This is a genomic window from Asaia bogorensis NBRC 16594, from assembly GCF_001547995.1.
In the GTDB taxonomy this organism is placed as follows: domain Bacteria; phylum Pseudomonadota; class Alphaproteobacteria; order Acetobacterales; family Acetobacteraceae; genus Asaia; species Asaia bogorensis.
In genome coordinates this window covers 1-56,856 of sequence record NZ_AP014690.1, presented here as the reverse complement: position 1 = coordinate 56,856, position 56,856 = coordinate 1, and the positions used below count along the sequence as shown (strand labels likewise).

The following is a 56,856-nucleotide window of genomic DNA, read 5'->3' as shown; positions in this document are numbered from 1 at the left end:
AAGCAGGCTCTGGCGACAGTGCGACGCCAGCCCTGCCGCCTGCCGTCTCAACCCGGATCGACAAGGTCAAAAGCGTGCTTCCAGCAAGCCTCGCAAACAAAATCGACCCGCAACAGATCATGAAGATGGCCAAGGCCCAGGCCAAGTCGGTCTCCAAGATCGCGGGGCTCGCGGCTTTCAAGATCCTCAAAAGTATCCCGCATCTCCTGGAAGCCTTTTTCATTGCCATGCTGACCGCAGCATGCTGCCTTCTTTCCTACGGACGTGTCACTTCATCTCTTCGCAGGGTCAGTATCGAGCTCACCCAGCGTGACGACATTCTTCTGCACATCGTTCGCAGCATTCGTGGTGCCGTCAACGGACTGGTTCTCGTTGGTATCGGCGAGGCGCTTGTCTGCTCGCCTTTGATCTTCATTGCAGATGCCAGCCATGCGGTCATCCTGACGATCCTTCTAGCCATTGCTGCGTCGATCCCCTTCTGCGGCTATCCGGCGGCAATTCTCGTCGGCGGCATCGTTGCGGCTTCAGGGTCGATGAACATGGGCATTGCCGTTGCAGGCTGGGGACTCTTCGTTCTGTTCTGCGGTGAGCATTTTGCCCGTCCGAAGTTTATCTCCGACGAGACCCGCCTGCCGTTCCTGCACACGATGATTGCCATCCTGGGGGGCCTGCACATGCTCGGCCTTGTAGGCCTCTTCATCGGTCCAGCCATTGTGGCTGCCGCTCACATGCTGTGGTGCGAGCTCGATGGTTCTCGCCGAGGCCAGGAGAGCTCAAAACAAAAGGCCTGACTCGCATCCTAAACGGTTTCACGCCAACGGATCGCCCGAACGCGGGCGGTCTTGGTGCTGTGGCAGGAGCCGCAGAGCAGCCGGACATTGCCCGGATCGAGCAGCGCGCCGCCGTCTTTCAGTTCATGGATATGATCGCCAAAGATCCGGCAGCCGGTACGGCCGCAGGCCTCGCAGCGGCGGCCACGTTGGGCCAGAAGGCGGGACATCAGGCCACGCCATTCGGGCGAGAGATAGATGGTTTTTGCCTGCTTCGGCAGCGCCGTTGCAATACCGGTTTTGACGCTACGAACTGCTGGCAGGACGCACTGCAATCCGCGGACCGCCATGGATCGTCACTCCAGAAATCAGGCACAAAAAAAGACGCCTGCCCGAATGGGTAAGCGTCTCGCGATCTTGGGTCTCAAATATCTGCAAATTGGGGAATGTGGGTAGTAGAAAATGCAGACGGCTTGATTTTTTTTGCGATGACTACACAGGCGCGCTGGTGCCACGCCTGTGCAGTCTTGTGATCAACGCCGAGTTTAGGCCCGATCTTCCGCCATTCCCACTTATGCCGCCCCGAGATCCGGTGAACGATCAGGCGCATATTGACCACTGTTCGCAGCTTGCGATCCTCGACCAGCGGTATCCAGGTGAGCACATTATCCAGTCGGTCGATCTGATCGGCGGTCGGCCTGGGCAGGAACTCATCGCTCTCACGATCCCAGCCAAGATCTTCCAGATCGCGCAGATAGTCCGGCCATGTGCTTCTCGCACCGGCTGGGCGCAGACCAGCGGCGGGAAGGGCCGCAAGCGTGAGGGCCGCTTCGTCAAGCCATTCGCCCACCTGCTCCGGCAGGCTGCGCTCGGGATCGAAACGCAAGGGCATCTTGCTCATGCGGCCACCCTTACGCGCTCGAGGTACTCGGCACGGTTCGGAATCGGCTCATTAACCGCACCCGCAACGCCCGACGCCACACGCTCGCGCCATGTATCCATGTCGCGTTTCCACGCGCGATCAGCCTCGATCTCGGCCTCGCTCAGTGGCGCGTCAGGCACATCGCGGTTTGCGATCGCAGTGCCGATCGCCTTGCCGAAATAGCCCAGATGGCTGATCGAAGCGCCTTTACTGCGCTGACGTTCTGCCACGCTTTCCACCACGCCCAGGATCAGGCGTTCGGTTTCCTCGGGGCTCAACCCGTCATGCAGGGCATCGGCCACCCATTGGCGGACGACGCGGTAATTGCCCATGTCGCGCGCCGGGTCGAACCCGGCCGCTTCGAACGCCATGGGGCCGATGCGCTGATAGGCCGTGTCGATTTGCGCGTCACTCACCTGCGTCCCAAGCTTAGCTTTATCTTCAGAGCTTATATTACAAGCTAAGCCAAGCTTATCGCGCGCGTAGGAGCCTTGGGTTTTGTGCTGGGTTTCGCAAGACACGGTTTTTCCTCCTGAGATCGGCATCATGGCGGTACGTTGGCGCGGGTCGTGCTGCGGCGATGGATTGACGTTTTTCGGCGGTCTTCCGCCCTTTTTGCCGTTCAGTCGCGAGGCAATGGCGCGTCGTGTCGGCTGGAGCGTCTCAGGCAGACCGACCAGCCCGCTTGCCGCGTCATAGGTTATCAGCCGGGTTCTGGCGTAGGTTTCCATGTAGGTTTCGAGCTGGGTTTCCGTCACATGAAACCGGAAGCGCGCAAGCGCCGCGAGATCGGGCGCACCGTCCTTACCGGCGTGCAGGATGCCGTCAGCACCATATTCCAGAATGGCCGAGATCAGACGCACCCATACGACGACAGCCTCAGCGGCCAACGTGAACAGGCGCAGGTCACTGGCGACCATGGCAAGCGCCCGTCTTTCGATCGAAGATTTGGACATCTCAATAGGCTTTCAGACGATACCCGTCCGCGACGGGCTCGATAATGTCTCGATTGACCAGATGCGACACGGCGCCGATCACCTCGGCCGGGTCTGCTGCCAGCAGGCGGGCCAGATCAGGCACGGTCAGCGCCTGGCCGCGTACAGGCGCACGCAGCTCGGTGACGACATCGGCGATATCGGCCAGATGCAGCCACATGCCGCGCGCGGCGAGCGGGAGAACCGACCAGCGCGGATCGGCCATGATGGCGCGGGCGTGGATACCGTAGCGGCGGCGCGAGACAGGGCGAGGCGAAGCGGGGCGCGTCATGCTGCACCGTCCCGACAAGCCCAGGCAGGGCTGCGCGGGTCTTCGGTCTCGTCGCGAAACCAGGTGCTGTCGTCATCGAAGCGCAGGCGCACCGACCCGGTCCCGCCATGGCGGTTCTTGCGGATCAAGATCTGCGCCTTGCCGACCGACTGCTGCAGGCGGAACTGGAATTCAGAGCAGCGATTGGCGAACTGCTCGGCCGTTTCCTTGTCGCGCCTCTGTAGCCCGTCACCACTGGCCTCTTTCCTGAGATAATAGTGGTCGCGATAAAGAAACGCGACGAGATCGGCGTCCTGCTCTAGCCCGCCGCTATCGCGCAGATCGGCCTCGGTCGGGCGCTTGTCCTCGCGCTTCTCTACCTCGCGGTTGAGCTGGGCCAGTGCGATGATGGGAATGCCGAGTTCCTTGGCGAGGGATTTGAGCCCGGCGCTGATCTCGGTCATTTCCTCATAGCGCCCGCGACGGCGCGCGGCATCGCTGCCATGCATGAGCCCGACATAATCGAGTACGATAAGGCCGAGCCCGCGCTTGCTGCGCCTCATCCGACGCGCACGCGACCGCAGCCCGGCTACGGTCAGGCCGGAACGAACATCCAGTTCAAGCGGCACGGCCTCGGCAGCTTTCTCGCCCGCCTGAAGATCCTGCCATTGCCATCCATCGAGCGGGACACGCAGTCCCGTCTCAATATCTTCAGGAATATCGTATCGCCGCCCGGCAAAGACCGAGAGCGTGGAAAGTCCCGCATAAGCCGCACCGGCACGTGCGCCGATCTGACGCGCCGCCATCTCACCGGACCAGAACAACACGCGCTCACCGAGCGCTGCAACGCGCATGGCCACGCCCAGGGCAAAAGCGGTCTTGCCCATGGCCGGGCGGGCGCCGATCACATACAGCCCCTCGCCCAGTAGGCCGCCTGTCATCCGGTCCATGGCGGGATAGCCCCATGACAGCCCGGCCAGTGCCGAGCCGCGCAGCAGGTTCTCCTGCCCGCAGGCAATCGCCTCGCGGATCGCCTCGGAGATCGTCACATTCGGCAGGCTCTCGCGCATGTTCTGGGCGATTTCGAGCAATCCGGCTTCCATCTGCTCGACGAGATCCTCGCCCGTCTGGCCACCAGGGGTCAGGCAAAGCCGGGAAACATCGATGCAATGATTACGCAGCTGGCGGCGCGTCCAGGCATCGAAGATGGCACGCCCATAATCGCCGGCATTGAGAATGCCAACCGTGGCCATCATGATCTGGCCAAGATATTCCGCCACGTCACGCCCCATGAGCACTTCGGAATCGCTGATCTCGTTGCGGATCAGGATCACATTAGGCTCGACACCCGCCATGTGCATGCGGAGCGCGGCAGCGTAAATCACGCCATTGAGCGGCTCGTAGAAATGCTCGGGACGCAGATATTCCTCGACCATGGGCAGCGCGCGGCGACCGTTGGTCAGGATGGCGCCCAGTAGCGCCGCCTCGGCCTGCATGTTTTCGGGCTCATTGACCGAGGCCAGATGCCCGAGCGGTTGAACGTCACCCATGACGTATCTCCATGATCTGTCGGCTTTGGGGGCGTGGTGCGGTCAGCCCCAGCGCCTTAAGCATGCCGCGCGTGGTGCGCTCGGAAATGCCAAGGCGCATGGCAATGAGCCGTGCCGGGAAGCCCCTGCGGTGATAGCCTTGCACGGCAGGTGCAAGACGGGTGCGATCGAGCGCAGGACGAGCCATCAGCCTTGCCCCCTATGCGTTTCGCACCGGCGGATGAATGGCGAGTTCACCGAAAAGTCTGCGCCGCAATAGAGGCACTTGCGATGCCACACGCCCGACACCTGTGCCGTGCTGGCCGAGGGTTTGACCGGCGGCACATCGCTTTCAGCCAAGCCACGATCGGCCCCTAAACAAGCGAGTACGGCACGCACATGACGCAACGGGATTTCATTCCAGAACTTCACGCTGTCAGGCGCGACCTTGAGCGCCTCACCCAGAACTCTCTTGCCGCCACGCCGGGCGCGTATCCTGCGCACGATATCGCGTGCCTGGCGGCATTCGGCGGATGTCACGACAGGTGACATCGCCCTGATTGCCCGCTCCAGCCTGCCGCTTTCATAGGCTCGCAGGAAAGGACGCACATGGTTCGACGGCACTTGATGCCATTTGACCACCGTGCCAGGCTGGCGACCGATCAGCCCGGCGAGGGCGACCCGTGCAATACGGGTTCGGCACAGTCTGTTGAAAATGGCGTTGGCCTGAGCCTGCTCGCCCGAACTGGCCGATTTGCCGCGCAAGCCGAGGCTACGGGCGGAGGCAAGAGCGCCGCTCATGACACACCCCGCAGCGCTGCGACGGGTTCTTCCATCGCCTTCTCAGTGGCGCGCAGATTATGCAGGGCATGCCCTACGGCACGATGCAGGCTTGAAAGCGTGGCCCGCATGGCCGTGACTTCATGCGTCTCGACAACACCATCCGCCAGCACGCGAAGCGTCGTGGCGATGGTTTCATTGAAGCTGTGCGATACCTTCTCGATATCAATAGCGAGATCGCCCTCACCCACCTTGAGCGGGGTGAGGATATACCCCTCAGCCAGCGCCATGGCGGCCAGAACGATCGGCTCCTGCGCGCAGCGATCCATCTCGATGGCAACATCGACCGGCACAACCGATTGCGAATGGCGGTTCTGGTAGTCTGAAAGCTGCGACCGCCCTACGCGGACGAAACTCGCCGCCGCATCGACACCGCCCACAGCGCGAATGACAGCCTGCGTGGCCGTCTTGATTGCGTGCGTGGTCATGGCTGGGCCCTCGATCCGATGGAGCCCGGTGGGGAGTGAGGCGATCTTGCCCGGACACCCTTCGGATGACGGCGCGACATGCAGCCAATAGCCTGCAGAGCATGATGGATTCTCATGCTGCATTCCTTTGTGCGACAGAATTGAAGAGATCAGGCCGAAGTGTTTCGGGGGGAACGCCCACTTCACGCGACACGGCGTGAAGGTGTCGTTTCGGCACTCTTTCCCATTGCGAAACTGCCGCATGAGAAATTTTGCAGGCCGCTGCCATTTGCTTAACAGCGCCTTTGCGACTGAGAATGTCCGAAAGGATAGGATCACGCATATCAATACATTACCGGCGGTAAGTATGGTAAGCAAGACAATTAAGGTGGGCCCTCGTCAGGAATCTGCCATCAAATTGGATATGAGCAGTGCGAAATCCAGGAAGAATCCCCCGACACCAGCCGCAATAGCGATGGGACTCAGAATAAGAACACAACGCGAACATTTGGGCTTTACCCAAGCTCAACTTGGCGGCATGATCGGCGTTACGGAAAACGCGATCGCCCAATACGAGACTGGGCGTTCTTCGCCTAGGAGGGAGCGCGTTCCAGCGCTTTTAGAAGCTTTGGGCAGATCGATTGGCTGGCTTTTGACCGGAGACGAGCCCGAAGCAGAAGTGAAAGCTCAGACCGAAAAGGAGCGTGAGATTCTTATACAGGCTCGCGACCTCCCTCCAGAACAGCAAGATATCCTCCTTAAGATGATCTCCGCCCTTAAAAATTAATCTTACCGCCGGTAAGAAAATTCTTGCCTACTATAATTACCGCCGGTAATAGCTTCGTCGTTCGTCCACGATGGAGCGCAAGTCGATGTCAGCATCGCCGGTTCAAACCGTTTTTCTCCCCGACAGACCAACCACACCACCGCTCACCGGGCGCGATACCATCAAGGCCAAGCGGGCCATGGCATCCTATATGAATAGCCTGGCCGAACAGGCAGGCTTTGCCGGGCGCACCGCAGCCGAACGCCTGTGGCGAAACGCTGCGGCCGACAAGCGCCACGAGGCCGAGCAGATGGAACGTGCCGCCCAAGGGCGCAGCATCATTCCTGACGCCCCTAATGCCAATCCTGTTCTAGCCCTACTGGCCCGTCACGGGCGTCTGGGACGGTCATGACCAAAATGCTCTGGAGCGCGATCGCGCGAAATCCGATCACAGCATGCCTGATCCTGTTTCTCCTGCATCAGACCGTGAGTTCTGCCCGTATCTGGCTGCGCTGCCGCGATCTTGAGACGCAACTTCGGACGCTCGATGCCCTGAAGACTTCCGACTTTGAGGAGGACTCATGACCCACATACGCAAGACGGCGGCAGAGGTGGCGAACGAGCTGCGCGTGTCGCCGCGCCTCATCCAGAAGCTTTGCGCCACGGGCGCTCTACGCGCCGCCAAGATCGGTTCTGTCTGGCGCATAACGACGTCAGCGATTGACGACTATCTCGATCAGGAGGCCAGCAGGCCGTCGTGTCCAGCAATCTCTACCAGGCCGCAAACGGCACCTATTACGCTCGGATCCAGATCAAAGGGCGCGACATCCGCCGATCGCTACGCACGACTGATCGGCGTACAGCCCGGCAGCGGCTCAAAGAGCTGCTCGAAAAGGCGGAAGATCAACGCGCCGGCTTAAAGCCTCCTGAGGTCAGGAACTGGGAAGACGCCGTGGTGCGGTGGGAGGAGCTGCAATTTGCCGATCTGCGCCCCAGCACCCAAACGAGATACCGCACGAGCCTGCGGCAGCTCCACCCCTATTTCGCGGGGCGGGATATCAGCCTGATTACCTCCCGCGACGTGCATGAGTTCGTTGCGGCCAGACGACGCACCAAGACCTCCGGTGCCACCATACGCCGCGACCTGATGGTGATGGGCCGCATCATGCGCGTGGCGCGTCGCGCCGGCTGGATTACCGCCAATCCGGTGCCGGACGAAATGGAAGAGATCAAGGAGCGCCGCGAACCCATCAGGCCCGTGGCCTTACGCGACCTCGCACGCCTGACGCGTCGCGCTCCACCCGGCATGCGCGACATGATTCGCTTTCTGGCCCGGACCGGCTGCCGGCAAGAAGAGGCCGCCTCGCTTTCATGGGAGCAGCTGGACCTCAACGCCCCCTGCCCCACCGTGACCTTCGCCAGAACGAAGACGAGATCGCCCCGCGTGGTCAGACTCTCGCCCAGGCAGGCCAGAGAGCTGCAACGCAGCCGCCCGGAAAACGCGAGCGGCTACGTCTTCCGCAACCCGTCAGGACAGCGCTACACCAACGTCCCAGGCCGCTTCCGCGTGCTTTTAGCCAGCGCCATACCGGACAAAGCCCGCCACTTCCGCTGCCACGACCTGAGACACACCTACGCCATCCGTGCCCTGCAACAAGGCGCCTCGATCTATGATGTATCCCAGCAACTCGGTCACAGCTCGGTCAAAACCACCGAAATCTATGCGGCTTGGTTGTCACGGCGGATACGGTGAAGGGTGTCGCCGGCCTCAGGATCCATCTCAACATGGGTTTCGTCTACCGGGCAGGGGTTGAGGCGATCCAAGACCGGACTGCTTATATGCAATCCGGAAGCCTATCATCGGTTCGGCAATAACTCGCAAGCCAGCGACCTTAAAAAAGTATTGAGTTCATAGGATTGCAATCTTAGATGGTTTGCGCCATCTCTATATACAGGATCGTGAACAGATTTTTCCGCTGAGTTTCTCGGTGGTTGAGAAGTACGCAGGCGCCGCTTGCTTGTAGTATACCCAACAGGAATACGATATCTTAATGTCGAAATGACTCCGTTATCGCAAAAGAGTGTTCACGATCCGATATGCTAGACGATTTGAAAGCCTGTAGAAATCGCTCAGATTTAGCTCACCTCCTAGGAGTTAAACCGAGCAGTCTAGCTTATACACTATTCAAAATTCCGGATGTATCCAAATATAGCAAGTTCTGCATTAGCAAGAAAAGGGGTGGTACACGCCAGATAATGGCTCCTTGCGTACGCCTGAAGAATCTACAGACTCGACTACTCGCGATCTTATATCAATGCGAAGATGATATCGAAAAAGCGTCTGGAATTCACCGATCTTTACATTTGGGATTCAGGCGCGAAGTCAATATATACGACAACGCTAGACTACATAGGAAAAGAAGATACGTCTTTAACATAGATATTGAGAAGTTTTTTGATAATTATAACTTTGGAAGAGTACGATCCTTTTTCATAAAAGATCACGATTTCTCACTTCATCCAGATGTTGCCACCACTATTGCGCAGATAGCCTGCTTCAACAATGTACTGCCTCAGGGCAGTCCAACGTCGCCACATATAGCAAACCTTCTTTCCCAATTTTTCGACAATCGCATGTCTAGGTTCTTAGGCCACAGGAGGTGCGCGTATAGCCGATATGCCGATGACATCACCATATCGACCAACCTAAAAGAGTTCCCCTCAGATATCGCGTCAGTTACAACAACGGTGCCTCAGGGGTGGGTTATTGCTCCCGAATTGCTCTCTATTCTGACGCGCTCCGGGCTACCACCAAATTTGGCCAAAACCCGCATGAGCCTACGCTCGAGCAGGCAAATGGTTACTGGGCTAGTCGTCAATAAGCACCCCAGCGTTCCGAGAGAATACTACCTCCAAACACGAGCAATGTGCGATTACCTATTTAAAGGAAAAATACCACACATACCGGATATTACGTCCGACTATGGGGAAAATTGCCCGTCGAGTCTCGGTCATAAAAAAAAGAAACCTGATTACATGAGAGTAATAGAGGGAAGGTTATCCTACATTAGCTATATTAGAAAAAGATCTGCAAAATTTTCTACAGAATATAAGAACGATAAAAATTCTCAATTCAATAACCTATTCATAGATTTCTTGATATTTAAAAATTTTTATATGAACGAAAAGCCCATTATCCTTACGGAAGGGCCTTCTGACATACTCTATATAAAATCTGCCATCAGATCTTCGACCTTATCTCTACCTCACCTTAAACGAATCAACTCTGGAAAACTGGAAATAATACCTCGATTTTTCCGATTTCACTCAGCATCATCTAAAACACTTGGATTAACTGGCGGGACCGGGAATTTGAAAAACTTCCTTAACCTGTACAAGAAAAGATCTAGTAAATTTAGAGTCTCTCCTAATGAAAATAAGATAATAATAGTCGTCGACAATGATAGTGGAGGAAAAGATACTATCTGTGCGATAAACAGCCTATACAAAAAGAATATACAGATCTCCGACCCCACAATAATACATAAGATTACAGAAAAATTAACACTTGTGAAAACTCCTCATGTAGGGATAAAAAAGGAAACTACAATTGAGGACTTACTACCCGATGATGTAAAATCAGTAACCATAAATGGAAAGACTTTTTCAGCAGAAAAAATATTGGATGAAACAAAGAATTTCGGGAAAATCAAGTTAGCAAGTTACGTGCATGACAATGCCAGTGTGATCGACTTTACCGCGTTCAATGACTTTCTGTCAGAATTGGATTCTGGATTTACTACATGACAATTGTCATTGTATAAAGATACGAATTTGGCGAGTACGAAGTGTAGGGTATGCGTGTCTGATCGTATATTTCGCGTGATCGATTTTCTCTCGGCGACTTAATTATTCAATCGAATCTGAGACCAAAAAGACCGCCCGACTGGGTATCGGAAAGTTCAGTTTCAATAATACTTTCTGTGAAAGATACTCCAGACTCGCGTTCAGCACGCTCAAGTTCATCTGAATTTAATAGTGCGATGTATTGGATTCCCTCGGATTTTGCGAAATCGTCGGCGATCTGAAGCGCCCGTGCAAATTGACGACCGTCGACAGGCTCGAAGAGATGACTATCGTGTATGATGAAGCCTGGCCCTTCGCCTCGACGGCGTGCCAAAGTTGCAATTGTCAAATCAAAACAGAAAATCTCCATACTCATAACACCAGCACTCGCGTCAGCAGGTGTCGTTGGTAGGAAGCGTAGGCCCGCGTCGGTGGCCGAGATGGCAAGTGAGCCTGGCTTCTCGTAAAGTCGTTCTGAAATCTCTGAAAAAGTCGCGCTAGCCATTTCGACAACGCTTGCGCGCTCCCGTCTGTCTTGCCGCAGAGCTCGCACAGCGTCCTCTAAGTCTAGAGCAAGTTTCTCAATAGACTTTTCGATTCTCTGAGCCTCTTGGAGGCGGCCTTCGAGTTGACGCAAAGCGGCCTCTCGCTCTGAGAGTTCGTCACGGAGTTGTAGCAACTCCTCTGCCGGACCGCTTGCGCGGAGCGCAGTTATAATTTCCCGGCGCCTTGACTCGACTTCCTCTCGTGAAAGATCTCGCCCCCTGATCCGGCGCTGCGCTGCCTCAATCTCTGATTGGAGATGGCTTTGCCGGTTTCGAATCAGATATTCATGAAACTTTTGAACCTCAGAATATCTATCCGTCACTATCTCAGGAAAGATTATCCTCGCCTCGGAGAAAAGGCGTGACAAATCAGGTTTATCAATAATTCGTTCGTCTTCAAGTGTACGATTATTGATTTCGATAGATTCTGTATCGATTATATCCTGATCGGACAAATCGCGAAATGCGTTATTGAGATTGGCTAACTCAACTTCCAAATCACGGAACGCCGGCAACACGTTGAAAGTCTCTATTTGCTCACGCAGCCGATTTCGACCGATCCTCACAGCGGCGATTTGTGCTTCTAACTGAGCTTCAAGATCTGCCTTTTTGGAGCCAGCCGCAGCATTTTTATCAAGATCAGACAATGCCCGCTGAGCGTCTTTAGTCTGCCGCAACGATATCTTAATTTGATGAAGATGCCTGACCAATGAGGAGTCTAGCCCGAAAAGCTCGGCTAACGCTGTCTCTGAGGAAGCGGCTTTTTGAGCGCGAAAAGTCCGCGTAGGATTATCGAGCGCTCCATCACGTTTTCGACGCACGAAATAACTGAATAGCTGCCGAAATGTCGCGCCACCTCGTTCCCTTTTTTTTGTCAGTCCAAACCATTCTTCGCCAAGCGTCTCACACCATTTAGTATTCGTGATCAGCCTCGAGGTTCCGTCGCTGGCTTCTAAACTAATGTTCTTACCGTCCTTTACGCAGCGGGTGGCAGATAAGCGCGAGGGTCCAACATCGAGGTCGAGTGTAAATTTCCAGTCTTCGAGAGCCGTAGATGTAAGTGCGCCTTCCGCTTTACCCCCAAGTAGGAAGTGCACAATGTCAACCACACTCGATTTTCCAGCCCCATTCCGGCTACGAAGGCTACCAACTTGCGGCTCATTACTCACGCGAGTAGCAAGTAATATGTTCAGGCCTGGTTTAAACGACAAAGCCTTGAAATTTGAATGATCTGCTGAGAGACGATGGAGCACTTATTCCCTCCCAACGTTTCGTCGTAAAAGCCCGTCTTGATCGAGCCAGACCAGGCCCATCAGAAAAAGCAGGTCCACGGCTAAAATAAACCACCCATAGGCAATTGGACGAGACTGCTGCTTTGTCCGGAACTCATCCCACACTCCGGAGACCGTACACGCGCCATCAAGCCGGGCAAAAATCTGCCCGGCGATGGTGAGCAGAGCTCTATCAGGACTAATATTCTTCGTAGGAAGAATCATTTGACCTCGCTCATGGCAGGCACCTCAAAAATCTGACATGTAACGAAAAAACGGGTCACGATCGCTAGAGCGGCAGCGTCACGCTCAGATTGCCCAGTAGCTCCCCCTGCAAATTTCAGCATCTCGCTGAATATATGCTCTGGTTCATCCCCGCGCGCTACACAGTTCTCATAGTGGTTCTTAAAGCCCTCAGCCATACGTTCAGATTCCTCTGGGTCAGCCTGAGATGCTAAGTAAGCCTCGACCTTTGGCACGCCAACCTGCCCGATGGTCAAAAAACTCTCGGTCGCTGCTGACAGTTCGTTCTTCTTGACCTTGTCACTCAATGATGCCGAGAGCGGTACGGGCTTGAGTGGGTCTGCCGAGATTGCTCTTCTGATAGCAGTCAGAGCCCGCCCTAAATTATGGTAGTTTATGGTTGCCATCGCTGTTGCGTTTGGAGCCGAACCATAAAGCTCAGAGCGCGATACGCCGTCGAGCAGCTCGATCATGCCCAGAATGTCTGAGCGGTCAAATGGAGCCGCAGACACCTCCAGCTCGCGGCTGAGCTCGGCTATCTTCCTCACAATTTCAGAAGGCACCTTGTCACGATAGAGGTTGTAAACGAACTTCCATTCTTTAAGTTCTTGACCCCAGTGTTCTTTGGCGCCCTTGAGATCCTGGTCTATCTTGAGAAGTGCTGCACCAACATTGGCTTGCCCATATCTAGGGCCATAACATTGATACACTGTCCCGGTGGAGTGGCGAAACCCGTCACACTTCAAGTCACCGCGCTTTCCCATCGGGATAGTCGCCGTGAAGTCTGTTTTCCATAGCCGTTTGGCAATGGTCTGAAAGCGATGTTCAAACGCGTCGCCATCCAGTTCACAGAACTCGCGCTCGGCGTTTAATTTCTGCCAGACCCAGTTGATGTCAACCATCATTCCTGCCCACCTCTGATGAGCAGATCATAACGCCTTACGGAATGATTGCACGCTTGAAGGTCAAGAAAGGCTAGCGTCTTATCCGGCTTTTTATCCGACATGCCACGCGTCGTGCTCGATTCGTTCGCACAATACGCTTTTCCAGAATGCTTGCTATATAAGGATTTCTGGTGCCGGGTGAGGGATTTGAACCCCCGACCTTCGGTTTACAAAACCGCTGCACTACCACTGTGCTAACCCGGCATGGCGCATGAACGGGTTGCTTTTCGTCGCTAATCGCAGATTCGTCAAGATCTTTCCCGCGTAACGATGATGACGAACTGCGCAGCCCCTCGCCTCTCGGCGGCACGTTGGCTTGTGCAGGGTCATTCCGTTCGATGCGTGTGGGGGCTTGAGAACAAGGCAAACTTGAGCCCGATATGTATCTCGATGCTAGCACAAGCGGCCTTTCTCCGGTCCCCACATGCCGGTTCCATACGCGCATGGTCGGAACGTATCCAACCGCGGAGGGTACAGCCGCACACGATCCGGACGCGAGCACCGCAACGCTCTCAGCTCTCGGCGGAACCGTTATGCCCCTCAGCGCGGCAACGCCCGGAACTGAACAGGCATCAGACTTGCCGAAAGATCGACCACGCTGCCAAACCACCGCCGGGCATCTCTCGGGCCTATCTCAACCCCGCCATTGGTGATTGGCAGCCTTGGCCTGGATACTGATGTCAGAAAGAGGCCTGCGCTTGTCTTATCAGCCCATCCAGCCAGTCCTGATGGCCATTGAGCATCGGGTTGGGCCGGGTCGTGGCCAATGCCTTGGCGGGTGCCCCGTTCTGGGTCTCCTGCGTCAGGACACGCAGACGGTTGCCAGTCAGCATCTCGACAAGCCAGGCATGATGCACGTCAAGCCGCGTCTCGGTGCCCTTCTCTCCCGCCCAGCCATGCCAAGCCAATCTGCCGGGTCTGCCGTGTTCGGGTGCCACATATTCCGTGACGCGGGCCTCAACAGGGAAACCGAAGGTTTCGAAGGCAAAGTGACATCCTGCCGATAATTGCGGGCCATCGCCGTTGTGAATACGCGGGTTGGCGGCGTTCGCGTAGTAGCGGGGCCATTCATCCGGATGGGTCAGAAGTGCCCACACGCTGAGCAACGGCACGTCAGCCACGATGCACTCATTGGAAACGAAATTATCCGCCAGGCCGGGTAGGTACCCCTCAGGCCAGAGAATGGCGTTCATCACAGGATAGGGGGTCATTGCGGCATCTCCTCTTCACTGCTCCCTGAACTGTCAGATTTGTTCCATAACGAAAAATCATGATTGATAATCCGATCCATCACTTGATGTAATGAATCGAACATCCTTCGTGGAGGGAAAAGCTCTTATGGACAGGCTCGGAAGGCTCGATCTCACACAGCTGCGTGCACTCGACCTGCTCGTCACCACACAAAGCGTCACCCGTACCGCATCCCTCATGAGCGTCACACAACCTGCCATAAGCAATATGCTTGCCCGGCTGCGTGAGACCTTTGACGATCCGCTCCTCGTGCGTCAGGGGCGGTCACTCGTCTGCACACCCCGCGCGCTCGCCCTGGCCCAGCCATTACGTGCGATACTGACGCAGCTCGATAGTCTGGCAGAGCCTGTCGTTTTCGATCCGGCAACCGCCTCTCTTACCTTGTCTGTTGCCGCCACCGATTATGCAATCCACACGGTTCTCCTCCCCTTCATCGCCCGATTGCGGGACGTGGCGCCGGGCATACGCATTGCCCTGCATGACCTGAATGGGGAGACAGCGCAGGACCATCTTGAACGTGGAGTTCTCGACTGGGCGTTGCTTGCCAGCGAAGCCTGCACGCCGGCGCTCCATGCGCAAAAGCTTTTTCACGAGACATGGCTCTGTGCGACCCGTCTCGGGCATCCCGCCCTCTCCGGAGGCATGACACTCGACCGGTTCTGCAAGGCTGATCATGTGGTGGTATCGCCAGACGGAGGCGGCTTCGAGGCCATGACCGACGCTGCGCTGCGCCGTTTGAGCCTGAAACGCCACGTGGCCGTTTCGACCTCGGGCTTCCTCATGGTGCCTGATCTTCTGACCCGCACAGATCTTGTCGCTGTGCTGCCCTCACGCCTTCTGGCGACACGTCATGATCTGACGGTTTTCGCGCCACCTGCGCCGCTCGTCCTGCCGGGGTTTGACAAATATCTTGTCTGGGGAGAGCGCACCCATGTGGATCCTGCCCACCGCGCCTTGCGTAAGCTGCTATCCGATACGTGCCATGACCTGGCACTTCCCTCTCCCAACCAGCACGACCACAGCCTGACAACCGAAATCATGCCAACCCACGCGGGGTGAGAGAAACGGTGCAGACATAAAAAAAGCCCGGCGCGAAGGCCGGGCTTTTTCCTCGGATCAGACCGAGTAGTACATTTCGAACTCGGCCGGGTGCGGCGTGTGCTCGAACTTGTAGACTTCTTTCCACTTCAGCTCGATGTAGCTCTCGATCTGGTCCTTGGTGAAGACATCGCCTTCGAGCAGGAACGCGAAATCGGCTTCGAGGGCCTGAAGGGCTTCACGGAGCGAACCGCAGACCGTCGGGATCTGGGCCAGCTCTTCCTTCGGCAGTTCGTACAGGTCCTTGTCCATGGCTTCGCCCGGATGGATCTTGTTACGGATGCCGTCGAGGCCAGCCATCAGCATGGCGGCGAAGGCAAGGTAGGGGTTGGCGGTCGGATCCGGGAAACGGACCTCGATACGCTTTGCCTTCGGGCCCACCGAGTACGGAATACGGCACGAGGCCGAACGGTTGGCAGCCGAGTAAGCGAGCAGGACGGGGGCTTCAAAGCCCGGGATCAGACGCTTGTAGGAGTTGGTCGACGGGTTGGTGAAGGCGTTCAGCGCCTTGGCATGCTTGATGATGCCGCCAATGTAGAACAGCGCATCTTCCGACAGGCCAGCATACTGGTCACCTGCAAAAAGCGGCTTGCCATCGCGCCAGATCGACTGATGCACATGCATGCCCGAGCCATTATCGCCAGCGATGGGCTTCGGCATGAAGGTGGCCGTCTTGCCATAGGAATGGGCGACGTTGTGCACGCAGTACTTGTAGATCTGCATGAAGTCGGCCGACTGCACCAGCGTGGCAAACTTCGTGCCCAGCTCGTGCTGCGACTGTGCCACTTCGTGGTGGTGCTTTTCGATCGGAAGGCCCATCTCACCCATGGTGGAGAGCATCTCGGCGCGCAGGTCGCCTTCGCTATCGACCGGAGCAACCGGGAAGTAACCGCCCTTGACCACCGGACGATGGCCCATATTGCCTTCCGGGTAGTCCTTCATCGAGGCGTCAGGGCCTTCGATGCTGTCGAGCTGATACGTGCCGTAGTTCGGGCCCGTGCCGAACTTGACGTTGTCGAAAATGAAGAACTCGGCTTCAGGACCGAAGAAGGCGGTGTCACCCAGGCCTGTGGTCTTCAGATAGGCTTCAGCAGCCTTGGCCGTCGCGCGCGGGTCGCGGGCATAGAAATTGCCGGTGCGGGGCTCGACGATATCGCAGATCAGGATCAGCTGCGGCTTGGCCGAGAACGGATCCATGACGGCTGTGGTCGGGTCAGGCAGGAGCACCATGTCGGATTCGTTGATGGCCTTCCAGCCAGCAATCGACGAACCATCGAACATGAAGCCTTCAACGAAGGTGTCTTCCTCGATGGTGGTGTGCCACTGGGTCGTGTGGTGCCACTTGCCCTTCGGGTCGGTGAAGCGCAGGTCAACCAGCTCGACGGAGTGTTCCTGCATCAGCTCGAAAACGCGCTTTACAGCGGCGCTGTCCGGCTTGCCCGGCTTGGGCGCTGCAATCGTGGAGGACGCAGCCTTGGACGCCGCGGCTGGAGCTTTTTTCGCCATTTGTCAACTACCTGTTTCTGCCTCAAGGGGCCGCACTGATCGGCTGCAAAACGATTAGGACAGGATTCGCGAACTGTCGAGTATTCCAAAGGTTTTTTACGCGTCTGACATAACGAAAAAGACCCTCTTCGAACCCCATCCGCCCCCCCATATCCCTTTCCGGAAGCAAAACGACGCATGACTGACCAACAAAAATAGCATATCGGAGCGTTTCGCTCCCTTATCGTTGTTTTTTTCTGCCTCGCACGCGACTGTGATGTGCCTTGACCGGTGGAGTCCCGGTTTCAACCGGGCTGACAGCCGGCAGGACTGCGAGGCCACGCCCCTTTCACACGACCGGAACCGTGTCAGGCCGCCATCGACACCATGAAGGTGCGACAGCATGCGGGATCGGGCCGATTTTACACCCCGCATTAAGCCGGTATCATGCCCTGTCCCTTTCCAGCGCAGGCCCGGCATGAAAAAACCAAACGCCTTTCTCAGCTCTTTGCCAACCACCATTTTCACCACCATGTCCCAGCTTGCCGCTGCACATGGGGCGGTGAATCTGGGGCAGGGCTTTCCCGATACGGAAGGCCCCGCTGCGCTGATTGATGCGGCTGCGGAGGCGCTGAAAGACCAGCGCAACCAGTATGCTCCCCTGACCGGCCTGCCCGAACTGCGTGAGGCAGTGGCAAGGGCCAATGCCCGTGACTATGGCCTGCAGGTCGATCCGGCGCAGGAAGTGATTGTGACCTCCGGCGCCACGGAGGCGCTTGCCGTCAGCATGATGGCACTCATCGAGCCGGGTGATGAGGTCGTGCTGATCGAGCCGCTTTACGACACCTATCTGCCCATGCTGCGTATGCTTGGTGCCGTGCCACGCTGTGTGCGGGTGGAAGCCCCTGACTGGCACCTGCCTGAAGCCGATTTGCGGGCTGCCTTTTCGGCCAGAACGAAGCTCGTTCTGCTTAACTCGCCCATGAACCCCAGCGGCAAGGTCTTCACCACGGACGAGCTCGATCTTATCGCCTCGCTTGTGCTCGAGCATGATTGCTATGCCCTGTGCGACGAGGTTTACGAGCATCTGACATTCGGGGTGAAACATATCCCGCTCATGACACGGCCCGGCATGCGCGAACGCGCCATTCGCATTGGCAGCGCGGGAAAGAGCTTCTCGGTGACCGGGTGGAAAATCGGTTACATTACTGCCTGCCCTGATCTTGCCGCCGTCATTGCAAAGGCTCATCAGATCGTCGCGTTTTCCAGCGCACCGAACCTTCAGCGCGCTGTCGCGAAGGGGCTGGATCTGGGAGAGGCGTTCTTCACCGAACTATCCGACAGCCTGCGGGCGCGACGCGACCTGTTTGCCAATGGGCTTCATGCGCTCGGCTTTCCTACCCTGCCCGCTGACGGCAGTTATTTCGTCGTTGCCGACATTACCGCCCATGCCCGTAGACGCGATGACGTGACGTTCTGCCGCGATCTCGTGACCGAGGCCGGAGTCGCCGCTATCCCGGTCTCGGCATTTTATGACCCCGAGGGTGCCCCCCCACCGCGCCACCTGATACGCTTTGCGTTCTGCAAGACAGACGCCGTGCTTCACGAAGCGCTCAGGCGTCTGGCTCTTTGCTACACACCGACCCCACACGGAGAACTTGCTCAGGAAGGCTGATAGGCGGTCATCTTGCGGGTCGGCACACGCTGATCGAGCGGGGTGGGTTCCACACCGCTTGCCCTGTTGCCCGCCCCACTGCCCGCAGCACCATCCGGTGCTTCCCCGGGCTTCGTTGCCGGGTTGGCTGCGGTCCCGTCAGTAGAGGCCGCCTTGGGTGCGACCTGCTGCGCGTCACTATTTATGGTGCTCGCATGAGCGGTTTTCTCCTGAGCACCCGTATCGACATCCCCTGCCGGTTTCGCAGGGGCCATCACTGGATCATTGGCCTCCGGACCAACCGCGCTATAGGGGTCACTTGGGGGCAGAACATCAATCGGTGGTTGGCTCGAAAGCGGGTTACGCTGAAGTATCTTGCTCGTATCACCAGGATAGCGACGCATCAGCCCAAGCAAGGTGCCATTGGTCCAGCCAAAGCCGATCTGCATGGGATACTCCCCCCCACCCTTGCCTCCGGTGGCACTGATTGTCGGGGATTCGACATCGTATTTCTCGAGCAGCACACCTGATTTTTCATAGGTGCCGATCACACGCGCCATCCAGCGCCGAGCAATGGTTTCAGCCAGTTCCGTATCGCCGTAGTTGTTGAGCCCCTTGATGGCCATCCACTCCTCAGGTGCCCAGCCATTCGGTGCGTCCCATTGCTGCCCGCTCTCATGGTCAGTCGCCATGATGCCACCGGGCCGCAGAAGCTTGTCCCTGATCGTTTCCGCAACCGCCATTGCCTGATCCTGCGAGGCAATACGCAGGAAAAGGGGCATGGCCGTTGCCGCTGAGAGCACATCGGTCAGGCGACCCTTGCGCCAGTCATAGTCGTAAAAGGCCTGACGATCATCGTCCCAGAACACACGCCGCATGACGGCAACACGCTCATCGGCGCGCTGACCATAAAGCCTGGCCAGCTTGCGTTGCCCTGTCAGGGCGTAGGCGTGTTCGAGTGTCTGCTCCAGATGCACCATCAGGGCGTTCACCTCGATGGGTGCCAGATCGGTCGTATGAATGGTCGCCAGCGTATGGCCATCGGCGAGCCAGCGTGACGAGAAATCCCAACCGGTTTCCGACCCGGCCCGCAGATCACGATAGACATCCGCAGGCGCGCGCGATGGCGCGCGGGCAGCCGTTGCAACGTCTTCAGGATAGCTCTCATCACGGGGCGTATCGAGATCATCCCAGTGGCGCAGCAGCAGGGTTCCGTCATGCAGGCGCACGACATGGCGATAGGCCTGCCCCGGCTTGAGCGTGTCCGCCCCTTCCATCCAGTAGGCGTACTCTTTCTGCAATTGGGGAAGGTAGCGTTTATAGGCCCCCTGCCCGTCATGCTGCGCCAGAAGATCGACCATCAGCGAGAAGAAAGGCGGCTCTGAACGGCTGAGATAATAGGTGCGTGTGCCATTGGGAATATGGTCATAGCGATCGATCAGTGATGCCATATCGCCGATCATCCCGCGCAGCAGATCCCACTGCCCGGTCTCATACAGACCGATCATGGTGAAATACGTGTCCCAGTAATACAGCTCCGAAAAACGCCCCCCGGGCACCACATAGGGATGAGGCAATGGCAAGAGCGAGGAGTAGGACATGGGCTTGTCAGGCTGACGTGTCAGAACGCCCCACATGCCTTGGATATAATCATAGATGTTCTCATCCGCCTTACGTCGGTAGGACACGTCACGCCTGATCGGCGGCGAGAAATGCTGCTGATAGAAATCGCGCAGATTGAAATCCGGATGATGCCGCTGCGTTTCCCAGTCGTTCAGGAGATCGGCTGGGGCCTCGTCCGGGCGCGAATCAGCGACATTCTTGAAGTCGGGCGCCAGATGCGCACCGCCGATGGCAGCAAAAAGCCCACCCAGCGCGATGGACGGCGAACGCAGATCCTGCGGCACGGAGGCGACATGCAGCGACTGTGCGGCTTCGCTTGCTACGGTCACGCGGTGGGAAGGGGCCTGCGAGCCCGTGCTCTCGGGCTGCGTCGCTGGTGACGCAACCGGGGGACCACTCGCTTTGCTCGCATTATCCGGATTTTGGGTTTCTTTTTCCGTGCCCGTTGCATCGATATGCGCTGGAGTCTGGGGATTCATTGCGCTGGAGGCAGACGCCTTGGCTCCGGCGCTATTGTCCTGAGCCTGCGCCCAACCTCCGCCCAGAACGAGCAGGGACACACCCAGACAAAGCAGTTTCGACGCCGATAATTTACGCTGACGCGTCCATTGCCCAGCGTTTCCGGGCTGGCGTTGTGGCGAGAAAGCAAGGGAATGGCCCGACTGCGTCATGAACTCTCCTTAAGCGCGGTTCTTCAGGGAACACGATCCTTCAGGGGCTGGTTTGCCTTCTCCGTATCAGGCTCCCGGCCTGACCGGGCAGCAGGCTCTTCACGATCTCGCCCGGACGGCATGGCATTGTTTTGTCATGCGCACCCGCGCTGTCCGATGGCATTGGAGAGCCCTGTTGAGACATGGACGATGCATGCCACTGAAGGACGGGTTTTGATGATGAACAGGCCAGAGCTGAAGAGGTTGCAAAACAGCACACGAACCGTCTTCTTTCTGACGGGGGCCATATTTGCCCTTTGGTCATGCCTTGTCCCCGTCGTGAAACATCATGCAGGGCTCAATGATGGCAGCCTGGGCCTGCTTCTGCTTTGCCTCGGTTGCGGGTCCGTACTGGGCATGCCTCTTGCCGGATTATGGGTGGGTCGCTGGGGCTGTCGTCCCGTCGCCCTTGGCGGGTTGGGCCTTGCCGGCGCGGTACTGCTGCCCCTGTCATGGCTGAGTTTTCTGCCGGGGCTGGCATTGGGCATTTTCCTGCTGGGCGTCGGGCTCGGAGCGGTGGAAACAGCCATCAACATCCAGGCTGTCGAGGTCGAGCAGCGCAGCGACACGCCCCTGCTTTCGGGGTTTCATGCCTGGTTCAGCATTGGAGGGGCCGCAGGCGCTGCGGCTTCTCCTGTGCTCACCCTGACCGGTATGCCGCTCTGGTCCATCATCATGTCAGGACAGATCCTTGTGTTTGTTCTGGCCCTTCGTGTGTGGCCCGGACTACTGCATCAGCCCGAACCGGGCGGTGGCGAAGGTTTCGCGCTGCCCCGTGGGCTGGTCTGGGTGCTGGGACTCCTGACGGGCATTGCCTTTCTGGCCGAGGGCGCGGTGCTCGACTGGGGGGCTGTGTTTCTGCAGGGGCGACCCTCGTTCGGCATACAGCCGGGCTGGGGCTACGCCGTGTTTGCGACGGCCATGACCCTTGGGCGACTGAGTGGCGACCGCGTCATTGCACTATGCGGGCGTCCGCTCATCATGGGTCTGGGCGGGCTCTGCGCGGGGAGCGGATTTGCGCTGGTCGTGATGGCCCCTGATGCCCCGCTCGCACTGGCGGGGTTCTTCCTGATCGGGCTTGGCTGCGCCAATATCGTGCCTGTGCTTTACAATTGCGCCGGGCGACAGCGGGTCATGAAAGCCTCGACCGCCGTCGCAGCCATCACCACCCTAGGCTATGCCGGGATTCTGGCCGGACCGGCCCTTGTGGGTGCGGTCGCTCATGCCACCAGCCTCTCCAGCGCTTTCCTCATGCTGGCCGCCCTGATGATCGTTGTGGCCGGATTCTGTCGTCTGGCCCGCCAGAGCTGACGCTACCAACCTGACACCACCAACCCGGCCATCGAGGATGTTTTTTATTCCTCTGTCGGGTTTCCCCTCGCATTTGAAGGGCGGAGAGGCCATGTGTCTGGGTTCAAGAAGGAGCTTTTGGGAATCATGACCTCTCACGCCGACGCCACGCCCCTTTCTGCCCTTGCTGTGACCGATCGCCTGTTTTTCGAACGGGCAGACAGCACCCTGACGCGGGATGAGGCGGAGAAAATCGTCAGCCGGTCGCTTGAGGGCATCGAGGATGGCGAGCTCTTCCTCGAATATCGCGAAAGCGAGTCCATTGTGCTCGATGACGGCGTTATACGTTCCGCCAGCTTCGATACGTCATCGGGGTTCGGTCTGCGTTCCGTCATCGGTCCCGAAACCGGCTTTGCGCATTCCGACGAGATCAGCAAAAGCGCCTTGGAACGTGCCGTAGGTGCGGTCTCGGTCGTGCGTCAGGGGCGCAGCGGCACCCTTGCCGCGCCGCCGCAGGCCACGAACCGCCGTCTTTACGCGCCCGAGAGCCCCCTGAGCGATACGGATTTTGCCGCACGCGCCGCCGTACTAGGTGAGATTGACACCTATGCGCGTGGTCTCGGGCCCGAAGTGGTGCAGGTCTCGGCCAGCATCGCGACAGAGTGGCAAGCGGTACAGATCATGCGCGATTCAGGCTTTCGCACCGCCGATCTGCGCCCCCTCGTCAGGCTCAATGTGTCCGTGGTGCTTGAGCGCAATGGACGTCGCGAGAGCGGCAGCCGCGGTATGGGCGGACGCTACAGCCTGTCACGCCTGCTGGGGCGCGAAACATGGCAGGAAGCGGTGGACGAAGCGGTACGCCGCGCCAAGGTAAGTCTTGAGGCAGGCCCGGCACCCGCTGGCGAAATGGATGTCGTGCTCGGCCCGGGCTGGCCCGGCATCCTGCTGCATGAAGCGGTTGGGCACGGGCTGGAGGGTGATTTCAACCGCAAGGGCACGTCGAGCTTCAGCAATATGGTCGGCAAGCGCGTGGCCGCCCCCGGCGTGACCGTGGTGGATGACGGAACGCTGGCTGAAGGGCGCGGCTCGCTGACTATCGATGATGAGGGCACTCCCTCGGGTCGCACGGTCATGATCGAGGATGGCATCCTGCGCGGCTTCATTCAGGACCGGTTGAATGCCCGACTGATGGGCGTGGCACCGACCGGAAACGGGCGTCGCCAATCCTATGCCCATGCGCCGCTGCCACGCATGACCAACACCCTCATGCTGGGCGGTGATGCCACAATAGAAGAGATGATCCGCTCGACCAGAAAGGGCCTCTATGCGGTCGATTTCGGTGGCGGGCAGGTGGACATCACTTCGGGAAAATTCGTCTTTGCCATGTCGGAGGCCTATCTGATCGAGGAGGGCAAGGTGACACGCCCCGTCAAGGGCGCAACCCTGATCGGCAACGGATTCGATGCCATGAACAAGATTTCCATGATCGGTCAGGACGTGGCGCTGGACCCCGGTATCGGCACATGTGGCAAGGCAGGTCAGGGCGTGCCCGTGGGTGTGGGTCAGCCCACACTGAGACTGGCCGGGCTGACAGTTGGCGGAACAGCCTGACAAAAGCCTTTGGCAGGTATGCACCCCTCGTGTTCTCCCGCCCCGCCTGATTGCAGGCGAGGCGGGAACGCTCTGAGGGGCGTTGGTTCAGTCCTTCCGGCGGCGTGTGGCGCCAAAAGCCATACCCGTCACCATGGCCGCATAAACCAGCGCCATATCCTGCTTTGAAAAGACCAGTTCCCAGCCGGGGGTGAAACGCTTCGGGGTTGCCTTGTAGTCAATCAGGGCTGAAACCGGACCAAGAGCCAGCGTCACCAACAACGCCCTGAACAGGCCCGGCTGTTTTCCAAGGGCCCGATCGTACAGCACGGCCCAGAACAGCACGGCTGCCACATTGGTGGCGGCACCGGTGCCGGAATGAATCAGATCCACCTCGTCACACGAGGCGGCATCATCTCCCTTCAACCAGTGAGCGGTGCAATTGACCCCTCTGACCGCCCTGCCGGTTCTGGCCTTGCCAAGTGCCAGAAGTGCTGCATTGCAGGCAAGGGAGCCGTAAAGCGTGATGGCAGGCAGACGAGAGCGCATGAGCATCAGTCCTTGAAAACCGTCGAATATCGGGATTTTTCGGTCCTCTGACCGTTCAATAGAGGATAAGGCAGATTGCCCCACCAATAATCCCCATCACCCAGAACGTTGAAATAACGATCTGATGCCGTATGGCGCGCAGCGCCAGCATGCGCATCAGGGGATCGAGCCGATAGGGCAGAGGGCGAGAGGTGTAAGGTGAACGGGGGGCATGTCTGTCCTCCATGTCGGCAGTGGGACTCAGCCTGTCCTCAGCGCGGACCAGAACGGATAGGCACCATTGCTCTCGCAGCCTGTCCAGTTCACTGCGTCGATAGAGGCGCTTGGAGCGGATTGTCAGCACACCCGGGCCACAGCGGAAGAAATGCAACGTTCTGAACAGACCATGCGTGAGCCCAAGATGGGCTGCTGCCTGAACTGAATCGAGCAGTTCCTGCTTTGGAAGCGCCCTGACCACCGAAGCGTCATTCCCCTGATCGAGACGTTCCACGCTCTTCCCTCCCTCTCAGCGTCGTGAACGAAAGCCAAGGAGACGGGTTCGGCTTATTTCCGGCGCCGTGACAAGTCGCGCTCCTCAACGCGGCGGTCCATAGGAACCAGAGAGGAGACCTGCCGAACATACGAGCCAAACCGCGGTGAGAAGAACGCAGCAGCCGGAACCATATGGGCGCTCAATGACCCGGCCGGGTCCAACGCCGCATTGTCATGCGGCTCGATGATCCCGCACGACAATGTGGCTTGCCCGGGAAGCGCCTCCGGACAGAGGATTGGCACAGATGCACTGATCCACTTGCCGTTGTCAGATCTGTCGACGGCCTGGATCAGCGATCGCAGCAGCGAGGACGATAGGCAGCGATGAAATGGGTTCTATCTGCTTTTTTCTGCGCAATACTCAGCCTGCTTGTTTTGACAAGCCATCCCCGTGCCCAGCCTGACTCATGTATTCTGGGCGCATTCACCCTGCCGATTCTTGGTGGGCCGGGCGACGCGCCTGTTCTCCCGGCAACGATGCAGGGGAAACCTGTCGCTCTCTATTACTCGACAACCGTCGATGGGCTTTATGGCGGCGATATCGCGGCTTACGGCGGTCGTGACACCGGCACACATACGACGATTGTGCAGGATGGTGCGCAAATCAGCGATGCCCCCCTCATGAAGACTGGCGAGCTCGAGCTCGGCACACTCGATCTGGGAACAGTTTCCATGGTCAGGTTGCCGCAATTCCCCACGCGCTCCGTCGGTTTGCGCCAGGTGATTGGGGTGATCGGCGCACATCAATTCGATGGTCTGGCGGTCCTTATGGACATTCCGCATAGCGCGTTCGCATTTATTCGCTTCAGTAAGGACAAATCCTGCGAAGGGGCTGCCGCAAGATTTCTCGGCCCCGGTGAAACGCATCTGCCGCTCGACGCAGAGCATCGCGCGCAGATTACCCTGCACGGGGTAAGGCGGTCTCTGGCACTGGACCCAAACGCAGCATTCAACACCCTGCCTGCCACCTGGATGACGACACCTGACATGAAGAAGGATCGCAGCGTTTCGGGCAAGTGGCCTGCGCCACCATCCCCCCGTGATGAAACGATCACCCTGCCGGTAATTCCCGAAATCGCCGGGACAGCTTTTCATCTGCAGGGCAGCGCAGGCTCCGGTTCATCCGGTGACGACAGCGGGGGCGTTCTTGGGCAAGTATTCTTCGAGCACCACGTCGTTCTTTTCGATTATCCAAACCATGTGGTCCACTTCCTGCCCTCACGTCATCAGAGATCAGGGAAAGGAAGCGCGCTGCGCTTTCCTCATACTCTGAGAAACGAAGGGAAGGACCTCATGATCCGTCCCCCTTCAGGGACATGGCCGCTCACACCCATGTATTCTGGTGCAGGGATCCAACCCGGCCTGAATTGAGCAGATACCAACCAGAGGGCACATGATGGCCTTGTGACCTCTATCGAGGCATGGCCCAGCAAACGACACGGGGCTGCACGCGTGCTGAAAGCCTGAAAGGCTCATTGTGCACGGGCCTTGAGAGCGGGAGATAGAATACCAACATCTGTCTTGTTCAGAATAAAAGGATCAGGCTGATGGCAACGGGTTGGGCTCCCGATGGAGCCGTTCAGGATCAGATCGATGATACGATTGCCGATGCGGTAAGCCGTGCACGTGCGGCCATGCCGCATGGCGAGAGCTGCGCCGAATGTGTGAATTGCGGAGAGGACATTCCGGCTGCTCGGCAAAAGGCACTGCCGGGTGTGCGGCTTTGCATCGATTGCCAGTCCGAGCGCGACAGAAGGCCGGTTTTTACAGGAATCAATCGCCGCGGAAGCAAGGACAGCCAGCTCAGATGAGCGTGGCAGGCGCCATACTGCATTCACTGGCGCGGTGTTCCTTCATTCGTCATGTAACGCGTGGGACCTTCTGCCTTGTCCTCCCGATCTGCGTTGTCTCTTGCCTTGCCGGAGAGGCTTTAGCCCAAGGGCAACCGGCACCGCCCGATTGCATCGAAGGCGCGGTCACCTTGCCGCTTCTGGGTGGATCGGGCGATTCACCGATCATCCCTGCCACGCTGAATGGCCGCCCCATCGCTCTGTATTTCTCTCATGGCTTCGACAAGCTTTATGTCGGGAATATGGACGGGTTCGACACTTACGACACCCACCGATCCGGCATGATCACGACAAACGGGATCTACACTGACCCTCAGCCCATCATTCAGGCAGGACAGCTGGCCATAGGCCCCCTCGACATGGGAACGCCGGACATGATCCAGCTTGAGGATTATCCAACCCAGATGATCGGCTCACGGCCTTTGATCGGGGTGATTGGGCGCGAGGCTTTCTCACACCTCGCCGTGCTGGTGGATATGCCCCATAGCGCCTTCGCACTGATCCGGTTCAGCCGTGATGCGGCGTGCCGCTCCGCGCCCGCCGCTCTGATCGGCGCTGGGGCACAGGCCCTGCCTTTACATGGAAAAGGGCTGATTCCGGTCAGCATTGATGGTGTGGCCCGTGATTTCGTGCTCGATGCCGATACACCGATCACGACGATACCGGCGATATGGCTCGACCCGGTAAAGGACGATCCTGCCGACCCGGCAGGAAATTCCGGCGTTGCGCTTTACGGCACCATTCACTCGCACCTCAAGCGCACAGCCGTGAAGTCGATGCGTATGGGGGCGATATCACTCGATCACATGTCGGTCTATGCTCAGGACGATCTCGGCATGGGGTTGCTCGGAACCGATTTCTTCCAGAATCACATCGTCCTTTTTGATGATCCGGATGACCGGGTCTATCTGCTGCCCAGCGCGTCGCAGCCCAAAAAACCGGGAGAAAACCTCCATTTCGACCGGTTTCGCACCGGTCGAACGAGCGTGGAGGATCTCTCAGGCAGGGCTCGCCGTATCGATCGTAAAAACCGGGCCGGTCAGAGCACAGGCGTCAGAAGCGGCTTGCCCTGAAAGAATGCGGCAAGGTTGTCGAACACCAGACGCCCCATGGCGTGGCGCGTCTCGACGGTCGAACTCGCGCGATGGGCCTGAAGCACCACGTTATCCAGTTCCCAGAATGCTTCATCCATCCTGGGCTCCTGCTCGAAAACATCCAGCCCGGCACCGCGAATGGCTCCGGTCTGCAAGGCCTCGAGCAATGCGGCCTCATCCACCACGCTACCGCGTGCCACATTGATGAGGAAGCCGGTCGGCCCAAGCGCCTCAAGCATCTCACGATCAATCATATGGAAAGAGCGCGCGCCGCCCGAGACACACAGCACCAGCACATCGGCCCATTCGGTCAGAACGCGCAAATCCGGATAGAACGGGTATTGGGGTGTGTCACTCTGCTCGCGCGAGCTGAAATAGGCGATGGTCATGTCAAAGGCGGCAGCGCGCTTGGCCACGGCCTTGCCGATGGCCCCAAACCCGGCAATGCCCAGCTTGCGCCCCTTGAGCGTCCATGAATTCGGTACGGTCTCATGGCCCCAGCGCCCGGCGCGGACGAAACGATCACTTGTCGTGATGCCCCGCATCGTATCGAGCATCAGACCCATGGCCATATCGGCAACATCTTCAGTCAGCACACCCTGTGCCGTGGCCAGACGGATCTGTCGGCGGCGGCATTCATCCAGGTCGATCCTGTCGTAACCCACGCCATTGACCGAAATGACTTTAAGATTGGGCAGGGCATCCATGATGGCGCGTGGCAGGCCACTGCCACCACCGGTTGTCACACCCTCTATCCGCCCTGCCAGCGGCCCGAGCGCCTCCAGCGTGGTGAACTGATGCAGATGAAAAGGCGACCCAAGCTGCTCGTTGAAGCTGGCAGGCATCGGGTCGATCATCAGAATATCTGTCTTGGTGGCCATGATACGTCCGTCATGCGGGTTGCAGATCCTGCAACCCTAGGAAGAACCCGACCACTTTGTGCATCACCTTGGCGTGACGCAAAGAAGACGCCGATGATGAGTCCACACGTGGCCGGTGTGATCCATGCCAACGCGCTCAGCTGCGAAAAGGCGCACCGATGCGGGTTTCGACCGGGAAAAGCCCTTCGAAGGCGACACAGATTTCGGCCGGATCTTCAAGAAACAGCGTGCCCATGGTCGAGCCTGTCGTGACCACATCGCCAGCCTTGAGCGGGCGTCCGCGTTCGATAGCGTGATTGGCCAGCCAGGTGAGAAGACGAAGCGGGTCGCCCGCCTTGTTGCCGCCTCTCTGATCGTAGCGCTTCTCGCCATTCACCAGCATGGTCATGGGCAGGGTGGTTGGTGTGAAGTCGCGCCACTCGGTAACGCCACGCCCGACCACCAGCACGCCATGGCTGCCCTGATCGGCCAGATGCGACAGATTGTGCTGTGTATCGGGCGCAACGAAACGCGTATCGAGCAGCTCGATGGCAGTATGGATGGCGCCAATGGCGTCGGCCACCTCTTCCACTGTCCAAGGCGTATCACGCGCAGGCAGATCTTTCGCGAAGGAATAGGCAATCTCTGCCTCAACGCCATGAAAGCGGCAGAAGGACGGAGAAAGATCATGCCCGCTTTCGAACACCGTTGCCCGGTGCAGCGGTGCACATGCCGGAGTCGCCGTGGGTGTGGCTGCGCCCACCTTCCATCCCACGATCTCCCCCTTGCCCGACGCGCTCAATGCGCGTGCCACAACGTCCTGCACCGCATAGGCGGCCTTGGGATTGATGGGAACGATGGTCTCGGGGACGGTATGCAGCGGCTTGTTTGTGCGCCGGGCATCGAGAAGGAGCGAGGCCAGATGTTCATCCGGCGCTGTTTCCCGGGCGGTATCCTGTATCGAAGCGGTCATGAAATCGGTCATTTCCAGAACAAGGTCGTCAGCAAGATGGCATGGGTCATCATGCACCATCCTTCCGTTCAGCCAGCCGAATGGGGGGCAATCTGACCACAGGATCAAGATGACACAAATGTAAGAATTTGGCCATCTTTGGTTTTGAGTTCATGAAGGCCCGAAAAGATTGCCTGCCCCGGTCTGTTCGGGTCGGTCGAGCGCGAGGGCCTGAAAAAAGCGCAGATCGAAGCTGCGGGAGACGACATGGTGCGCTGCAGCAATCAGGGTCGCGACCACAAGACATCCCGCTATCAGATACGTGCCAGGGGGAGAACTGGCGGTGATTTTCTCCACCAGAACGGTCGCCAGAGCAAAAGGGATGGCCATAACGACATTCCAGAACACGTAGCTCCAGACATGCCCTTTCATCGCCTCGAAGCTGCGCCTGATCCGAAAACCTGCATGCCCGCTTTCCCACGCCACATAGCTCATCATGAGGCAGCGCACGATCAGCCAGATCCAGAAAGCGCCCAGCAGACACAGGAAAAGCATACTCCCTGCCTTCGCCGAAAAACCCGCGTTTCCGTTGACATAATCACTGAGGCTGGAGGCCGCCAGCAGGGTCAGTACTGTCGGAAGGCCCTGAACGATCACGTTGACGCCCAGTGACTGCAATGCGCCCCGGTCCAGCCGCCAAAGGGCGACACCTTGCCAGGGTGTCAGACTGGCCCGGGTAACGGTGAGCGTCAGAAACCACATCGCGATCGTGTCGAGCCCCCCCAGCATCAACGGCTCGAAACGCGCCGAGACGCCATGACCTGATATCCCGTCCGGCCAGTTCATCTGTCTGATCGCCGCAAACAGACAACTTGCGATGATCAGACCGCCTGATAGCGTCAGGACATCCGTGCGGTTGAGGAAGCCCAGTCGGAAACTCTCGCGCATGAGTCGGCCAGCGTCCGAAAAGGAGATCTTTTTCATTCCCGCAGATCCTGTTTCTGAAGGGCCCGGTAACGGGGAGAGGGAGTCACGAACGAGGATCGCTCAGCGCTTTTTCACGAGGGAGATAATCTCGCTCAGACACTAACCGGGCGGCAGGGTCATGGGGCGCAGGCGCGGTTTGCGCGCCTTGTTGACCAGCGTATCCAGTGCGGAGAGGAAACGCGAGCGGTCGGCCTTGCCAAAAGCAGCACCACCCGGCGTCATCATCCCTGCCGAACGCAGATCGGTCATGAGGTTACGCATGGCCAGTGCCATGCCGATGGCATCGGCATCGAGCACACGCCCCTTGGGGTCAAGAACATGCACGCCTTTTTCGACACAACGTGCGGCGAGCGGGATATCGGCGGTGATCACGATATCATTCTCGACGGAACGCTCGGCAATCCAGTCATCGGCCACATCAGGGCCGGCCTCAACCACCACACGTTCGATCAGGGGGGAGTCAGGCAGGGCAATCATTCGATTGGCCACAACCAGCGTATGCAGGCCATAGCGCCCGGCCACGCGATAGACCTCGTCCTTGACCGGACAGGCATCGGAATCAATGAAGATACGGGTCATGCCGCTACTGTGCCGCAGCCCGGTCATCGTCGCAAATCCTGCGCGACCGGCCTTGACCCTGCCGCTATGAAAAAAGGGGCAAGGTTTGCTTACCCCACCCCCTTTTCAGTTTCTCACAGCCTCACGAGGGCTGTTTTCCCCATGCCGCTCAGGCATGGAGCGTCTGACGCACTCAGTTGCCGTCATCATTGCTATCATCATCGCTATCGCTTCCGCCGGGAGCGATGGCAATGAAGATCTGCTGACCATCGCGCAGCACGCGCAGCAGAACGGGCTGCTTGTTCTTGAGCACACCACGCACGGCGGTCAGCACAGCGCGGGGGTTGTCGACGGCCGTGTTGCCAACACCCTGAATGATGTCACCCGGACGCACACCAGCCTGTTCGGCAGGTGAACCAGGGACAATCTGGCTGATCACCGCCCCCTTGACGGTGTCATCCACACCGAGCTGCTGGCGCATGTCACGCGAAAGCGGAGCGAGGGAAATACCGATCTTGCCGCCATTGGTCTGGCCGTTATCGTCTCCGGCGCTGGAATCCGCTCCCTCACCATCCTTGGGCATATTGCCAATCTTGGCGGTGATGGTCTGGCTCTTGCCGTCACGCAGGATGGTCAGCGTCGCATCCGTGCCGGGTTTCATCGAGACGGTATGCACGACCAGATCGTGAACGCTCTTGATCTTGGCCCCGTTCAGCGCCGTTACGACGTCACCACTCTTCAGGCCAGCCTTGTCGGCCGGGCCGCCCTTGGTGACCTGCGCCACAAGAGCCCCTTCAGGCGGCGCCCCCGGCTCGCTCGGCTTCAGGCCGAGAGCCTGCGCCAACGTGGGCGAAATGCGCTGCATCAGCACACCCAGATAGCCACGCGTGACGTGACCGGAGGTGCGGAGCTGGTCCACCACACTCTTGACCGTGTTGGACGGAATGGCAAAGCCAATGCCGATCGACCCGCCTGAGGGCGAGATGATGGCCGCGTTCACACCAATCACCTTGCCGTTCTGGCTGAAAAGCGGACCACCCGAGTTGCCATGATTGATTGGCGCATCGATCTGGATGAAATCGTCATACGGTCCGGCATTCAGATCGCGACCGCGCGCCGAGACGATACCCGCCGTGACCGTGCCACCGAGACCGAACGGGTTACCCACGGCCACGACCCACTCACCGGGCTGCACATTGTCTGAATCGCCCAGCTCGATGAAAGGCAGCTTGCCGTTGGGCTTGATCTTGAGCAGGGCCACATCGGTCTTGGGGTCACGACCCACGATCTTGGCAGGCAGGGTCGTGCCATCGTCCAGCGTGACCGAAACCTTTGTGGCACCGTTCACCACGTGGTTGTTCGTGACGATATAACCATCATTGGAGATGATGAAGCCCGAGCCGCGGGCCTCGACAGTGCGACGGGGCTGCTGCTGCTGCGGCATCATCTGGAACGGGAAGGGGAACGGGAAGGGCATGCCCTGCGGCATCTGCTGGCCGCCACCGCCGCCGCCTTCTTCCTGCTCGGCCACATCGGCGCGGATGTGGGAAGTGATGGAAACGACAGCAGGCTTCACCTGCTTCACCAGATTGACGAAATTCGGCAGCGTCTGAAGCTGGGTCTGGGGCGTGATCGGCCCTTCTGCCCAGGCGGGAGACGAGGCACCAACCCCGATGGACAGCGCAGTGGCTGCAACCAGAGCCAGTGAACGGAATTTGCGTGAAGGCGTCAAACGAACAGGCATGGCGTCAGTCATGATCTTTCCAGCTTTGGCACCATCAGGGTGCGGTGTGATCAAGAGAACTTATGAACCGACCTTCGGTTCGTCCAGAATAGGGGCGCGTAAAAACGTGGTAATCCGTTTCAGGACGCGCGCGATTCCCGCAATGTCATGAAAAACTTCTTCAGCAATTCAGCATTTTCGTGCTCGCGTACCCCGCCAATCACTTCAGGCCGATGCAGACAGGCCGGTTGCTCAAAAATGCGTGGTCCGTGATCGACCCCGCCCCCCTTCGGGTCGTAGGCACCATAAATCACCCGTCCAAGGCGAAAATGCGTCATGGCGCTTGCACACATGGGGCAGGGCTCCAGCGTCACGACCAGGGTGCATGAAGCGAGCGACCGCGACCCAAGCACCCGCGCCGCTTCCCTCATTGCGAGAATTTCCGCGTGGGCACTGGGGTCGACCCTTTGCTCAACCTCATTCGAGGCACAGGCCAGAACCTGTCCATCTGCCCCAAGTACGATCGCACCCACAGGCACCTCCCCCCGCAAGGCCGCTTCGCGGGCGGCCTCGAGAGCACAGCTCATGGCCTCGGACGGGTCCAGACACGGCGGGGCGATGCCATCGTCACGCCTGTCAGGGGGGGCGCTTTTATCCCCCGTCCGGGTGAGAGAGGAGGGATGATGACTGTTCTTCTGCCTCATGCCGGATGACCCCCCTCCCATCGTTCGTCGTGCTATCCTGCACGCCTGCCTTCTGTTTGCCGGAAAACCCTGCTTACATCCACCTCATGACACGCGCGCCCCTCATCGGCCTCACCCTCGATATCGAGCCGGGTGGCCCACAGGATTTTTCCCGCTGGCCCTATCATGCCCTGCGGCAAAACTATTTCGATGCCATCCGCAACGCAGGCGGCCTGCCGGTGGGGCTGCCCCACGAGCCTGATCTGGCGCAGGCCTATATGGAGCGTCTGGACGGGCTGGTTGTCACCGGAGGCGCATTCGATCCCGACCCTGCACTCTATGGTGAGGCCCTGCATCCGCAGACGACCCTCAAACCGGGGCGCACGAACGCCGAACTGGCGTACATTGCAGCCGCCCGCCGTCTTACCCTGCCGGTACTAGGCATCTGTGGCGGCATGCAACTGATGGCCATTGCCTGGGGTGGGACACTGCACCAGCATCTTCCCGATCATGTACCGGGGCCTATTGCCCATGAACAGCCGAACCCGCGCGACGAAGCCGGTCACGATGTGATCCTCGTTCCCGGGTCACGTCTGGCCCACTACACCGGGTGCACAACCATGCGGGTCAATTCCTCCCATCATCAGGGCGTGCGCGACCCCGGGGGCCTATTGGTAAGTGCCCATGCCCCTGATGGCCTGATTGAGGCCATCGAGGCCCCCTACACCGGCAACGACGCCGACAACGACACTGGCAACGGAATTTTTTATCTGGGGGTGCAGTGGCATCCGGAATTCGCTATCGATCCGGGTGACGCGCGTCTATTGGCTGGTTTCATCGACGCGGCCCGACACGCGACACCACAGGACAGACGAGCATGACCGAAGAACAGAAGGGCGAACGCATCGCCAAATGGATGGCCCGCGCAGGTGTGGGCAGTCGACGCGACATCGAACGCATGATCGAGGCCGGTCGCATCCGCATGAACGGCTCTTCGGTCGAGCATCCCGCCACCTTCGTACAGGATGGCGACATCATTCAGCTTGATGGCAAGGTGATCGGGGGCAAGGAACACACCCGTGTCTGGCGCTATCACAAGCCGGACGGGCTCATGACCACCCATCGTGACCCGCAGGGACGACCCACCGTGTTCGACTCCCTGCCTGAGGGCATGCCGCGCGTCGTCAGCGTCGGGCGTCTGGACATCAATTCCGAAGGGCTGCTTCTGCTCACCAATGACGGTGAGCTTGCCCGCCGCCTTGAGCTGCCTTCCAATGCTTGGATACGCCGCTACCGCGTGCGCGTGTTCGGCGTTGTGGACGAGCGCAAGCTGGCTGCTCTGGCTCATGGCTCGGAATTCGATGGTGTGCGCTATGGTCCCATTGAAGCCGGTCTGGACTCGCAGAAGGGCGATAACGCCTGGCTGACCGTCAGCCTTCAGGAAGGCAAGAACCGTGAAATCCGGCGCGTCATGATGGGTCTCAACCTGCATGTCAGCCGTCTGATCCGCGTCTCCTATGGCCCCTTCCAGCTTGGCACGCTGCAAAAACGCGAGATTGAAGAGGTGCAGGGCAAGATCCTGCGCGAGCAGATCCCCGGCCTTGCAGCGGCCCCACGTCGCGTGCGCCGGGTGGTCAGGGATACGACCCCCGACACGACCAGCCCGGATGCCGAAGAAGAATAATGCGTATCGTCGGCGGTGAACGCAAAGGCGTCGCCCTTCAGGCGCCACGGGGCGAGACCACCCGCCCCACTTCCGATCGCGCCCGTCAGGCCGTGTTCGACATGCTGGCCCACGCCCCCTGGTCCGGTTCGGACTTCCTGAGCAGCGCCCATGTGCTCGATGCCTTTGCGGGCACTGGCGCGCTGGGGCTCGAAGCCCTGTCACGCGGGGCAGCTTCCGCCGTTTTCATGGAGCAGGACCGCAGCGCCCGCGCCGTGATTTCGGCCAATATCCGCGCCTGCCGCTTCGAGGACCGCGACCTGTCCGTGCTGACCTGCGATGTTACGCGAGCGCCACGCGCGCCGCGCCCCTGCACGCTCGTCTTTCTGGACCCGCCTTATGGCAAGGACCTTGTCCCGTCTGCCCTCAAGGCTCTGGCCCGCTCTGGCTGGATTGCCCCTGAAGCCATTATCGTGGCTGAAACCGCAGTGAAGGACGAACTCGCCATCGACCTTCCCCTGTTGACCGAACGGCGCTTTGGTGTGGCCCAGGTCAGGATCTGGCGTGCATCCTGACGCCGGCCCTTCTGGCAGGGCTTTACCCGCTCACTACGACAGAACACGAACGGTACCGATTACCTGACATCAGACAGGTTTCCGAAGGATGACTACCCTCGGGCGGAGGGGCTGAGGGGAGTGCCTGTCACGAAGCGCGCATAATGGGGCACGTCCCGCCTGCAAGCATATGAGCCCCTGCGCCGATCAAGACAGGACCGACGAAGGATTCTCCCCGAGCGCGTTATGGGGGAGGGCCATCCGAGGTATCATGCACCCCGAATAACGGCAGATTGCCGCCTTTTTTGCTCTCGTCTCTCCATGACGTTCCGCTATAGTTCTGCCACACGACACGTATAGATCCAGACGATGCTCGATGCCCCATGCGCGGGGTATGACGTATTGCGCAAAAACAGGAAGACGCGAATTTGGCCTCGTTCAGCCGCTTCTTTTCATCAGGCACGACAGCGCCACGGCAGCGCGGCCCGTTTCAGGACAGGCTGACGGAGCTTGGCGGTTTCATTTTGCTGGCCCTCGCCCTGGCTCTGGGCGTGGCCTTGTGGAGCTATAATCCGCAGGATCCGTCATTCGATACGGCCACGACAGCGGTGCCGACAAACCTGCTAGGTCAGCCCGGCGCGACGCTGGCCGATGCCCTGGTTCAATGGCTGGGTCTGGCCAGTGCGTTGCCCATTATCGTGATGCTGTGCTGGGCCTGGCAGATCGTACGCCACCATGCGCTGAGCGTGCCGATCCTGCGGTTCATTGCCTTTTTCTGTCTTTTGCCTGTTGCGGCCGCGCTGATTGCCACCTTGCAGGTCCTGATACCGGCCTTGACCACAAGCTGGCCGTCGCGCGCGGGGCTGGGGGGGCAACTCGGGCTCGTTCTTGCTGATCATCTGGTCGCGACTGGCCATGCAGCGCTGGGGCGAGCCGGCGGCGTAGTGTTTTCGCTGCTCGGTCTGTTGCTGACGATCCTGCTTGTTCCTCTGGCTGTCGGATTGCGTCGCAGCGAATGGCGCGCTCTGTTCCGCGGTGCCCGTTCCGTTGGCCGCAGCTCCGAAAATCTGGCGCGGCGCATGGGCAACAAGGCTCGCCACTCTGCACCGCCGGACTGGAGCAGCTATGAGCCGGTCGAGGCCAATGCCTATCGCCACGAGCACCCTTACCCCACACCAAGACGGAGCCAGGACACCGCGCGCGCACCGTTCATCCCTGCCAATACCGGATGGCTGCAACCCCCTGACAAGATAGAAGAGCCGGTTCCGGCCCTGCGCCAGCAGGCGACAAACCCGCAACCGGCGCCGGCTCCCGAACCCGCCCCTTCCAATCCCTATGCCATGCAGCTGGCCCAGATCGCCCGTGATCAGGACAGCGCGCCACGGCCTGCTGCCGTCACGCGCTATGCTGAAATCGAGGACGCGGCCCCGTTCACCGAAGATCACGCCCCGCCACCCCAGCAGGAGGAAGAGCCAAGGCGCGGGTTTTTCGGTTTTGGTCGCGCACGCTCCGAGCGTAGCGCTCAGTCCCAGCCTGCACCCGCCGCCCGTCAGGGTTGGGAGAATACAGGCTGGCAGCCGCCATCGCTGGGTCTGTTGCGCAAGGCACCCGCTCATGGCGGCAATGGCCCGTCCAATGAGGTCTTGCAGGCCAATGCCCGCCTGCTGGAGCAGGTTCTGTCCGATTACGGTGTGCAGGGTCAGATTGGCGATATCCATGCCGGCCCGGTGGTCACGCTTTACGAGCTCGAACCGGCACCCGGTATTCGCTCTGCCCGCGTGATTGGTCTGGCGGATGATATTGCGCGCTCGCTTTCGGTACTGAGTGTGCGTATTGCCACCGTGCCGGGGCGCAATGTCATTGGTATCGAAGTCCCCAATGCCTCGCGCGAAACGGTGTATTTTTCGGAGCTGCTGGATACACCCGAATTCCATGAACCGGGGGCGCAGCTGCGTCTGGCGCTTGGCAAGGACATTGCGGGCAATCCGGTTTATGCCGATTTGGCCAAGATGCCGCATCTACTGATTGCCGGTACCACAGGCTCGGGCAAATCGGTGGGCGTCAATGCCATGATCCTGTCGCTGCTCTACCGGCTTACGCCGGAAGAGTGCCGCCTGATCATGATCGACCCGAAAATTCTTGAACTCTCGATCTATGACGGGATTCCGCATCTGCTGACGCCTGTTGTCACTGAGCCGAACAAGGCCGTGGCCGCGCTCAAATGGACCGTGCGCGAGATGGACAAGCGCTACCGTTCCATGGCGCATCTGCAGGTGCGCAACATCACGGGCTATAACCAGCGTGTGCGTCAGGTCCGCTCGACGGGAGAACTGGTGACGCGTCGCGTGCAGACCGGTTTCGACCCCGAAACCGGCCAGCCGGTTTTCGACGAACAGCAGCTTGCACTCGAGACGATGCCGCATATCGTGGTGGTGATCGACGAAATGGCCGATCTGATGATGGTGGCAGGCAAGGAAATCGAAGCCGCGGTGCAGCGTCTGGCGCAGAAGGCCCGCGCGGCCGGCATCCATGTGATCATGGCCACGCAGCGCCCCTCGGTCGATGTGATTACCGGTACCATCAAGGCCAATTTCCCGACGCGTATCTCCTTCCAGGTGATCAGCAAATTCGACAGCCGCACCATTCTGGGTGAACAGGGTGCCGAGCAGCTTCTGGGCCAGGGCGACATGCTCTACATGCAGGGCGCGGCCCGTATCACCCGCGTGCATGGACCTTTCGTGGCCGATAGCGAGGTCGAGGATGTGGTGGCCGATCTGCGCAGCAAGGGCGAGCCTGTCTATAACGACGAGGTGATCTCCAGCCTCGAGGATGAAGGTGGAAGCACCTCGTCGAGCGGAAACGGTATGGGTGGCGGCAATTACGATGCCGAATCCAGCCTGTTCGATCAGGCTGTCGATCTGGTAACGCGTGAGGGCAAGGCCTCGACCTCATTCATTCAGCGTCATCTGTCGATCGGCTATAATCGCGCGGCCAAGATCATCGAGCAGATGGAGAAGGAAGGGATCGTGAGCGCTACCAATCATGTGGGCAAGCGCGAAGTCCTTGCCCGCCGTCAGCGCGACGAGGACTGACCCCCCTCCCCTGCCCTGACACCGTCTCATGCCCAGCCTGTACGATGACTGACCGCCCCAATGCCTGACCGCCCGATGACCGACCATGCGATAAGCGACCGCTTTCCCTATCCGGTTCTTTATGAGAGCCCGCGCCTGGTCGTGATCGACAAACCTGCCGGGCTTCCGGTCCATCCAGGGCCCAAGGCACGCCATTCTGTCGAGGCGCTTTTTCCCCTGCTGTCGCGTCGCAAGGATGGCCCGTGGCTGGTTCACCGCCTCGATACAGACACCTCCGGCTGTCTGATGATTGCCCTGCGCAAGCAGGCCCTTGTGGAGGCACAGGCGCTCTTTGCCTCAGGCAACGTCCGCAAGACCTACTGGGCGGTCGTCCATCGCGGTCCGACGGAGAATGAAGGTCTGATCGACGCTCCCCTGCGCAAGGTGAGTACGCAGGCTGGCTGGCATATGGAAACATACCCCGAAGGACAAAGCGCCCGCACCTCATGGCGGGTTCTGTCCCGTGGCAGGACGCATGCCCTTCTTGAACTGACCCTGCTGACAGGGCGTACTCACCAGGCGCGCGTCCATTGTGCGCTGCTGGGTTGCCCCATTCTGGGTGATGAACGCTATGGCGGCGGACAGGGTGCCCTGCACCTCATGAGCCGCTCGCTCGATCTGTCTTTGCGTGATGATCAGGTGAGTGCGCGGGCAACCCCTCCTGGTTTCATACGCGAGAGCTGTCAGGCTTTCGGACTGGAATTGCCGTAAAGCAGGAACCACAGCCGGAACAGCCACGTCTCGGCCATACGCTGGCGCACAAAGCCGCGTTCCCTGATCAAAAAACGCAGTCGCTCCCTGATGCCGCCGCCCAGCGCCTCGCGCAAACGCAGAAGAAATGCCCGTGATTCCGGCTTGAGATGTACCGAGAGATCGGGTTGCAGAAGGTGCGTCATCAGCGCGACATGAAGAGCCATGAACGATGTGGGGCCGCGCCGAATGGCACGCAGGCCACGAGTCAGGATTGAGCGTTCGACCCCGACTGCATTGCGACGATGCTGCCGGTAAAGCGCCACACAGCGCTCATCGAAGATGAATTGTCCTCCCATACCCAGAACGAGGGCGTAGCTCCACCAGTCATGGAGTATGCCTTTGGGTGGCAGGGTGGAACGTATCAGCGCAGCCGCCGCAGGGTTGAGCAGGACAGTATGGCCCGTGGCCAGATTCTGGATGAGAGCCGTACGAAAATCAGGCTGACGGCGAAGCGGTAGCGAAGGTCCCAAAACCGTAAGAGACTCATCGGTCAGAAACTGGCGCGCACAATAAAGGGCAGGCCCCTCGCAGCCGCTTAGGGCCTGACGGCCCCATTGCAGTTTCTCGGGAACCCAGACGTCGTCCTGATCTGCAAATGCGATCAGCGCATCCGGAGGTGCCGCATCAAGCAGAAGCGCGTAGGAAAGGGCAACGCCGATATTGCCGGGTTCAACGTCAATCTCAATGCAGCGCCCCTGACCACGATGCTCCTGAAAGGAGAGCATGATGGCGCGTGAGGCATCTTGAGAGCCATCGTCACGCCAGTAGAGGCACCAGTTGCTTTCTGTCTGTGCCAGAAAGCTGTCGAGTTGCTGGTTGAGAAACGCCTCACCATTATAGACGGACAACAGAATCGCAACGGGCGGCACCGAGGCCGCCCGCTCCGTATCACGCCCCCCCACCGCATAAAGATGCGGTGGTGAGGTCAGAACACTATTGTCCCGCGCCACGCTCAGGCCGACTGCGCCGCAAAATGCTCGTCCACAGCGCGGGCAACGCCATCGCGCCAGTCAGGCAGGCGGATACCAAAGACCTGTTCGAGCTTGCTGCAATCAAGGCGTGAATCCTGCGGGCGCTTGGCCGGGGTAGGCCAGTCCTGCGTACGGATGGCGGTCACCTCGACCGGCATGGTCTGACCATGACGCACGGCCTCTTCAAGAGCAGCCACCGCCAGTCCGTGCCAGCTTGTCTCACCTGTGCCACAGGCATGATAGATGCCGGCAAACCTGTCCTGCCAACCGGCCTTGATCTGGTCCGCAATGCCCAGAATGGCGTTGGCCAGATCATCGGCATTGGTGGGGCAACCATACTGATCGCCCACAACCTTCAGATGCGTGTTCTTCGCCCCGGCATTGACCATGGTCCGCACGAAGTTCTTGCAATGCCCGGAATAAACCCAGGCCGTACGCAGGATCACGCTCTTCGGCTGCGCCTTCAGCACGGCCTGCTCACCTGCCGCCTTGGTGCGACCGTAAACCGTCTGTGGCGTGACAGGGTCGGTTTCGACATAGGGCGAGCCCTTGTCACCGGCATACACATAATCGGTCGAGACATGAATGAGCGGCATGTCCTGCGCCGCGCAGAGACGTGCCAGCTCAGCCGGACCGGTCTCGTTGGCAGCTTCTGCGCCCGCGATCTCGCTTTCCGCCAGATCCACAGCCGTCCAGGCGGCCGCATTCACCACCAGAGCGGGCGTGTAACGCGCCAGCGTCGCTGCCATGGTCTCCGGGTTGGCGAGATCGAATTCGGGACGACCGACAACGATCACACGATCTCCGCCAAGGGTCTTCAGCGACGTAGCGAGCTGACCTTGCCCACCCGTGACAAGGATCGTTTTTCTAGATGCCGTGCTCATGAATACTGGAACCATCCCTTGGCTTCAGTGAAATGGGGCGCAACCTGATCCTTGTCGGACAGAACAACCTCATCTGCGCTGATTGGCCAGTCAATGCCCAGATGCGGGCAGTTCCAGATAACCGCGCGTTCCGACGCCTTGTCGTAAAGCGACGTGCACTTGTACTGAACCTCGGTGTTTTCCTGCAGGGTCACGAACCCATGCAGGAAGCCCGGCGGCACCCAGAGCTGCGACCAGTTTTCCTCTGACAATTCCGCTGCAACCCACTTGCCGTAGGTGGGCGAGCCGGTGCGGGCATCAATTGCCACGTCCCAGATCGCGCCCTTGGTGCAACGCACGAGCTTGCCCTGAACATAAGGCGCAACCTGGCAATGCAGGCCGCGCACGACGCCCTTCTGAACGGAAAGGCTCTGATTGTCCTGTACGAAAGTCAGGTCGATCCCGGCCTCGACCATCTTCTGATGGTTGTAGGTTTCCGAGAAGAACCCGCGTGAATCGCTGAAGCGCTGCGGCGTGACGAGGATGACGTCAGGAATGGCGAGACGTTCGACTTTCATGAACCTGCTCCTAGTTGCGGCCTGAATGAGACTGGTTTGCCAGCTCAAGCAGCATACGGCCTAGCTCGGTCTTCTTCTTCGCGTTGCCCTGGATCAGGAGCTGTTCGCGATCGATGAAGCCCATGCGATAGGCGACTTCGGTCGGTGAGCCAACCAGCATGCCCTGACGGGACTGGATTGTCTGAACGAACAGACCTGCCTGCATCAGGCTGTCCGGCATTCCGGCATCAAGCCATGCACAGCCACGACCCAGACGATCGACCTGCAATGTGCCTTCTTCCAGATACATCTGGTTCAGATCGGTAATCTCGAGTTCACCGCGCGGGCTCGGCTTGACCTTCTTGGCGAATTCCACAACGCGATGGTCGTAGAAATAGAGACCGGTCACAGCCCAGTTCGACTCAGGTTCAGTAGGCTTCTCGACAATGCCGAGGGCACGGCCGCTCTCATCGAAGCTGACCACGCCATAACGCTCGGGGTCGCGCACCTGATAGGCGAAAACCGTCGCCCCTTCGGGGCGAGACGCCGCCGCACGCAGCAGCACACCCAGATGATCAGCAAAGATCAGGTTGTCACCCAGCGCCAGAGCGCAGGGCGAGCCGTCGATCCAGTCTTCTGCAATGAGGAAGGCCTGGGCCAGACCGTCCGGAGAGGGTTGCTCGCGATACTCGAAACGCACGCCGAACTGCGACCCATCGCCAAGCAGGCGCTTGAACTGCGGCAGGTCATGGGGCGTGGAGATGATCATGATATCCTGAATGCCAGCCAGCATGAGCGTGGTCAGCGGATAATAGATCATCGGCTTGTCATAAACCGGCAGGAGCTGCTTCGAGGTCGCCAGCGTCATGGGATGCAGGCGCGTGCCCGATCCACCGGCCAGAAGAATGCCCTTCATCGGCTTGGATGCAGCGATGGCGTTCATGCTTTTGTTCCCAGTCTCTGTCCGGTGTAGCGGCGGGCGCGAATGCCTTCCCACCAGTTGCGGTTATCAAGGTACCATTGAACCGTGCGGCGGATACCCGTTTCGAAATCGTGCTTGGCCTTCCAGTCCAGAGCCTTCTCGGCGTGGCTGGGGTCGATCTCGTAGCGGAAATCATGGCCGGGTCGATCCGTCACAAAACGGATCAGACGCTCGCGCGGACCTGCCGGATCGGGCGACAGCTCGTCGAGTACGGCGCAGATGGTTTTGACGACATCGAGATTGGTGCGCGGCTGACGGGCACCAATGGCATAGGTCTCGCCTGGCTGGCCCTGTTCGACGGCCTTGACCAGTGCCTCAGCGTGATCCTCGACAAACAACCAGTCACGAATGTTCTCGCCCTTGCCATAGACGGGCAATTCCTTGCCCTCGAGCGCGTTGATCGTCACCAGCGGGATGAGCTTCTCGGGAAAATGCCAGACGCCGTAGTTATTCGTGGTGTTCGTCACGAAGGTCGGCAGCCCATAGGTGTGATACCATGCGCGCACGAGATGGTCCGAAGCAGCCTTGGATGCCGAATACGGGCTGCGCGGATCGTAGGGGGTCGTCTCGGTGAACGGCGGATCATCGAGCTCGAGATGCCCAAAGACTTCGTCGGTCGAGATGTGATGAAAGCGAAAGGCCTTCTGCCCTGCGGCATCAAGGGTCTGCCAGTAGCGACGGGCAGCCTCGAGCAGCGCATAGGTGCCCGTTACGTTCGTCTCGACAAACACGCCAGGTCCGTCGATGGAGCGATCGACATGGCTTTCGGCTGCCAGATGCATGACGGCATCAGGACGATACTCGTCAAACAGCTTCTGAAGCTCGACACCATTGACGATATTGACAGCCGCATGACGATAACGCGGGTCCGCCGCGACCTCGCCCACGGTCTCTTCCGAGGCCGCATAGGTCATGCAATCCACGTTGAGGACTTCATGTGAGGTCTGACGGATCAGATGCCTGACCACGGCAGATCCGATAAAACCACACCCACCTGTCAATAATATACGCATTGCTACTCTCAGTCACAGCATTCAATACAGGCAGCATTCGGGCCAATCTGCCCCACGCCGAGGGTTACTGATTACAATCTGAGGGGGCAGTGTGGAAAGATGATATATATAACAAAATGCGCTAGAGTGGCATCATATTGCTTATCTATAACAAATGTATGCCATAAGTCATGAGGAAATATATATTCAAATAAACATTCTTATATATTTAGAAATATAACATATTTATTTATAAAATTTGTATCTATATATTTGTATGATGAATTATATCTGAATTTACCTGTGTTTTATAAATCAATATATGGGTGATCATATGATTTTTATTGATTTTCTTTGCAATTAATAACTCCAATACTTTAGTCTTGGATCATCCTTGCTGGGATCGTCTCCACTTCTCGCTTGTGGCAATCGAAATAACCCGCGTGAAGTTACCCCCGCGGAGGTCAACAGCGCGTGATGGCCATTCGGCATTCATATCCTTTTGATCACCCTGAAGGCGGTCAGCGCAGCAAAGCTGCCAAACAGAACCACGCCCAGCGACTGCCCGACCAGAATACCGATCGGACCATAATGCGATCCGATCCAGACAAACGGGATCGTTCCCAGTGTCGCCCGGCCCCAATTGAACGCGGTCGAATAGAGCGGATGACCCAGATTATTGAAGGCCGTATTCGAGACGAACAGCAGCCCCACAAAAAAGTAACTCGCCACCAGCCAGCAGCAGAACAGCGTGACAATCCGGATCGCTACCCCCTTGGAGGCGAACAGGTGCAGGATAGGGGTATGAAATGCAGCCAGAATGGCCCAGGTGAGCAGAACACAAAGTCCGGTCAGCTTGAGCGAGGCATAAAGCGTCTCGCGCACCCGGTCTTTTTTCCCTGCCCCCAGGTTCTGCGACATGATCGGCCCGACCGATCCGGTCAGGGCAAACACGAAAGCGAAGGCGACCGGCACGATACGATCGATCGTCGCCTGCCCGGAGATTGCCTCCAGCCCGAACCCGGACATGAAATGGGTGGTGAACAATCCGCCAACAGGGGTTGCCAGATTTGTCGCAATGGCAGGCAAGGCCACAGCACCGATCTGACGCGTTGCAGGAGCAATGGCCCATAGGCGTGGCCATTCGAGCATACGGTGCTCACGCAGGCTAACGAAGCCAAACAGCACCACGGCGCTGCGAGAGAGAATTGTGCTGATCGCCGCCCCGGTCAGCCCCATATGGAACCCGAAAATCAGAATAGGGTCGAGAATCGCCGAGACAAAAGCGCCCACCAGCGTCACCTGCATGGAGCGACGGGCATCCCCCACGCAGCGCAGCAACGCCGATTGCGCCATGCCGTAACAGACCAGGGGCAGGAATGGTGAAACCAGATGCAGGAATCCGGTTGCCTGCGCCAAAGCCTCCCCGCGTGCACCCAGCAGGGCCAGAAACGCCGAGGCGAAAACCGCTGTCAGACAGCCCAGCACGGCCGTCACCGCGATCATGACGACCATGAACGCCGAGGCAAACCGCCGCGCCCTGATGATCCGGCGCGCGCCGATGAGACGGCCAATGACTGCCCCCAGCCCGATAGTCATGCCAATCGACACCGCCACCTGAACATAGCCCAGCGCAGCGGCAAAACCGATTGCCGCAGTCAGGGCCGGGTCATGCAGATGCGAGATATACCAGAAATTGAGCAGATCGACCGCAAAGACGGCCATCAGTCCGATAGCCCCTGTGCCCGCCATCACGATGACATGGCGCATGATGCTGCCATGAACGAAACGCGCGGGTCGGGTGGCCTTCAGATTAACCGCAGGTTCCGAATCCTGAACCGTTGATGCATCAGGAGATCTCTTGGCGGGGGAAGGAGCAGTCAAAGACATATCCTCCCGATCCTGCCCGTTTCCCGCCCTTCTGGAAACGACAGAAATCCCGAAAGATCCTTTTTTTGAAAGCAGCCCTACGGATCAAAGCATTCAGGAATGAGGGCAAGGCTCTACCCTGCCCTCATCCCTGCTCGTCCAGCGTCGCTCTTACAAGAACGACCATCCACTATCGAGGCGAGTGCCCGCGCCTCCCAGGTCTTACTTTTCGCTCTTCACTGTCTTGATCCAGGCATCCACCCGGTCGGCAAGGAGGTTGAGCGGCAGGGCACCACCAGAGAGAACGACATCGTGGAACTTGCGGATGTCGAATTTCGGTCCCAGTACAGTCTTTGCCTTTTCGCGCAGACGGAGAATGGTCTGCTGGCCCAGCATGTAACCCAGTGCCTGACCGGGCCAGGCAATGTAACGGTCGGTCTCGGCCTGCATGTCCGGCTCGCTGGTGGGCGGATGGGCATGGAAGAATTCCAGCATCTGGGCGCGGGTCCAGTGCAGGTCATGCACACCGGTATCAAGCACCAGACGATCAGCACGCAGCAGCTCGCCATTCAGGCGGCCATAATCGCTGTAGAGATCCTTGTAAAAGCCCAGCTCCTTGCCGAGACCCTCGGCGTACAGCGCCCAGCCCTCGATATAGGCGTTATAGGAGCCCTGCTGGCGAAAAGGCGGCAGCGGCAGGGATTGAGCGGTGGAGATCTGGAAGTGATGACCCGGAACACCCTCATGATAGGCGGTATCCTCGATCGTGTAGATATCGCGCTTGGCGAAATCGCCGGTGTTGACGAACACGATGCCGGGGCGTGAACCATCGGGCGTTCCCTGATGGTATTCGGCACCGGCAGCCTCAGCCTCGCGATAGCGCTCGACGGGGCGTACTTCCAGCTTCGTGGTCGGGATCTTGTCGAAATCGCGGGTAAGGGCGGGCTCCATCTGCGCGATATACTTGCAGTACAGATCGATGATCTGCTCGCGCGACGTTGCGTAGAGCTTGGGATCCTTCGCTACCGAAGCGCGCAGGGCTGCAAGGTCGGCAAAGCCGAGCTTATGAGCGATCTCGCCCATTTCGCCCTCGATCCTGGCAACCTGATCGAGCCCGAGTTGATGGATTTCCTTGGGGGACATGGTGGTGGTGGTCAGGGTACGGATGTCGTAGCGATAAAGCGCATCGCCACCGGGGAGAGCCCATACACCATCCTGAGCGCGGCCATGCGCCGTGTAGCCCTGCTTCATGAAGGTCGCGAGGCGCTGATAGGCCGGGCGCACATCATGATCGATCGCCGTCAGAATAGCCTTGCGGAGTCGCGCCTGATCGGCAGCAGGCACAGCGGCCGGGAATTTCGTGACGGGTTCGCCAAACGGGCTCTTTTCGCCAGCCGGCGCTGCAATCTGCTCCACCTGCTGCTCGGCCTTCTCAAGGAGGAAGCGCGGCGGCATCAATCCGTCTTTCTCGCCAAGACGCGCCAGGGCGATCACCTGATCGATCGCCTTGGGGATGGCGCGCAGGCGAGCAAGATAATCCTCATACTGCTTCGTGGTGTCGAAGGGGATGCTCGAAACGAAACCCGGATATTCCAGCTGGGCACCATTCATCTGGTCGATCGGCATCTCATAGGTCTTGAGACGGATCCCTTCGAGCGTGTCCTGGATCTGCTGGATGATCATTGCACGGCTGATCTGTCGCTGGTCATCGAGTGACGCTGGCGCGATAGCCTCGAACTTCTTCAGAAAGCCCGTCAGAACAGGCACAGACCCCTTGATATGGGCAAGGGACAGATCGCTCCAGCGGTCGTTGTAACGGTAATCGCCAATCGACGTCGCCATTTCAGGCGCGTCTTTAAGCTCGTACTGCCACTCCTCATCCAGAAGGCGATCGAACGCGGCCGCCGCCTTGTTGTCCGACGGCGCAGTAGGGGCCGCGAGAGCCGTTGTCGAGGCAAGAAGGCAGCCAAGCCCCATCAGGGCGAGGCGTGAGGAGCGGGGGAATCTCATAAGCGTCGGATCTCCTGAAGCGCGCCGGGCGCACGGAAATCCGAACCGGGTCAGAACGCCGCGTGCCAGTCTGTCGAGGGAACCTTCATAGCGGTATCGTTACGATGCCACCACCCTCCCCCGAGAGCCTGAAACAGGGCGACGCTATCGGTAAAGCGCGTGGCTCTGGCCTGAATCAGGTTGAGCCGCGCCTCAAGTTCGATCTGCACCGCCGCCTGGAGCAGCACCGGGCTGATATCGCCGTAGGACATCTGGCTTTGTGAAATGCGCAGACTGCGCACAGCCGCATCCTCATTGGCTGCGCTGATGGTAAGCGCGTCAGAATCATCCTGAAGGGCATGCAGCGTGTCGGCCACGTTCTGCATCGAGGTCAGTACGGTGTTCTTGTACTGCTCGGTGGCCGCCAGAAGATTAGCGCGCGCCTGACGCTCCAGATGCATCAGCTCAAAACCCTGAAAGATCGGCTGAGCCACCATCGCGCCAATCGACCAGTTGCCATAGCCGGGGGTAAAGAACTGGCTCATGGCATTGATGGCCTGACCCGGTGTCGCGGAAAGCTGCACATTGGGCAGACGGTTGGCAATGGCGACGCCCACCTGCGCACTGGCGCTGTGCATCTGCGATTCCGCAGCGCGTATGTCGGGGCGCTGGGTCAGAAGCGCGCTGGGCAGGCTGACGGGCAGGGTCGCGGGCAGGCGATAGGCCTCAAGCGGAATCTCGGGCAACACCTCGTCGGGCGTCGTGCCGACCAGTGCAGCAATCTGGTCGTGAGCCTGCTCGGCCTGCAGATGCAAGGGGGGCAAGGTCGCCTGCGCCTGGGTCACCGCGGCTTTCTGGGCCAGAAGCTGGGCTTCCGAAATGTCCCCAAGCCTGAACTGCTTTTCCATCACACCAAGAAGCTTCTGCTGGTTGGCAATGATGTCGCTCGTGGCGTTGATCTGGGCGTTGAGGCTCGACTGCGTGATGAGCGAGACAATCAGCGTATTGATCAGCGTATTGGTGGTGGCAATCAGCTGGAAGCGCTGCATTTCCGCCTGCGCCGCCTGGGATTCCACCTGACGGCGTAACCCGCCCCACAGATCGGGCTGATAGGAAATGTTCAGCTGAAGCGTGTGCAGGTTATACAAATAGTCATTATTGCCCGGCACAGGTGACAGCGCCTTGGACGTCTTGTTGCGTGTCGGGTTGAACGAGGCCGAGATGCTGGGCAGCAAGGGTGCGCCCGCGACCTTGGTCTGTTCATAAGCTGCCTTGAGCGTCGCCTGTGCTGATCTGAGTGACGGGTTGTTCTGCAATGCCCGTGTGACCAGGGCATCGAGTTGCGGCACGCCCAGCGCCTGCCACCAGGCGCCCGACAGATCGGCCCCGGCTGTCAGGGTCTGGGCGGCTCCCGCTGAGCCGGTTCCGGTCGTGCCATGAATGGAGGCCGGGAGGGCCGTACTCTGGTAACCACCCGTTCTGAGCATCTCAGGACGATGGAAATTCGGGCCAATGGCGCAGCCCGAGAGCGCCAGACTGGCGGCGCAGGTCAAAAGCACACGGCGTTTCATGACACACCTCCCGAACGGCGCGCCTTGCGGCGTTCGATGTAATGCTCCAGCTCGAAAAAGAAGACCGGCAGAACAAAAAGGGTCAGCAGGGTTGCAATGCCGAGCCCGCCCACGACAACCGTCGCCAGACCACGCTGCACGTCGGTGCCGACGCCTGTTGCGAGTGCTGCGGGCAGCATGCCAGCGCTGGCAACCGTAGCCGTCATCAGCACGGGGCGGAAACGCTCAGCCGCACCGGCCAGCACGGAATCATGGATGCTCAGCCCCGCGCGATGATGGCGGTTGATGGCCGCAATCATGATGATGCCGTTCTGCACCGCCACACCGAACAGCGCGATGAAGCCCACAGCCGTCGCGATATTGAGTGTCTCGCCACGCAGATGAAGCGCGATGAGCCCGCCCAGCGTGGCTAGCGGTACCACACTGAGCACCAGCACAGCATGACGGAACGTCCCGAACTCCATGAAAAGCAGCAACAGCATGATCGAGAACATCACGAGCAACGCCACGCCCAGACGGGCCTGCGCACGCTGCTCCTGCTCGAAGCTGCCAGCCCATTGCAGGCGATATTTGCGGGGGTCGAAATGCACCTGTGAGGCGATGCGCTTTTGCGCGTCCTCCAGATATTGCGAGAGCGGGCGCACACCATTATCGACGCGAATGGTGATCTGACGCTCACCCATCTCATGGGCGATATTGCTCTCACCCATATGCAGCCCGACATCGGCCACCTCGGCCAGTGTCACCGGGGCGCCTTCGGTCGAGCGCAGGGGAAGCGCGCGTATGGAAGCCAGATCGGTCAGATCATGCGAGCCGACATGCAGCGTCGCGTTATACACGCGATCTTCCACATAGACCTGTGTGATGGCGCCATCGCCAATCGCGTTCTGCACAACGGTGCTGATGTCGGACACGTTGATGCCATAACGTGCCGCCTGCTCGCGGCGTGGCGTCACCATCAGCTGCGGAATCTGCGGCTCCTGAAAGATCGAGGCATCGGTCGTGCCAGGCACCTCATGCAGGATGTTCACGATCTGACGGCCAATGCGGCGCAGTTCGTGGAAATCATTGCCATAGACACGCAGCACGAGCGGCGAATGGGCACCGCCCACCAGATCGTTCATGCCATCCTGAATCGGCTGGCTGATCCCGAAGCTGATGCCGGGGATCTGATAAAGACGCTCGCGCAGGCGGGCGATGAACTGGGCCTTGGTCTCGCCGCTTGCCCACTGGTCATAGGGCTTGAGACCGACCGGCATTTCGATGTGGGAGAACGTCCACGGATCGGTGCCGTCATCGTTACGACCAAGCTGGGTGATGGCGTAGGAAGTCTCGGGGAATTCGCGGACGGCAGAGCGAACCTCGCTTGCGATACGGCTGCCTTCATCCAGCGAAATGCCCGTGGGCAACTGCACCTGAAGCCAGAGCGCGCCTTCGTCCAGATCGGGCAGGAACTCGCGCCCGACCGTGGCCCCCAGAATGACCACCGAGAGCAGCGCCGCACCACCCCCGATATAGGTCACGAGCGGGCGGGCCAGCATGTGATTGAGCCCGCGCTCATAGGCATGATGCAGGGCTTCGAGCGGGCGGTTATGCCAGATGCGTCTTGGCTTGTACAAGGCCAGATAGCTCAGCGTCGGGATCAGGCAGAGGGCACAGGCCAGCGCCCCCATGAGCGCAAAACTCACCGTATAGGCCATGGGCCGGAACAGCTTGCCCTCGCTCCCCTCAAACGCGAAGAGCGGCGAATAGGCCACGATGATGATGAGCGTGGAGGAAAAGATCGAGCGCCCCGCGATACGCGCCACGCTCAGAACTTCGGTGCTGGTCAGGGTGGCCTTGGGTGATTCCTCGCGCAGGCGCAGGATCGCCTCGGTAATCACGATGGCCCCGTCCACGATCACGCCGAAATCGATGGCGCCGAGCGAGAACAGATTGGCCGCCATGCCAAAGAAATGCATGAGCACGAAAACGGTGGAAAGCGCGAGCGGAATGGTGACGGCAGTGACGACCGCACTGCGGGGGCTGCCGAGGAAGAGAGTCAGAATGACCAGAACGAGGCCGATACCCTCGACCATGGTCTCGCCTACCTTATGGGTGGTGGCCTTCACCAGATTATCACGGTCGATATAGGGAACAAGCCGTACATCGAGCGGCTTCAGGCGCTCCTGAAGCCCGTCCACCACGTGATGCACGTTGTCCAGAACGAGCGAGGGGTTGGCACCTGACAGCATGGTCACGATGCCCTCGATGGTATCGGGGTTATTGTCCTTGCCCAGAATACCCTCGCGGATCTGATGCCCGAACTGCACCTGCCCCAGATCGCTCAGCAGCACCGGCGTGCCGTTATGCTGCGCCACGACGATGCGCTTCATGTCGTCCAGCGTGTGGATCATGCCCACACCACGCACGATATAGGACTGCTCACCGCGCGTGATACGCCCGCCCGCCGCATTGGCGTTGTTGTTCTTGATGGCGTTGACCACGTCATCGGTGCTCAGCCCGTAACGCAGCAGGGCGTCCGGCTTGAGCACGAGCTGATACTCGCGCGTCAGACCGCCGAAATTATTGACGTTGACGATGCCCGGCACCCGCTGAAGCGTAGGGATGACAATCCAGCGCTGCACGTCCGAAAGCTGCATCAGATCCATTGAATCCGATTCCAGCGTGTAGCGGAAAATCTCGCCAGCGGGGCCGGTGATCGGGCCGAGCTGCGGGGTCACGCCATCGGGCATGCTCGCCGTACCGAGCAGTTCCAGCACCAGCTGGCGCGCCGTGAACACGTCGATGCCGTCATGAAAGATCAGGGTGATCAGCGACAGGCCGAACGTGCTGCTCGAACGGCTCTCGGTCACGCCCGGCACGGCTGCCAGAGCCCGTTCCAGCGGTACGGTAACCTGCTGTTCCATTTCCTCGGCGGCCAGGCCGGAAACCTGGGTCGTGACCTGCACATTGACCGCCCCAAGATCGGGATAGGCCTCAACGGGCAACACACGCCAGGCATAACCGCCCGCAAGAGCCAGAAACACGGCGCAGATGAAAACGATATGGCGGCGCGCAAAGCACCAGGAAATCAGGGTCGCAATCACGGATTAGGAAGCTCTCATCTGCGGCGCTGACAAATCAGTCGTTATCGTTGAGAAGAATGGCGCCACGCGTGACGATATGCTCACCACCCTGCAAGCCTGAGAGAACGCGAACGCTCTCCCCCTCATCATAGCTGACCGTCACGGCACGACGGCGGAAATGCATGGGGGCACCATCCTGCACGAAGACCGTAAGGCGGTCGTTGTTCATCAGAAGGGCGGTCTTGGGGATGATCACCATATCCGGCTGCTGAACCGCAATCTCGACATCGGCAAACATGTTGGGGCGCAGGGCTCCATCAGGATTGTCGCACAGGATATGTGCAATGACCCGGCGCGTATCGCTGTGCAGGGCAGGATCGATCGACTGGACGGGCGCTACGCAATGCCGGCCGGGCAGGGCGCTGATGGCAGCATTCATCGGCTGGCCAACGGACACCATACCTGCGGACTCCTCGGGAATTTCAGCGTCGATCTGCACCTGGGAGATATCGAGCAGGACCGCCTGAACGGCTGTGGCATCCGTGATGTTCACACCCGGTGCCAGCGTGGTGCTGGCCACCAGCCCGTCTATCGGTGCCACCAGTCTCACCAGACCCTCGCCATCCTGGTCGGTGCGGCTGTTGAGGGATTCAAGACGACGCTCGGCTCGCTGGCGCTCGGCGCGGGCCTGAGCCAGATCGTTGCTGGCAGAGTCCAGATCCTTGCGGGCATTGCCCCCGATGGAGAGAACCTCCTGGGCGCGTTTGACCACCTGCGCCTGATAGGTCTCCTGCGCCCGCGCCTTGAGCAGATCGGCATAGGCCTGATCGAGATCGCCCGAGGCCAGAACCGCCAGAACATCCCCCTTGTGCACGATCTGACCGGGCTGAAGGCTGGTTGCCGTTACATGGCCCGTAACCGGCGTCAGGATATTGATGCTGCGTGTCGGCTGCGCCTGAATCATGCCGGGCACACGCAACCCGTGGGCCAGCCTGCTCGTTGTGACAGGCTCGACATGCAAGCGCTTCATGAGCGGGGAGTCATCGGTTACGATAACCATACCGTTCTCACGGGCGAGCTGGGCTCTCGGCCGATCGGAATGTGATGCCCCATGTTCATGGATGATCGTGATAACGATCCCGAGAAGGACAATGGCGATGAGCGCTGCCAGACCAAGGCGGCGTAGGAAAGGTGCCTGCATGGTCAGGCAAGGCCGTCATGGGAGCGCATCAGAACCTCGGCTCAGGATGTTTTGAAATAGTTTGTTGCGGTTGATAGCTGTTCAACCATGCTTCGCCAAGCGGTCTCCAGCCTCAGAACGATGTTCTAATAGGACAGGTCGGTCCAAGGCGCATGATAATTTCATGTCATACGCCGAACCGGGGGAATTTCGTACTGAATTCGAGCGAAAGCGGGCGGCGTCGGACAGCGCATCAGGCACCCCCTTGGGGCACCCTACCCGTCCGATTGCCAGCCCGGCAGCGCTATGTCGTGCCGTAGAAAAACTGGGCGGTTGCACCACCGTCGATGAGCAAGTCACTTCCCGTTATATAGCCGCCTTCAGCACCGGTAATCAGGGCGGCGAGTGCGGCCACCTCATCGGGTGTTCCTGCGCGGCCTGCCGGGGCATCGGCAAGCATCTGGCGATAAAACGCTGCCCGCTCGCCATGCAGCTCGTCATAGGCAAGCGGCGTGATGATGATCCCGGGACTGATTGCATTGATGCGCGCGCCGCGTATTCCCCAACGCGGGGCCTCACCCCTCACCCGCAGTGAGTTGCAGCGCTTGGACATCTGATAGGCAAGAAGCGTGTCCGTAATCTCCCGTACAAAGGGAAGGGCAAGGAGCCTATCAGCAGGCGTCGTGGCCAGCTGCCTGTCCTGCTCGACACTGAGAGCCGGCATTCGATGCCCTGACTGGGATGAGATCACGATCCCTGATCCCCCTTTTGCGACAGCCTGACCGAACTCTTCGAGCAGCATGGCAGTTCCATAGAGGTCAACCTTGAGGATAGTCTCTACTGGCGCCTGTGATGGCGATACACCGGCTGCCTGAACGAGAGACATGAGCGGGCCGATCTTGCCGGCCGCCTCGACAAGGGCCCGGACAGACCGCCTTTCCGAGACATCGACAGTGATCACACTTGTCTCGAATCCTGCCAGTTCGAGAATACCGGCCGCCTTCTCTGCATTTTCCAGGTGCAGATCAGCGAGCACGACGTGACGTCCACTGCTTATACGGCGTGCAATTGCCTGACCAATCGATCCGGCCCCGACAACGACGGTAACGTCCTTCATGCGCTCTCCCTGATTGCAGAAACCCTGCACCCACCCTGCAAATGCAGAGGGTGGTTCCGATCAGATGATACAAAGCCCATGTGCCGCCTATTAGTGCCCGTTCGGGGCATGGCTTTATGCATCTGGTTCATGAAACCAGCCTCGTAAGCCACCCCGGGTTGCTCGCATGCCAGTCACAACGGTGATCAGGATTGTGTCGATTTCATTTCTGCCCGATCTGATCCCACCGGGCAGAGCGCTAGACAATCATCCCCCTGTCAGGAAGCTGACTCGGGCTTGACCTCAGGACCAAGCGTACGGAGCGATCGTGGTCTTACAGGTCCGCCCAGCACGTGCCCGATGGGTGAAAGCCCCTCGATATGGTCGCAGAAGATCTTGAACACGGCGAGCATGGGCACGGACAGGAACGCTCCGCCAATCCCCCACATCCAGTCCCAGAACAGAAGGGAAGCCATGACCAGCACCGGGTTGAGCGTGAAGCGCTTGGCCAGAAGCATCGGGGTGATCGTCTCACCTTCGAGGATATGGATGCACAGATAGATGGCGGGTGGCAGGAGCGACATCAGGAAAGACGGGAAACTGATCAGCGCCACGCAGAAATAGACGACAACGCCAGTCAACGGCCCGATGATCGGCACGTAATTCAGCAGAAAGGCCAGAACACCCCAGAGCAGCGGATTGGGCATACCGGTCAGCCAGCATTGCAGCAGGTTCAGCAGCCCAACAAGGATGTTCATGATGGTAATGGTGGCAAGATAGAGCGAGACATTGCGCTCAATCTGCGTCGTGATCTGCACCAGCCGTCTCTTGTCGGAGTAGGTCGGCATGATCTCGACGATACGACGCAGCAGGCTGTCGCCTTCCGTCATCAGGAAGAACAGCATCAGCAGCATGGTGAAGAACTCACCCATGAATGCCCGCGTCCCGATCAGGAAGGAGGACCCCCAGACGCGCAGCGTCTCAGCGCCATTCGAGGCCGATGACGCCGCCGCCGAGGCAGCGGTCACATGATGATGCCCGCCACTGGACATCAGGGCGATCACTCGCAGGTAGCCGCGCTGGACCGAGTCAATCGGCCCCTGAAGAAAGGCGAGTTTCTGCTGAAGCGCAGGAAGGCTCTGCGGCACTTTGGTCAACCACGCCGCAGCCGGCACCGAAATGGCGGTGCCAATGCAGACGACCAGCAGGAACATGGCGATGATCAGCAACAGCGCCGAGATGGGCTTCGGGATACGCAGCCGCCCATGCAGAAAACGCATCGGCCCGATCATCAGCAGATTGACGACCATCGCAAAGACGAACGGCAGCACGATATCGGCGGCAAAATAGAGGGTGTAGAACACCGCCAGAAGAGACAGGATGAGAATTCCGACATCACGCAGGCCGAGGCTGTGACGCATCATGGCCTTACGGATCATCCCGGCCTGATGCACGTCATTCCGCACTTCGGAATTATCGGTATCGGACGGGGCATCGGGCATGATTTTTGCCCCTGCGCCGGTTTGGGCGAGGCGTGGCACGCCCCCCTCGGACCCGGTTTCAGGCTGGGGCATGTCCGAAGTCAGCGACGAGCCTGACATGGCGGGCGTTTCTTTCCTGAAAGACGGGTTGCTGCGCGGGAAAAGGCGCTGTCTTGAACGTCGATCAACCGCCCGGGACCACAAACGTTGCCATCAACGTGATGCACGTTACATTTTATTGGGTTGAATCACGTTGGCTTGCAACCCATTTTCGGGTTCTATCTTTAGGCTGATACAGCACATTGTTTCATTGAAGGATA

At 59.2% G+C, this 56,856-nt stretch carries 52 protein-coding genes, 1 tRNA gene and 1 pseudogene (1 of these 54 only partly in view); 19 read left to right on the top strand and 35 right to left on the bottom strand.

Going from position 1 to position 56,856, the window contains the following annotated elements; translation table 11 throughout:
• On the top strand, positions 1 to 791 hold the 3' portion of the coding sequence (locus Asbog_RS00255; protein WP_062163657.1) for an AI-2E family transporter. Its footprint begins 433 nt before the window's first position; only the last 791 of its 1,224 coding nucleotides appear in the window; the start codon falls outside the window, past its left edge; its stop codon occupies positions 789 to 791.
• A gap of 8 nt (positions 792 to 799) precedes the next feature.
• Here the strand turns inward: Asbog_RS00255 and Asbog_RS00250 are convergent, their stop codons facing one another.
• The 8 genes from Asbog_RS00250 to Asbog_RS00215 form a co-directional block, all read right to left on the bottom strand.
• Positions 800 to 1,120: an HNH endonuclease signature motif containing protein gene (locus Asbog_RS00250; protein ID WP_062163656.1), complete on the bottom strand. Its 321-nt coding sequence runs from the start codon at positions 1,118 to 1,120 to the stop codon at positions 800 to 802.
• A gap of 74 nt (positions 1,121 to 1,194) precedes the next feature.
• Complete coding sequence (locus Asbog_RS00245; protein ID WP_062163655.1) at positions 1,195 to 1,671, bottom strand: DUF6362 family protein; 477 nt, start codon at positions 1,669 to 1,671, stop codon at positions 1,195 to 1,197.
• Positions 1,668 to 2,648, bottom strand: a complete 981-nt coding sequence (locus Asbog_RS00240) for a hypothetical protein (RefSeq protein WP_062163654.1) — start codon at positions 2,646 to 2,648, stop codon at positions 1,668 to 1,670. Before Asbog_RS00240 ends, Asbog_RS00245 begins: the two co-directional genes overlap by 4 nt.
• 1 nt (position 2,649) lies before the next feature.
• Positions 2,650 to 2,958 carry a hypothetical protein gene (locus Asbog_RS00235; RefSeq protein WP_062163653.1) on the bottom strand — a complete coding sequence of 103 codons (309 nt, stop codon included), beginning with the start codon at positions 2,956 to 2,958 and terminating at the stop codon, positions 2,650 to 2,652.
• Positions 2,955 to 4,487 carry a replicative DNA helicase gene (locus tag Asbog_RS00230; protein WP_062163652.1) on the bottom strand — a complete coding sequence of 511 codons (1,533 nt, stop codon included), beginning with the start codon at positions 4,485 to 4,487 and terminating at the stop codon, positions 2,955 to 2,957. Before Asbog_RS00230 ends, Asbog_RS00235 begins: the two co-directional genes overlap by 4 nt.
• Positions 4,480 to 4,674, bottom strand: coding sequence for a hypothetical protein (locus tag Asbog_RS00225; RefSeq protein WP_062163651.1), 195 nt, complete (start codon positions 4,672 to 4,674; stop codon positions 4,480 to 4,482). The genes Asbog_RS00230 and Asbog_RS00225 overlap by 8 nt, the downstream gene beginning before the upstream one ends.
• The gene (locus Asbog_RS00220; RefSeq protein ID WP_062163650.1) at positions 4,674 to 5,267 is read right to left on the bottom strand and encodes an LIM domain-containing protein; all 594 of its coding nucleotides are present in this window, start codon (positions 5,265 to 5,267) and stop codon (positions 4,674 to 4,676) included. The genes Asbog_RS00225 and Asbog_RS00220 overlap by 1 nt, the downstream gene beginning before the upstream one ends.
• On the bottom strand, positions 5,264 to 5,734 hold the full coding sequence (locus tag Asbog_RS00215) for a hypothetical protein (protein WP_062165596.1): 471 nt from the start codon (positions 5,732 to 5,734) through the stop codon (positions 5,264 to 5,266). The genes Asbog_RS00220 and Asbog_RS00215 overlap by 4 nt, the downstream gene beginning before the upstream one ends.
• Positions 5,735 to 5,975: 241 nt before the next feature.
• On the opposite strand from Asbog_RS00215, the gene Asbog_RS00210 reads away from it, so the two are divergent.
• The 6 genes and pseudogenes from Asbog_RS00210 to Asbog_RS14105 all read left to right on the top strand — a co-directional run bounded on the left by Asbog_RS00210 (position 5,976) and on the right by Asbog_RS14105 (position 10,286).
• The gene (locus Asbog_RS00210) at positions 5,976 to 6,500 is read left to right on the top strand and encodes a helix-turn-helix domain-containing protein (protein WP_146926405.1); all 525 of its coding nucleotides are present in this window, start codon (positions 5,976 to 5,978) and stop codon (positions 6,498 to 6,500) included.
• Between the two features lie 85 nt (positions 6,501 to 6,585).
• The gene (locus tag Asbog_RS00205) at positions 6,586 to 6,891 is read left to right on the top strand and encodes a hypothetical protein (protein WP_062163648.1); all 306 of its coding nucleotides are present in this window, start codon (positions 6,586 to 6,588) and stop codon (positions 6,889 to 6,891) included.
• Positions 6,888 to 7,064: a hypothetical protein gene (locus tag Asbog_RS14440; protein ID WP_171840632.1), complete on the top strand. Its 177-nt coding sequence runs from the start codon at positions 6,888 to 6,890 to the stop codon at positions 7,062 to 7,064. Before Asbog_RS00205 ends, Asbog_RS14440 begins: the two co-directional genes overlap by 4 nt.
• Positions 7,061 to 7,207, top strand: a pseudogene (locus tag Asbog_RS14765) (helix-turn-helix domain-containing protein); the annotation flags it as partial. The gene Asbog_RS14440 and the pseudogene Asbog_RS14765, both read left to right, overlap by 4 nt.
• A gap of 29 nt (positions 7,208 to 7,236) precedes the next feature.
• Positions 7,237 to 8,232, top strand: coding sequence for a tyrosine-type recombinase/integrase (locus Asbog_RS00200; RefSeq protein ID WP_062163647.1), 996 nt, complete (start codon positions 7,237 to 7,239; stop codon positions 8,230 to 8,232).
• A gap of 344 nt (positions 8,233 to 8,576) precedes the next feature.
• Positions 8,577 to 10,286 carry a retron Ec67 family RNA-directed DNA polymerase/endonuclease gene (locus tag Asbog_RS14105; RefSeq protein WP_083510621.1) on the top strand — a complete coding sequence of 570 codons (1,710 nt, stop codon included), beginning with the start codon at positions 8,577 to 8,579 and terminating at the stop codon, positions 10,284 to 10,286.
• 106 nt (positions 10,287 to 10,392) lie between these two features.
• On the opposite strand, the gene Asbog_RS00195 is transcribed toward Asbog_RS14105, so the two are convergent.
• The 5 genes from Asbog_RS00195 to Asbog_RS00175 form a co-directional block, all read right to left on the bottom strand.
• On the bottom strand, positions 10,393 to 12,123 hold the full coding sequence (locus tag Asbog_RS00195) for an ABC-three component system protein (RefSeq protein WP_146926403.1): 1,731 nt from the start codon (positions 12,121 to 12,123) through the stop codon (positions 10,393 to 10,395).
• Positions 12,124 to 12,366 carry an ABC-three component system middle component 6 gene (locus Asbog_RS00190; protein ID WP_062163645.1) on the bottom strand — a complete coding sequence of 81 codons (243 nt, stop codon included), beginning with the start codon at positions 12,364 to 12,366 and terminating at the stop codon, positions 12,124 to 12,126.
• Positions 12,363 to 13,289, bottom strand: a complete 927-nt coding sequence (locus Asbog_RS00185; protein ID WP_062163644.1) for an ABC-three component system protein — start codon at positions 13,287 to 13,289, stop codon at positions 12,363 to 12,365. The genes Asbog_RS00190 and Asbog_RS00185 overlap by 4 nt, the downstream gene beginning before the upstream one ends.
• Before the next feature lie 168 nt (positions 13,290 to 13,457).
• Positions 13,458 to 13,532 (bottom strand) — tRNA-Thr (locus Asbog_RS00180).
• A gap of 476 nt (positions 13,533 to 14,008) precedes the next feature.
• Positions 14,009 to 14,539: an SRPBCC family protein gene (locus Asbog_RS00175; RefSeq protein ID WP_231944602.1), complete on the bottom strand. Its 531-nt coding sequence runs from the start codon at positions 14,537 to 14,539 to the stop codon at positions 14,009 to 14,011.
• Between the two features lie 127 nt (positions 14,540 to 14,666).
• Here Asbog_RS00175 and Asbog_RS00170 point away from each other — a divergent pair, with 127 nt between their 5' ends.
• The gene (locus Asbog_RS00170; RefSeq protein WP_062163643.1) at positions 14,667 to 15,638 is read left to right on the top strand and encodes a LysR family transcriptional regulator; all 972 of its coding nucleotides are present in this window, start codon (positions 14,667 to 14,669) and stop codon (positions 15,636 to 15,638) included.
• A 57-nt stretch (positions 15,639 to 15,695) separates the two neighbouring features.
• Here the strand turns inward: Asbog_RS00170 and glnA are convergent, their stop codons facing one another.
• The gene (gene glnA / locus Asbog_RS00165; protein ID WP_023978322.1) at positions 15,696 to 17,183 is read right to left on the bottom strand and encodes a type I glutamate--ammonia ligase; all 1,488 of its coding nucleotides are present in this window, start codon (positions 17,181 to 17,183) and stop codon (positions 15,696 to 15,698) included.
• A 457-nt stretch (positions 17,184 to 17,640) separates the two neighbouring features.
• Between glnA and Asbog_RS00160 the strand changes: the two genes are divergently transcribed.
• Positions 17,641 to 18,837 carry an aminotransferase gene (locus Asbog_RS00160; RefSeq protein WP_062163642.1) on the top strand — a complete coding sequence of 399 codons (1,197 nt, stop codon included), beginning with the start codon at positions 17,641 to 17,643 and terminating at the stop codon, positions 18,835 to 18,837.
• Here the strand turns inward: Asbog_RS00160 and treF are convergent.
• Positions 18,825 to 21,110 carry an alpha,alpha-trehalase TreF gene (treF, locus tag Asbog_RS00155; protein ID WP_062163641.1) on the bottom strand — a complete coding sequence of 762 codons (2,286 nt, stop codon included), beginning with the start codon at positions 21,108 to 21,110 and terminating at the stop codon, positions 18,825 to 18,827. The genes Asbog_RS00160 and treF overlap by 13 nt on opposite strands.
• Positions 21,111 to 21,326: 216 nt before the next feature.
• On the opposite strand from treF, the gene Asbog_RS00150 reads away from it, so the two are divergent.
• Positions 21,327 to 22,460 (top strand): MFS transporter, encoded by a 1,134-nt coding sequence (locus Asbog_RS00150; RefSeq protein WP_062163640.1) that lies wholly within the window; start codon positions 21,327 to 21,329, stop codon positions 22,458 to 22,460.
• 126 nt (positions 22,461 to 22,586) lie between these two features.
• Complete coding sequence (gene tldD / locus Asbog_RS00145; RefSeq protein WP_062163639.1) at positions 22,587 to 24,050, top strand: metalloprotease TldD; 1,464 nt, start codon at positions 22,587 to 22,589, stop codon at positions 24,048 to 24,050.
• Positions 24,051 to 24,137: 87 nt separating this feature from the next.
• Here tldD and Asbog_RS00140 read toward each other — a convergent pair whose 3' ends face one another.
• Both Asbog_RS00140 and Asbog_RS00135 read right to left on the bottom strand, forming a co-directional pair.
• Positions 24,138 to 24,578, bottom strand: a complete 441-nt coding sequence (locus Asbog_RS00140) for a hypothetical protein (protein WP_231944601.1) — start codon at positions 24,576 to 24,578, stop codon at positions 24,138 to 24,140.
• Between the two features lie 55 nt (positions 24,579 to 24,633).
• Positions 24,634 to 25,068: a hypothetical protein gene (locus Asbog_RS00135; protein ID WP_062163638.1), complete on the bottom strand. Its 435-nt coding sequence runs from the start codon at positions 25,066 to 25,068 to the stop codon at positions 24,634 to 24,636.
• Between the two features lie 365 nt (positions 25,069 to 25,433).
• Between Asbog_RS00135 and Asbog_RS00130 the strand changes: the two genes are divergently transcribed.
• From Asbog_RS00130 to Asbog_RS00120, 3 genes are all read left to right on the top strand, one after another.
• The gene (locus Asbog_RS00130) at positions 25,434 to 26,480 is read left to right on the top strand and encodes a hypothetical protein (RefSeq protein ID WP_062163637.1); all 1,047 of its coding nucleotides are present in this window, start codon (positions 25,434 to 25,436) and stop codon (positions 26,478 to 26,480) included.
• A gap of 176 nt (positions 26,481 to 26,656) precedes the next feature.
• Positions 26,657 to 26,920, top strand: a complete 264-nt coding sequence (locus Asbog_RS00125) for a DksA/TraR family C4-type zinc finger protein (protein WP_062163636.1) — start codon at positions 26,657 to 26,659, stop codon at positions 26,918 to 26,920.
• Positions 26,917 to 28,032: a hypothetical protein gene (locus Asbog_RS00120; RefSeq protein WP_062163635.1), complete on the top strand. Its 1,116-nt coding sequence runs from the start codon at positions 26,917 to 26,919 to the stop codon at positions 28,030 to 28,032. Before Asbog_RS00125 ends, Asbog_RS00120 begins: the two co-directional genes overlap by 4 nt.
• Here the strand turns inward: Asbog_RS00120 and Asbog_RS00115 are convergent.
• The 6 genes from Asbog_RS00115 to Asbog_RS00090 form a co-directional block, all read right to left on the bottom strand.
• Positions 27,999 to 28,934: a 2-hydroxyacid dehydrogenase gene (locus tag Asbog_RS00115; protein WP_062163634.1), complete on the bottom strand. Its 936-nt coding sequence runs from the start codon at positions 28,932 to 28,934 to the stop codon at positions 27,999 to 28,001. The two genes, Asbog_RS00120 and Asbog_RS00115, sit on opposite strands and share 34 nt — an antisense overlap.
• Before the next feature lie 136 nt (positions 28,935 to 29,070).
• Positions 29,071 to 29,886: a 2-keto-4-pentenoate hydratase gene (locus tag Asbog_RS00110; protein WP_083510903.1), complete on the bottom strand. Its 816-nt coding sequence runs from the start codon at positions 29,884 to 29,886 to the stop codon at positions 29,071 to 29,073.
• Between the two features lie 150 nt (positions 29,887 to 30,036).
• On the bottom strand, positions 30,037 to 30,849 hold the full coding sequence (locus Asbog_RS00105) for a hypothetical protein (protein WP_062163632.1): 813 nt from the start codon (positions 30,847 to 30,849) through the stop codon (positions 30,037 to 30,039).
• A gap of 102 nt (positions 30,850 to 30,951) precedes the next feature.
• Entirely contained in the window at positions 30,952 to 31,431 is a 480-nt protein-coding gene (locus Asbog_RS00100; protein WP_062165593.1) for a YaiI/YqxD family protein, read from the bottom strand.
• Between the two features lie 172 nt (positions 31,432 to 31,603).
• Positions 31,604 to 33,166, bottom strand: a complete 1,563-nt coding sequence (locus Asbog_RS00095; protein WP_062165592.1) for a Do family serine endopeptidase — start codon at positions 33,164 to 33,166, stop codon at positions 31,604 to 31,606.
• A 107-nt stretch (positions 33,167 to 33,273) separates the two neighbouring features.
• Positions 33,274 to 33,720 (bottom strand): nucleoside deaminase, encoded by a 447-nt coding sequence (locus Asbog_RS00090; RefSeq protein ID WP_062165591.1) that lies wholly within the window; start codon positions 33,718 to 33,720, stop codon positions 33,274 to 33,276.
• Between the two features lie 203 nt (positions 33,721 to 33,923).
• Between Asbog_RS00090 and Asbog_RS00085 the strand changes: the two genes are divergently transcribed.
• The 5 genes from Asbog_RS00085 (at position 33,924) to Asbog_RS00065 (ending at position 39,875) form a co-directional block, all read left to right on the top strand.
• Complete coding sequence (locus Asbog_RS00085) at positions 33,924 to 34,697, top strand: gamma-glutamyl-gamma-aminobutyrate hydrolase family protein (RefSeq protein ID WP_062165590.1); 774 nt, start codon at positions 33,924 to 33,926, stop codon at positions 34,695 to 34,697.
• Entirely contained in the window at positions 34,694 to 35,500 is an 807-nt protein-coding gene (locus Asbog_RS00080) for a pseudouridine synthase (protein WP_051757741.1), read from the top strand. Before Asbog_RS00085 ends, Asbog_RS00080 begins: the two co-directional genes overlap by 4 nt.
• Positions 35,500 to 36,054: a 16S rRNA (guanine(966)-N(2))-methyltransferase RsmD gene (rsmD, locus tag Asbog_RS00075; protein ID WP_062163631.1), complete on the top strand. Its 555-nt coding sequence runs from the start codon at positions 35,500 to 35,502 to the stop codon at positions 36,052 to 36,054. The genes Asbog_RS00080 and rsmD overlap by 1 nt, the downstream gene beginning before the upstream one ends.
• Positions 36,055 to 36,461: 407 nt before the next feature.
• Positions 36,462 to 39,125 carry an FtsK/SpoIIIE family DNA translocase gene (locus Asbog_RS00070; protein WP_062163630.1) on the top strand — a complete coding sequence of 888 codons (2,664 nt, stop codon included), beginning with the start codon at positions 36,462 to 36,464 and terminating at the stop codon, positions 39,123 to 39,125.
• Positions 39,126 to 39,185: 60 nt separating this feature from the next.
• Complete coding sequence (locus Asbog_RS00065) at positions 39,186 to 39,875, top strand: RluA family pseudouridine synthase (RefSeq protein WP_231944600.1); 690 nt, start codon at positions 39,186 to 39,188, stop codon at positions 39,873 to 39,875.
• Here Asbog_RS00065 and Asbog_RS00060 read toward each other — a convergent pair.
• The 12 genes from Asbog_RS00060 to Asbog_RS00005 all read right to left on the bottom strand — a co-directional run bounded on the left by Asbog_RS00060 (position 39,848) and on the right by Asbog_RS00005 (position 56,494).
• Complete coding sequence (locus Asbog_RS00060) at positions 39,848 to 40,867, bottom strand: glycosyltransferase (protein ID WP_231944599.1); 1,020 nt, start codon at positions 40,865 to 40,867, stop codon at positions 39,848 to 39,850. The two genes, Asbog_RS00065 and Asbog_RS00060, sit on opposite strands and share 28 nt — an antisense overlap.
• Positions 40,868 to 40,869: 2 nt before the next feature.
• A complete protein-coding gene (gene rfbD, locus Asbog_RS00055; RefSeq protein WP_062163629.1) occupies positions 40,870 to 41,772 on the bottom strand; it encodes a dTDP-4-dehydrorhamnose reductase in 903 nt (300 codons plus the stop codon).
• Positions 41,769 to 42,329, bottom strand: a complete 561-nt coding sequence (gene rfbC, locus Asbog_RS00050; RefSeq protein ID WP_062163628.1) for a dTDP-4-dehydrorhamnose 3,5-epimerase — start codon at positions 42,327 to 42,329, stop codon at positions 41,769 to 41,771. The genes rfbD and rfbC overlap by 4 nt, the downstream gene beginning before the upstream one ends.
• Before the next feature lie 10 nt (positions 42,330 to 42,339).
• Positions 42,340 to 43,251, bottom strand: a complete 912-nt coding sequence (gene rfbA / locus Asbog_RS00045) for a glucose-1-phosphate thymidylyltransferase RfbA (protein ID WP_062163627.1) — start codon at positions 43,249 to 43,251, stop codon at positions 42,340 to 42,342.
• A complete protein-coding gene (rfbB, locus tag Asbog_RS00040) occupies positions 43,248 to 44,303 on the bottom strand; it encodes a dTDP-glucose 4,6-dehydratase (RefSeq protein WP_062163626.1) in 1,056 nt (351 codons plus the stop codon). Before rfbB ends, rfbA begins: the two co-directional genes overlap by 4 nt.
• Before the next feature lie 471 nt (positions 44,304 to 44,774).
• Positions 44,775 to 46,052 carry an MATE family efflux transporter gene (locus Asbog_RS00035; protein ID WP_035444374.1) on the bottom strand — a complete coding sequence of 426 codons (1,278 nt, stop codon included), beginning with the start codon at positions 46,050 to 46,052 and terminating at the stop codon, positions 44,775 to 44,777.
• 321 nt (positions 46,053 to 46,373) lie between these two features.
• Entirely contained in the window at positions 46,374 to 48,161 is a 1,788-nt protein-coding gene (locus Asbog_RS00030; RefSeq protein WP_062163625.1) for a DUF885 domain-containing protein, read from the bottom strand.
• A gap of 50 nt (positions 48,162 to 48,211) precedes the next feature.
• A complete protein-coding gene (locus Asbog_RS00025; protein ID WP_062163624.1) occupies positions 48,212 to 49,711 on the bottom strand; it encodes an efflux transporter outer membrane subunit in 1,500 nt (499 codons plus the stop codon).
• Positions 49,708 to 52,800 carry an efflux RND transporter permease subunit gene (locus Asbog_RS00020; RefSeq protein WP_062163623.1) on the bottom strand — a complete coding sequence of 1,031 codons (3,093 nt, stop codon included), beginning with the start codon at positions 52,798 to 52,800 and terminating at the stop codon, positions 49,708 to 49,710. Before Asbog_RS00020 ends, Asbog_RS00025 begins: the two co-directional genes overlap by 4 nt.
• 34 nt (positions 52,801 to 52,834) lie before the next feature.
• Entirely contained in the window at positions 52,835 to 53,980 is a 1,146-nt protein-coding gene (locus tag Asbog_RS00015) for an efflux RND transporter periplasmic adaptor subunit (RefSeq protein WP_062163622.1), read from the bottom strand.
• 283 nt (positions 53,981 to 54,263) lie between these two features.
• Positions 54,264 to 55,076 (bottom strand): SDR family oxidoreductase, encoded by an 813-nt coding sequence (locus Asbog_RS00010; protein ID WP_062163621.1) that lies wholly within the window; start codon positions 55,074 to 55,076, stop codon positions 54,264 to 54,266.
• Between the two features lie 257 nt (positions 55,077 to 55,333).
• Positions 55,334 to 56,494, bottom strand: a complete 1,161-nt coding sequence (locus Asbog_RS00005) for an AI-2E family transporter (RefSeq protein WP_083510902.1) — start codon at positions 56,492 to 56,494, stop codon at positions 55,334 to 55,336.
• Positions 56,495 to 56,856: the final 362 nt, after the last annotated feature.

What these genes read in the sequence shown, in the direction of transcription:
- Asbog_RS00250 (WP_062163656.1), bottom strand. Translation starts at nt 1,120, where the DNA reads ATGGCGGTCCGCGGATTGCAGTGCGTCCTGCCAGCAGTTCGTAGCGTC.
- Asbog_RS00245 (WP_062163655.1), bottom strand. Translation starts at nt 1,671, where the DNA reads ATGAGCAAGATGCCCTTGCGTTTCGATCCCGAGCGCAGCCTGCCGGAG.
- Asbog_RS00240 (WP_062163654.1), bottom strand. Translation starts at nt 2,648, where the DNA reads ATGTCCAAATCTTCGATCGAAAGACGGGCGCTTGCCATGGTCGCCAGT.
- Asbog_RS00235 (WP_062163653.1), bottom strand. Translation starts at nt 2,958, where the DNA reads ATGACGCGCCCCGCTTCGCCTCGCCCTGTCTCGCGCCGCCGCTACGGT.
- Asbog_RS00230 (WP_062163652.1), bottom strand. Translation starts at nt 4,487, where the DNA reads ATGGGTGACGTTCAACCGCTCGGGCATCTGGCCTCGGTCAATGAGCCC.
- Asbog_RS00225 (WP_062163651.1), bottom strand. Translation starts at nt 4,674, where the DNA reads ATGGCTCGTCCTGCGCTCGATCGCACCCGTCTTGCACCTGCCGTGCAA.
- Asbog_RS00220 (WP_062163650.1), bottom strand. Translation starts at nt 5,267, where the DNA reads ATGAGCGGCGCTCTTGCCTCCGCCCGTAGCCTCGGCTTGCGCGGCAAA.
- Asbog_RS00215 (WP_062165596.1), bottom strand. Translation starts at nt 5,734, where the DNA reads ATGACCACGCACGCAATCAAGACGGCCACGCAGGCTGTCATTCGCGCT.
- Asbog_RS00210 (WP_146926405.1), top strand. Translation starts at nt 5,976, where the DNA reads ATGAGAAATTTTGCAGGCCGCTGCCATTTGCTTAACAGCGCCTTTGCG.
- Asbog_RS00205 (WP_062163648.1), top strand. Translation starts at nt 6,586, where the DNA reads ATGTCAGCATCGCCGGTTCAAACCGTTTTTCTCCCCGACAGACCAACC.
- Asbog_RS14440 (WP_171840632.1), top strand. Translation starts at nt 6,888, where the DNA reads ATGACCAAAATGCTCTGGAGCGCGATCGCGCGAAATCCGATCACAGCA.
- Asbog_RS14105 (WP_083510621.1), top strand. Translation starts at nt 8,577, where the DNA reads ATGCTAGACGATTTGAAAGCCTGTAGAAATCGCTCAGATTTAGCTCAC.
- Asbog_RS00190 (WP_062163645.1), bottom strand. Translation starts at nt 12,366, where the DNA reads ATGATTCTTCCTACGAAGAATATTAGTCCTGATAGAGCTCTGCTCACC.
- Asbog_RS00185 (WP_062163644.1), bottom strand. Translation starts at nt 13,289, where the DNA reads ATGATGGTTGACATCAACTGGGTCTGGCAGAAATTAAACGCCGAGCGC.
- Asbog_RS00175 (WP_231944602.1), bottom strand. Translation starts at nt 14,539, where the DNA reads ATGACCCCCTATCCTGTGATGAACGCCATTCTCTGGCCTGAGGGGTAC.
- Asbog_RS00170 (WP_062163643.1), top strand. Translation starts at nt 14,667, where the DNA reads ATGGACAGGCTCGGAAGGCTCGATCTCACACAGCTGCGTGCACTCGAC.
- glnA (WP_023978322.1), bottom strand. Translation starts at nt 17,183, where the DNA reads ATGGCGAAAAAAGCTCCAGCCGCGGCGTCCAAGGCTGCGTCCTCCACG.
- Asbog_RS00160 (WP_062163642.1), top strand. Translation starts at nt 17,641, where the DNA reads ATGAAAAAACCAAACGCCTTTCTCAGCTCTTTGCCAACCACCATTTTC.
- treF (WP_062163641.1), bottom strand. Translation starts at nt 21,110, where the DNA reads ATGACGCAGTCGGGCCATTCCCTTGCTTTCTCGCCACAACGCCAGCCC.
- Asbog_RS00150 (WP_062163640.1), top strand. Translation starts at nt 21,327, where the DNA reads ATGATGAACAGGCCAGAGCTGAAGAGGTTGCAAAACAGCACACGAACC.
- tldD (WP_062163639.1), top strand. Translation starts at nt 22,587, where the DNA reads ATGACCTCTCACGCCGACGCCACGCCCCTTTCTGCCCTTGCTGTGACC.
- Asbog_RS00140 (WP_231944601.1), bottom strand. Translation starts at nt 24,578, where the DNA reads ATGCGCTCTCGTCTGCCTGCCATCACGCTTTACGGCTCCCTTGCCTGC.
- Asbog_RS00130 (WP_062163637.1), top strand. Translation starts at nt 25,434, where the DNA reads ATGAAATGGGTTCTATCTGCTTTTTTCTGCGCAATACTCAGCCTGCTT.
- Asbog_RS00125 (WP_062163636.1), top strand. Translation starts at nt 26,657, where the DNA reads ATGGCAACGGGTTGGGCTCCCGATGGAGCCGTTCAGGATCAGATCGAT.
- Asbog_RS00120 (WP_062163635.1), top strand. Translation starts at nt 26,917, where the DNA reads ATGAGCGTGGCAGGCGCCATACTGCATTCACTGGCGCGGTGTTCCTTC.
- Asbog_RS00115 (WP_062163634.1), bottom strand. Translation starts at nt 28,934, where the DNA reads ATGGCCACCAAGACAGATATTCTGATGATCGACCCGATGCCTGCCAGC.
- Asbog_RS00110 (WP_083510903.1), bottom strand. Translation starts at nt 29,886, where the DNA reads ATGACCGCTTCGATACAGGATACCGCCCGGGAAACAGCGCCGGATGAA.
- Asbog_RS00105 (WP_062163632.1), bottom strand. Translation starts at nt 30,849, where the DNA reads ATGAAAAAGATCTCCTTTTCGGACGCTGGCCGACTCATGCGCGAGAGT.
- Asbog_RS00100 (WP_062165593.1), bottom strand. Translation starts at nt 31,431, where the DNA reads ATGACCCGTATCTTCATTGATTCCGATGCCTGTCCGGTCAAGGACGAG.
- Asbog_RS00095 (WP_062165592.1), bottom strand. Translation starts at nt 33,166, where the DNA reads ATGACTGACGCCATGCCTGTTCGTTTGACGCCTTCACGCAAATTCCGT.
- Asbog_RS00090 (WP_062165591.1), bottom strand. Translation starts at nt 33,720, where the DNA reads ATGAGCTGTGCTCTCGAGGCCGCCCGCGAAGCGGCCTTGCGGGGGGAG.
- Asbog_RS00085 (WP_062165590.1), top strand. Translation starts at nt 33,924, where the DNA reads ATGACACGCGCGCCCCTCATCGGCCTCACCCTCGATATCGAGCCGGGT.
- Asbog_RS00080 (WP_051757741.1), top strand. Translation starts at nt 34,694, where the DNA reads ATGACCGAAGAACAGAAGGGCGAACGCATCGCCAAATGGATGGCCCGC.
- rsmD (WP_062163631.1), top strand. Translation starts at nt 35,500, where the DNA reads ATGCGTATCGTCGGCGGTGAACGCAAAGGCGTCGCCCTTCAGGCGCCA.
- Asbog_RS00065 (WP_231944600.1), top strand. Translation starts at nt 39,186, where the DNA reads ATGCCTGACCGCCCGATGACCGACCATGCGATAAGCGACCGCTTTCCC.
- rfbD (WP_062163629.1), bottom strand. Translation starts at nt 41,772, where the DNA reads ATGAGCACGGCATCTAGAAAAACGATCCTTGTCACGGGTGGGCAAGGT.
- rfbC (WP_062163628.1), bottom strand. Translation starts at nt 42,329, where the DNA reads ATGAAAGTCGAACGTCTCGCCATTCCTGACGTCATCCTCGTCACGCCG.
- rfbA (WP_062163627.1), bottom strand. Translation starts at nt 43,251, where the DNA reads ATGAACGCCATCGCTGCATCCAAGCCGATGAAGGGCATTCTTCTGGCC.
- rfbB (WP_062163626.1), bottom strand. Translation starts at nt 44,303, where the DNA reads ATGCGTATATTATTGACAGGTGGGTGTGGTTTTATCGGATCTGCCGTG.
- Asbog_RS00035 (WP_035444374.1), bottom strand. Translation starts at nt 46,052, where the DNA reads ATGCGCCATGTCATCGTGATGGCGGGCACAGGGGCTATCGGACTGATG.
- Asbog_RS00030 (WP_062163625.1), bottom strand. Translation starts at nt 48,161, where the DNA reads ATGAGATTCCCCCGCTCCTCACGCCTCGCCCTGATGGGGCTTGGCTGC.
- Asbog_RS00025 (WP_062163624.1), bottom strand. Translation starts at nt 49,711, where the DNA reads ATGAAACGCCGTGTGCTTTTGACCTGCGCCGCCAGTCTGGCGCTCTCG.
- Asbog_RS00015 (WP_062163622.1), bottom strand. Translation starts at nt 53,980, where the DNA reads ATGCAGGCACCTTTCCTACGCCGCCTTGGTCTGGCAGCGCTCATCGCC.
- Asbog_RS00010 (WP_062163621.1), bottom strand. Translation starts at nt 55,076, where the DNA reads ATGAAGGACGTTACCGTCGTTGTCGGGGCCGGATCGATTGGTCAGGCA.
- Asbog_RS00005 (WP_083510902.1), bottom strand. Translation starts at nt 56,494, where the DNA reads ATGATCCGTAAGGCCATGATGCGTCACAGCCTCGGCCTGCGTGATGTC.